This is a genomic window from Thermus thermamylovorans, assembly GCF_004307015.1.
In the GTDB taxonomy this organism is placed as follows: Bacteria; Deinococcota; Deinococci; order Deinococcales; family Thermaceae; genus Thermus; species Thermus thermamylovorans.
Genome location: NZ_SIJL01000004.1, coordinates 1 through 56273, shown reverse-complemented (window position 1 = coordinate 56273; position 56273 = coordinate 1). Strand labels below are relative to the sequence as shown.

Sequence of the window (56273 nt, the reverse complement as noted above, 5' to 3'; positions counted from 1 at the left end):
AGACGGGTGCGGGGTTTTACAAACGGGTAAACGGGGAGATCCACACCCTGGACTACCGCACCCTGGAGTACGCGCCCCGGGCCAAGGTGGAGCTGCCCGAGCTCAAGGCCCTGCGGGACCTGCCCCTGACGGAAAGGCTTCCTAAGGTGGTGGAGCTTCCCGGCAAGTACGGGGCTTTCCTCAGGGAGCTTTTCGCCCGCACCGCCCACTACACCCTGGAGAAGGCCCCCGAGATCGCCTACGACCTGGTCTCCGTGGACCAGGCCCTGGAGTGGGGCTTCGGCTGGGAGGAAGGGCCCTTCAAGAACATGGACGCCCTGGGCCTCGAGGGCCTTAAGGCCCTGCTCGCCGAACACGGCCTCCCCGAGCCCGAGCTCCTGAAGCGGGCCCAGGGGGCCTTCTACCGAAACGGCACCCACCTGGGCTTTGACGGAGCCTACCACCCCCTGCCCAAGCGGGAAGGGGTGATCTCCCTGAAAGCCCTCAAGTCCGAGGGCAAGACCCTGCTGGAGGGGAAGGAAGCGGCCCTCATCGACCTCGGGGATGGGGTGGCCCTTTTGGAGTTCCGCACCAAGATGAACGCCATCGGGGAGGGCGTGATCCGCACCCTCCAGAAGAGCCTGGAGTACGTGGAGGCAAAGGGCTATCTGGGCCTCGTCATCGGCAACGAGGACCCCAGGGCCTTCTCCGCCGGGGCCAACCTAGCCTTGATCCTCTCCTCGGCCCAGGAAGGGGACTGGGACGAGCTCGCCCTGGCGGTAAGGCAGTTCCAGAAGGCTTCCATGTCCCTCCGCTATAGCCCCTTCCCGGTGGTGGTGGCCCCCTTCGGGCTCACCCTGGGGGGTGGGGCGGAGTTCACCCTCCACGCCGACGCCGTTCAGGCCCACGCGGAGCTCTACATGGGCCTGGTGGAAGCGGGGGTGGGGCTTTTGCCGGCAGGGGGCGGCACCAAGGAGATGCTCCTCCGCTTCACGGGGGAGCTTGCCCCCTACGAGGAGGCCGACCCCTTCGAGGGGGTGAAACGGGCCTTCAACCTCATCGCCCTGGCCAAGACCTCCACCAGCGCCCTCGAGGCCAGGAAGCTGGGCTTCCTCCGCGACCGGGACCGGATCAGCATGAACCGGGACTTCCTCATCGCCGACGCCAAGCGGCGCGTGCTGGAGCTGGTCCCCGACTACCGCCCGCCCCTGCCCCCCAGGATCCGGGTTCTGGGGAGCGAGGCCCTGGGCAACCTGCGCTACGCCGTCTGGGCCTTCCGGGAGGCAGGGGAGATCACCGACCACGACATGCGCATCGGCCTGGAGATTGCCCAGGTGCTCACGGGTGGGGAAGGCCCGGCGCGGGAGGTTTCCGAGGGGGACCTTCTGGACCTGGAGCGGGAGGCTTTCCTCAGGCTCCTCGGCACCCGCAAGACCCAGGAGCGCATCGCCCACACCCTGAAGACGGGCAAGCCCCTTAGGAACTAAAGAGGTGGAACCATGCGGGAAGCGGTAATCGTGAGCGCGGTTCGTAGCCCCGTGGCCCGGGGCAAAAAGGATGGGGCCTTGGCCACCCTCCATCCCGTGGACCTCTCCGCCCAGGTGATGCGGCAGGCGGTGGAGCGGGTGGGTCTGGATCCCAAGGAGCTTGAGGACGTCCTCTGGGGCTGCGCCATGCCCGAGGCGGCGCAGGGGCTCAACATCGCCCGCCTGGCCCTTTTAAGGGCGGGCTTTCCCGTGGAAGTGGCGGGGGCCACCATCAACCGCTTCTGCTCCTCTGGCCTTCAGACGGTCGCCATGGCCGCCCAGGCGGTGATGACCGGGATGGCGGATGCGGTCTTGGCGGGGGGTGTGGAGATGATGAGCCAGGTGCCCATGTCGGGCTACCACACCCGCCTCCACCCCGACCTGACCCCCACGGAGTGGACCCCGGAGGGCTACTCCACCTACATCGGCATGGGCTTCACCGCGGAAAGGGTGGCGGAGCGCTTCGGCATCAGCCGGGAGGACCAGGACCGCTGGGCCCTCCGTAGCCACCAAAGGGCGGCCCAAGCCTGGGCGGAGGGGCGTTTCCCCGAGGTGGTGCCCATAAGGGTGCCCAAGGTGCGCTACCAGGGCACCAAGAAGGTGGTGGAGGAAACCCTTTTTGAACGGGACGAAACCGTGCGCTCCGAGACCTCCTTGGAGGCCCTGGCCAAGCTCCGGCCCGCCTTCAAGAAGGGGGGCACGGTGACCGCGGGGAACGCCAGCCCCTACTCCGACGGGGCGGCGGCCTTGGTGGTCATGAGCTGGGAGAAGGCGGAGGCGTTGGGCCTGAAGCCCCTCGCCCGCTTCCTGACCTTTGCGGTGGCTGGCGTAGAGCCCGATGTGATGGGCATCGGCCCCGTCAAGGCGGTGCCCAAGGCCCTGAAGCGGGCGGGGCTTTCCCTGGACCAGATCCGCCTCATCGAGTTCAACGAAGCCTTCGCCGCCCAGGTGCTGGCGGTGATGCGCACCCTGGGGATGCCCGAGGAGAGGACCAACGTGAACGGCGGGGCCATCGCCCTGGGCCACCCCTTGGGGGCCACGGGGGCCAAGCTCACCGCCCAGCTCCTCGCCGAGCTGGGGCGGCGGGGCGGGGGCTATGGCCTCGTCACCATGTGCATCGGCGGCGGCATGGGGGCCGCGGGGGTGTTTGAGGTGTATCCGGCCTAAGGAGGCCAAGATGACCGAGGAGAAGAAGCTCTGGCAAAAAGGCGGCGGCTGGCTTTTGGAGGTGCCCGAAAGGGTCTATGCGCCCGAGGACTTCGACGAAAGCGTCCGGGAGATCGCCCGCACCACCCGCACCTTCGTGGAGAAGGAGGTGTTCCCCCTTCTGGAGCGCATGGAGCACGGGGAGCTGGAGCTGAACGTGCCCCTCATGCACAAGGCGGGGGAGCTCGGGCTCCTTGGCATCGAGATCCCCGAGGCGTACGGGGGCCTGGACCTGCCCAAGGTGATCTCCACGGTGGTGGCGGAGGAGCTTTCCGGCTCGGGGGGCTTTTCCGTCACCTACGGGGCCCACACCTCCATCGGCACCCTGCCTTTGGTCTACTTCGGCACCGAGGAGCAAAAGGCGAAGTACCTCCCCAAGCTGGCGAGCGGGGAGTGGATCGCCGCCTACTGCCTCACGGAGCCGGGCTCGGGCTCGGACGCCCTTTCCGCCAAGACCCGGGCCACCCTTTCCGAAGACGGCCGGCACTACGTCTTGAACGGGGTCAAGCAGTGGATCTCTAACGCCGGCTTCGCCCAGCTCTTCACCGTCTTCGCCAAGGTGGACGGGGAGCACTTCACCGCCTTCCTGGTGGAGCGGGACACCCCCGGGCTTTCCTTCGGCCCGGAGGAGAAGAAGATGGGCATCAAGGCCTCCAGCACCCGCCAGGTGATCCTCGAGGACGCCAAGGTCCCCGTGGAAAACCTCCTGGGGGAGATCGGCAAGGGGCACAAGATCGCCTTCAACGTCCTCAACGTGGGCCGGTACAAGCTGGGGGCGGGGGCGGTGGGCGGGGCCAAAAAGGCCTTGGAGCTTTCCGCCAAGTACGCCAAGGAGCGGCACCAGTTCGGCCGCCCCATCGGGAGCTTCGGCCTCATAAAGCAGAAGCTCGGGGAGATGGCCTCCCGCATCTACGCCGCGGAAAGCGCCGTCTACCGCACCGTGGGCCTCATCGACGAGGCCCTTTTGGGCAAGAAGGGGCCTGAAGCGGTGATGGCGGGGATCGAGGAGTATGCGGTGGAGGCCAGCATCATCAAGGTGCTGGGGTCCGAGGTGCTGGGCTACGTGGTGGACGAAGGGGTGCAGATCCACGGGGGCTACGGCTACTCCCAGGAATACCCCATCGAGCGGGCCTACCGCGACGCCCGCATCAACCGCATCTTTGAGGGCACCAACGAGATCAACCGCCTCCTCATCCCCGGCATGCTCCTGAGGCGGGCCCTCAAGGGGCAGCTACCCCTCTTCCAGGCGGCCATGCGGCTCCAGAAGGAGCTCCTGGAACCCAGCTTTGAGGAGCCCGAGGACCTGGAGCTCCACCAGATCGGAAACCTCAAGAAGCTCGCCCTCATGGTGGCGGGCCTGGCCGCCCAGAAGTACGGGCAGAAGGTGGAGGAGGAGCAGGAGGTCCTGGGGGCGGCGGCGGATATCCTGATTGACGCTTACGCCGCGGAAAGCGCCCTCCTGAGGGCCAGGAGGCTTGGCGGCGTGGCGGGGGCCATGGCCCGGCTCTACCTCCTCCAGGCCCTGGACCGGGCCCAGGCGGGGGCGCTTTCCGTGCTCCCCCGCCTGGTGGAGGGGGACGAGGCCCGGGTGGTGTACTCGGCAGCCCGGAGGCTCACCAAGCATGAGCCCGTGGACCTGGTGGCCCTGAGGCGGGAGGTGGCGGAGGCGGTCCTCGAGGCGGAGGGCTACCCCCTTCCCCGCTAGGCGGCAAACGGCAGGACCCCCGGGGCGCCCCGGGGGTCCTCTTGCGCTGGGCGGGTCAGGAGGCCTCCAGGCGCCACCTGGGGCCCTCCTTGGTGTCCTCCACCACCACCCCCAGGGCCTTTAGCCGCTCCCGGATGAGGTCGCCCTTGGCGTAGTCCTTGGCCCGCCGGGCCTCCTCGCGGAGTTCCAGGAGGAGGGCGATGAGGCCCTCCAGGAGGGGGCCGGACACCTTCTCCTCCAGCACCCTTTCGGGGAAGAGGCCCAGGAGGCCTTCCCCCAGGGTGTGGAAGACCTGGGCGGTGCGCTCTAGGGTGTCCCCTTTGGCCTCGGGGAGTAGCTTGTGGAGCTCCGGCAGAAAGGCGAAGAGGGCGGCCAGGGCCTCGGGGGTGCCGAGGTCGTCCTCGATGGCCGCCAGGAAGTCCCGTTCCAGGGCGTCCAGGGCCCGTTCCAGCTCGGGGGTGGTGCCGGGGGCCGCGGTGCGCCGCTTCTCCCGCACCTCCCGGTAGGCCTGGAGAAGGCGGGCATACCCCCGCTTGGCGGCCTCGAGGCCCGTAAAGGTGAAGTCCATGGGGCTTCGGTAGTGGGTCTGCAGGAGGTAAAAGCGCAGGGCCATGGGCTCGTGGGCCCGGAGGAGGTCGTGGAGGAGGACCAGGCGCCCCGTGCTCTTGGCCATCTTTTCCCCCTCCAGGAGCACGTGGTTGTGGTGCAGCCAGTGGCGGGCGAAGCGGTAGCCGGCCGCTTCCGCCTGGGCGATCTCGCACTCGTGGTGGGGAAACTGCAGGTCGATCCCTCCGGCGTGGATGTCGAAGCCTTCCCCCAGGTACTTGAGGCTCATGGCGGTGCACTCGATGTGCCAGCCGGGGTAGCCTTCCCCCCAGGGGCTTCGCCAGCGCATGAGGTGGCCGGGCTCGGCGGCTTTCCAGAGGGCGAAGTCCAGGGGGTCTTCCTTCTCCTCCCGCACCTCCACCCGGGCCCCGGCTCGGAGTTCTTCCAGGCGCTTACCGGAAAGCTTGCCGTACTCGGGGAAAGCCCGCACCCGGAAGTAGACGCTACCCTTGCGCTCGTAGGCGAAGCCGAGCTTCAGGAGCCTTTCCGCGAGCTCGATCTGCTCGGGGATGTGGCCGCTGGCCCTAGGGGCGATGGAGGGCCGGAGCACGTTCAGGGCGGCCATGGCGTCGAAGTAGCTCCAGGTGTACTTCTCCGCCACCTCCATGGGCTCGAGCCTTTCCAGCTTGGCCCGGCGCTCGATCTTGTCCTCCCCCCCGTCGGCGTCGTCGGTGAGGTGGCCCACGTCGGTGATGTTAGAGATGAAGCGCACCTTGTAGCCCCTGTGCAGGAAGTAGCGGCGCAGGACGTCGTAAACCACGGGCCCCCGGGCGTGGCCCAGGTGGGGGTCGGCGTAGACGGTGGGGCCGCAGGCGTAGATGCCCACGTGCCCCGGGGTGGCGGGGACGAAGTCCACCTTCGCACGTTGCAGGGTGTCGTAGAGGACGAGGCCCATAGGGCGATTATAGGCCCCGTGGCATAATGACGGGGTATGGGAAGGATCCTGCGGGGCCTGGCGGGGGAGGGCCACCTGCGGGTGGTGGCCGCGGAAACGGGGGATGTGGTGGAGGAGGCCCGCAGGCGGCACGGGCTTTCCCCCACGGCCACCGCCGCCTTGGGCCGGGCCATGACCGGGGCGCTCCTTCTGGCCCAGCTCCTCCTCAAGACGCCGAAGGAGCGCCTTACCCTGCGCCTGGAGGGCACCGGGCCCCTGGGGGGGCTTCTGGCGGAGGCGGACGCCCAGGGGAACGTGCGGGGTTACGTGCAAAACCCCCAGGCCGAGGTGCCCCTGCGCCCCGACGGCAAGCTCAACGTGGGGGAGGTCTTGGGACCTGGTTTCTTGCGGGCCGACCGGAGCCTCCCCAGCGGGGAGGTCTACTCGGGCACCGTGCCCCTGGTCTCCGGGGAGATCGCCGAGGACCTGGCCCACTACCTCTGGCAGTCGGAGCAGATCCCCTCCGCGGTCCTCCTGGGGGTCAGGGTGAGGGGGGAAGGGGAGGTGGAGGTGGCGGGGGGCGTGGCGGTGCAGGTGATGCCCGGGGCTCCGGAGGAGGTGCTTAAGCGCCTCGAGGCCAACCTCGCGGGCCTGGCGGGCCTTACGCCCCTCCTCAAGGAGAGGGACTTGGAGGGAGCCCTGGAGGTGCTCCTGGCGGGGCTTGGCTTTGAGCGCACCGACCTCAGGGCCTTGGGCTACCCGCAGAACGAGATCCCCGCCCGCTTCCGCTGCCGCTGCAGCCGGGAGAAGGCCCTGGAGGCCCTGGTCTTCTTCACCCCGGAAGAGCGGGAGGAGATGATCGTGAAAGACGGCGGGGCGGAGGTGGTCTGCCACTGGTGCGGCGAGGTCTACCGCTTCTCCCCGGAGGAGATCCGCACCCTGGTGGCGGAGGTGCGCTGCCCCGACTGCGGGGCCCTTTGGCTTTACCCCAAGGCCGACGGCACCTCCTTCCGCATCGAGGGAGACGCCTGCCGCTGCGGGCGCCGGGTAGAGCTTCCCTTCCAGGGGCAGGCCCAGGCCTGATAAGCTTGGGGCATGTTCCGGACCATCCTCCTGGCCTACGACGGCTCGGACCACGCCAGAAGGGCGGCGGCGGTGGCGAGGGCGGAGGCGGAGGCCCACGGGGCCCGCCTGGTGGTGGTCCACGCCTACGAGCCCGTCCCCGACTACCTGGGGGAGCCTTTCTTTGAGGAGGCTCTGAAGCGTCGCCTGGAGCGGGCGGAGGCGGTTTTGGCCGAGGCCCGGGCCCTGACCGGGGTAGGGGAGGAAGGGGCCCGCCTCCTGGAGGGCCGCCCGGCGGAGGCCATCCTCGAGGCCGCCCTTGGGGAGAAGGCCGACCTCATCGTCATGGGCACCCGGGGCCTTGGGACCCTGGGGAGCCTCTTCCTGGGCAGCCAGAGCCAGAAGGTGGTGGCCGAGGCCCCCTGCCCGGTCCTACTGGTGCGCTGAGGCCCCCTCCCAAGGGCCCTCCCGCACCTAAGAGGGAGCCTTGAGCGGGGACCAGGCCCTCATCCTCCTCCTCCTCGCTGCCGCCCTGGCCCTTTTCCTCTGGGGCCGCTGGCGGCACGACCTGGTGGCCCTGGCTGTCCTTCTGGCCGCGGTCCTCCTCGGCCTGGTGCCCGCGGAGGGGGCCTTTACCGGCTTCGCCCACCCGGCGGTGGTCACCGTGGCCGCCCTCCTGATCCTGAGCCGAGCCCTGCAAACCTCGGGGGCCTTGGAGCCCTTGCTGCGCTGGGTGCTTTCCCTGAAGGGCGGGCCTTTCCCCAGCCTGCTGGCCCTCACGGGCCTGGGGGCTTTCCTCTCCGCCTTCATGAACAACGTGGGGGCCCTGGTCCTCCTGATGCCTGCCGCGGTGCAGCTCGCGGGGCGGCTGGGCCTGGCCCCGGGCCAGGTCCTCATGCCCCTGGCCTTCGGCACCATCCTGGGGGGGATGACCACCCTGATCGGCACGCCCCCTAACCTCGTCGTCTCCGGCTTCCGCGAAGGGGGGTTTGGCCTGTTCGCCTTCACCCCCGTGGGGCTTGCCGTGGCCCTGGCGGGGCTGCTCTTCCTCTCCCTCTTGGGGTGGCGCCTGGTGCCCCCCCGCAAGCCCGCGGGCCTGGAAGGTTTCCGCACCGGGGCCTACTTTACCGAGGCCCGGGTGGGCAAGGGCAAGGCCCTGGGGCTCACCCCGGGGCAGCTGGAGGATGCCCTGGGGGAGGCGGAGGTCCAGGTCCTGGGCCTGGTCCGGGAGAGGGTCCGCCTGCGGGCATCCCCCTTCCGGCAGGCCCTACGGGAGGGAGATATCCTCCTCCTGGCGGCCAGGCCGGAGGCCTTGGGGGAAGTCCTCGCCGCCTGGGGGCTGGAGCTGGCGGAGTCCTCCCCTGCCGAGGAGAAGGAGGCTGGAGGCCGCCAGGGGGTGTCCAGGGCTCAGGAGGGCCCGGAGTCCCGCCCGGAGGAGGAGGTGCTGGCGGAGCTGGTGGTCCTCCCCGGCTCCCCCCTGGTGGGCCGCTCCGTGCGGGAGATCCGCCTCAGGGGCCGCTACGGGGTGAACCTCCTCGCTGTCTCCCGCCAGGAGGCCTCCGCCTTCGGACGCCTGGCCTCCCTGCCCCTGCGCACCGGGGACCTCCTCCTGGTGCAGGGGTCTCTGGAGGCGGTCTCGGAGTTCGCCGAGGACTACGGGTGCGTGCCCCTGGCCGAGCGGAGGCTGGCCCTTCCCGACCGCCGGAGGGCCCTGGCCGCCGGGCTCGCCCTGGCGGGCGCCGTGCTGGCGGTCGCCCTGGGCCTCCTGCCCCCCGCCATCGCCTTCACCCTAGGGGCCCTGGCAGCGGTGGCCCTGCGGGCCCTGCCCTTGCGGGAGGTGTACGCGGCGGTGGACTGGCCGGTGGTGGTCCTCCTGGGGGCCCTGATCCCCGTGGCCCAGGCGGTGGAGGCCACCGGGGCCGGGGAGCTTCTGGCCCGCTCCCTCCTCCACCTGCTCCAGGATCATCCCTTCCTCAGCCTGGCCCTGATCCTCGTCCTGAGCATGCTCCTCTCCGACCTGATGAGCAACGCCGCCACCGCCTTGGTGATGAGCCCCCTGGCCCTGGAGACCGCCAGGGCCCTGGGGGCCAGTGCCGATCCCTTCCTCATGGCCGTGGCCGTGGGGGCCTCCTGCGCCTTCCTCACCCCCATCGGTCACCAGAACAACGCCCTGATCCTGGGGCCCGGGGGCTTCCGCTTCGGCGACTACTGGCGGCTCGGCCTTCCCCTGGAGGCCCTGGTGGTGGGGGTGGCTCTCCTCCTCCTAACCCGGGTCTGGCCCCTTTGACACCACCGTGTCAGGCCGCCCCGGCCCCCGCCCTTAGGGCGCCCCTGGTTTTGCTCCTGAGGGCTTCTGCAAGGGGTTCGCCAGGCTGGGGACGGAGCGGGTATAAGGCCCTTTCGGGCAGGCCGTATACTGGTGAGGAGAAGGGCTCGGGCCCTTTTCCCTTTGCCAAGGAGGCTTCGGGTGGCCGGTGTGCTCCTTTTCGCCTACCTTTCCGGGGTTCTGGCGGTGCGCCTGGGCCTGCCCGCCTTTTTGGGGTACCTGGCGGTGGGGGCGGCCCTGGGGCTTGGGGGTTTTTCCGGGGACCGCCTCCTGGACCTGTTCGCTGACCTTGGGGTCTACCTCCTCCTTTTCACCGTGGGCCTGGGCCTCAGGCTGGAGCGCCTGGTGCGGAGGGAGGTGCTGGGAACAGGGGTTTTCCAGCTCCTCCTCCTTCCTCCTTTCCTGCTCCTCCTCTACCTCCTGGGCCTGGCCCAAAACCCCTTGGCCCTCCTGGTCCTGGCCGTGGCCCTGGTCAACCCCAGCACGGTGCTCCTGGCCCGGGTGCTCCAGGGCAAGGGGGAGCTTTCCGCCCTCCACGGCCAGATCGCCTTGGGGGTTTCCGTCTTTTTGGACGTGGCCTCCCTGGCCTTGCTCATCCTGGTGGGGTTCCAGGGGGTGGGGCCCTTGGGCTTTTTGGTCCTCCTCTTTCCCCTCCTGAGGCCCTTTTTGGTGCACCTTTTCGCCTGGGCGCAAGGAGCAGAGCTCAAGCTCCTTTTGGGCGTGGCCCTGGCCCTCCTGGGAGCTGAGGCCGCCCGCCTCCTGGGGGCCCCCGAGGCCCTGGGGGCCCTCTTCATGGGCCTCGGCCTCGCCCGCCACCCCGGGGCAGGGGAGGTGGCCGAGAGGCTTTGGGCCTTGCGGGAGGTCTTCCTCCTGGCCTTCTTCGTGAAGGCGGGGATGGCGGTGGGGCCGGACGGGTTTTTCGCCGGGCTCCTCCTCCTTCTCTTTCTCCTCCTCAAGCCCCTCTTCCTCTTTCTCCCCCTGGTGCGCCAGGGCTTCCGCGCCCGCACCGCCTTTTTGGTTGGGGTGGGTCTCGCCACCTACTCCGAGTTCGCCCTGGTGGCCGCGGGGGTCCTCCAGGCCCTGGGGTACATGACGGAGCAAGGGGTGGGGGCGGTGGCCCTGGCGGTGGGGGGTTCCTTCCTCCTCGCCGCCCCCCTGTTGCAGCGGGCCCACCGCCTCTACGAGGCCTGGAAGCCCCGGCTCCACCGCCTGGAGCGCCCCGGCCTCCACCCCGATGAGGAGCCCCAGGGGGCCCTGGGGACCCGGTGGCTGGTGGTGGGGATGGGGCGCACGGGGGCGGCGGCTTACCGCTTTCTGGCGGAGCAGGGGGAGATGGTCTTGGGCCTGGACAGCGACCCCTCCAAGGTGGAGTACCACGCGGCCAAAGGCCGGCGGGTCCTCTACGGGGATGCGGAGGACCCGGCCCTTTGGGAGGGGCTGGACCTCACGGGGGTGCGGGGGGTGATCCTGGCCCTCCCGGACCTCGAGGCCCGCCTCCGGGCCACCCGTGCCCTGAGACAGAAGGGTTTCCGCGGCGTGGTGGGGGCGGTGAGCTACGCCCGGGAGGAGGACACCCCCCTCCTGGAAGCGGGCGTGGACGTGATCTTCCACCCCCTCCTGGAGGCGGGGGAGCGGCTGGCCGAGAGGGTATGGGAAAAGGCCCGGGCCTGGGCCTGAAGGGGTAGACTTTAGGGTATGCGCTACGCAACCCTGGCGGTCCTCAGTGGCCTTCCCCAGGACCCCCACGGGGCTTTGGGCCTCCCCATCTACGCGGTGGCCGCCTACGGCTTCGCCACCTTAGAGGAGGGGGCAGAGCGCTTCGCCACCGGGGAGGGCTACGTTTACGCGAGGCAGAAGGACCCCACGGCCAAGGCCCTGGAGGAACGGCTCAAGGCCCTGGAAGGGGCCATGGAGGCCGTGGCTTTGGCCAGCGGCCAGGCGGCCACCTTCGCCGCTCTCCTCGCCCTCCTGCGCCCGGGGGACGAGGTGGTGGCGGCCAAAGGGCTTTTCGGCCAGACCCTGGGGCTTTTCGGGCAGGTGCTGGCCCCCTTGGGCGTAGGGGTGCGCTACGTGGAGCCCGAGCCCGACCGGGTACGGGAAGTCCTCACGGAGAGGACCCGGGCCATCTTCGTGGAGACCGTGGCCAACCCTGCCCTGGTGGTGGCGGACCTGGAGGGCCTGGCCTCCTTAGCGGAAGAGAGGGGCATCGCCCTGGTCGTGGACAACACCTTTGGCGCTGCTGGTGCCCTAGCCAAGCCCTTCCAGTGGGGGGGCCACGTGGTGGTGCAAAGCCTCACCAAGTGGGCCTCGGGCCACGGCTCGGTCCTGGGAGGGGCGGTCTTGGTGCGGGAGAGCGCCATCTGGCGGAACTACCCCCAGTTCCTGGAGAGGGACGCCCGGGGCCAGGTGCCCTGGGAGGCTCTGGGGCCCCGCTGCTACCCGGAAAGGGTGCGCACCCTGGGGCTTTCCCTCCTGGGCATGAGCCTTTCCCCCTTCCACGCCTACCTGCTCTTCCAAGGCCTGGAGACCGTGGCCCTCCGGGTTGAGCGCATGAGCGAGACGGCGCTTCGTCTGGCCGAGGCCTTGCGGGACCATCCTAAGGTGCAGCGCCTCCGCTACCCCGGCCTGCCCCAGGACCCCGCCTACCCCCTGGCCCGCAAGTACCTGGCCTCGGGGGGGCCGGTGCTCGCCCTGGACCTGGGAAGCCAGGAGGCGGCGGGCCGCTTCCTCCGGGCCATCCCCTTGCCCAAGGCCGCCAACCTGGGGGACGCCCGCACCCTCCTGGTCCACCCCTGGACCACCACCCACAGCCGCCTGCCGGAGGAGGGGAGGCTGCAGGCGGGGGTGACCCCGGGCCTGGTGCGGGTTTCCGTGGGCCTCGAGGATCCTGAAGATCTGCTGGCCTGGTTCCAGGAGGGGCTGGCGGCGGTTTGAGTGGGGAGAATGGGCACAAATCTAGGGCATCGTGAATATTAGCACATAAAGCTGCCCCCCCCGGGCTACGGCCCGCTTGGCCACCGAACCCGTCCCACCTGCCCCCAGCGGGGGTCTTGGGTTTCCTTTGGCCGGGGCCCCACGCGGACAGGGCCCCTGCGGGGAGGTATCAGACCACCCAAAGTCCCCGGCGCATGAGGGGCACCCGGGTGCCATCCTCCAGGAGGCCGTCCACATCCACCGCCTCCGAGCCGATCATCCAGTCGATATGCACCAGGCTCTCGTTGCCCCCCCGCCGCCTGAGCTCCTCCCCGGTGGGACGCCCCTCCAGGTTCTCCGCGTAGGCCTGGCCGAAGGCGATGTGGCTGGCGGCGTTCTCGTCGAAGAGGGTGTCGAAGAAGACCAAGCCGGTTTTGGCGATGGGGTTGTCCGCAGCCACCAGGGCCACCTCCCCCAGGCGCCTCGCCCCCTCGTCGGTGGCGAGGACCTTGAGGAGGACCTCCTCGCCCTTCTCCGCTCCCACCGCCACCGCGTACCCCCCCTCAAACCGGGCCCAGAGGCCCTCCACCAGCTGCCCCCCCAGGGCCAGGGGGCGGCTTGCCCGCACCACCCCCTCCACCCGCTCCCGGTGGGGGGCGGTGAAGACCTCCTCCGTGGGCAGGTTGGGGTTGCAGAGGCGGCCCTTCTGGGTGGGGGTGGCCCCGCCCTGCCAGAGGTGGCCCTCCGCCAGGCCCACGATCAGGTCGGTGCCCGGTCCTTGAAAGTGGAGGGCCTGGAAGCGCCGCTCGTTCAAGTAGGCCACCTTTTGGTGGAGGTTGCGGTTGTGGGCCTCCCAGGCGGCCACGGGGTCAGGGGCGTCCACCCGGGTGGCCTGGAAGATGGCCTGCCAGAGCCTGGCTATCCCCTCCCCCTCCGGGAGGCTGGGGAAGACCGCCCGGGCCCAGCCCGGGTGGGCGAAGGGGACGATGGTCCAGTTGGTGACGAACTGGCTTATGGCCTCCAGGGCGGGCTTGTAGGCCCGGCTCTGCGCCTGCTGGGCCCGGCCGATGCGCTCAGGGGGCAGGCCCTCCAGGGCCTTGGGGTCGTTGCCGGAAACCGCCAGGCGGGCCGCTCCTCCTTCCCGGAAGGCCTTGGCCATCCCCTCGTAGAGCCAGGCCGGGGCCCGGTCCAGCCCCTCCTCCGGGGCCAGGGCGAGGCGCTGGCGGGAGAGGACGTTGTCCCCGTAGAGCACGGTGAAGAGGCTCGCCCCCTGGGCGTAGGCCTTTTCCGCCAGGAGGCGCACGAAGTCCACCGCCTCAATGGGGGCGGTGGCGATGACCTCCTGTCCCTTTTCCAGATTTAATCCCACGCGGACGGCCAGCTCGGCCAGCTTCTCCAGGTTCTCCTGAAAGGCGTTCACGCCCCAAGTCTTCGCCAGGAGGCCGGGAGCGTCAAGGCCTGGGGCAGCTCCTGGGCCTGCCGAAGAGGAGCACCAACCCGGAAAGGAGCAGGAGGGGAGCCCGGTACCCCTCCCACAGGAGGGCTGCCGCCAGGAGGAGAAGGGCCAGGGGGTAGCGCACCCAGCTGGGCATGCCCCCATGCTAAGGGTCCCTAGGGCCCTCGGGGCTTCCCGGGGAGGGGACGGGGCAGGGACATTCCTCACCGCCTCCCCGGTCTATGGTGGGGAAGAGGTGGAGCCTATGCGTCCCATCACCGTGGACGGCAACGAGGCGGTGGCCCGGGTGGCCTACCGCCTCTCCGAGGTGGTCGCCATCTACCCCATAACCCCCAGTAGCCCCATGGCGGAACTGGCCGACGAGTGGGCGGCCAGGGGGGAGCCCAACCTCTTCGGACTGGTGCCCAAGGTGGTGGAGATGCAGTCCGAGGGGGGAGCGGCGGGGGCCCTGCACGGGGCCCTCCAGGAAGGCGTTCTGGCCACCACCTTCACCGCGAGCCAAGGCCTTCTCCTCATGATCCCCGACATGTACAAGATCGCCGGCCAGGCCCTGCCGGGGGTGATCCACGTGGCCGCCCGGGCCCTGGCCACCCACGCGCTTTCCATCTTCGGGGACCACCAGGATCTCTACGCGGTGAGGCCCACGGGGTGGGGCATCCTGGTTTCGGACTCCGTGCAGGCGGCCCAGGACCTGGCGGCCGTCGCCCACGCCGCCGCCTTGCAGGCCAGCCTCCCCATTCTCCACGCCATGGACGGGTTCCGCACCTCCCACGAGGTGCAGAAGATCACCCCCCTTGCCGACCGGGAGCTAAAGGCCCTCTTTCCCTTTGGGGCCCTGGAGGCCTTCCGCCGGCGGGCCCTCACCCCCGAGGCCCCCGTGGTCCGGGGCACGGCGCAAAACCCCGACCACTACTTCCAAAACCGGGAGGCCATCAACCCCCACTACCTCCGCCTGCCCCAGGTGGTGGCGGAAACCATGGCCCGCTTTGCGGGGATCACGGGGCGGCGCTACCTCCCCTACGAGTACCTCGGCCACCCGGAGGCGGAGCGGGTGGTGGTGGTCATGGGCTCGGCCTCCTGGGCGGTGGCGGAGGCGGTGGAGCACCTCCTCCGGCGGGGCGAGCGGGTGGGGATGGTGCGGGTGAGGCTCTACCGGCCCTTCCACGTGGAGGGTTTCCTCGCCGCCATTCCCAAGACGGTCCGCAGGGTGGCGGTTCTGGACCGGGGCAAGGAACCGGGGGCGGTGGGGGAGCCCCTCTTCCAGGAGGTGGCGGCGGCCTTCGCCCTCCGGGGCGGGGAGGTGCCCGTTCTGGTGGGCGGGCGCTACGGGCTTTCCTCCAAGGAGTTCACCCCGGCCATGGCCCTGGGGGTCTACGAGGAGCTTAAGAAGGACCGGCCCCGCCACGGCTTCACCGTGGGCATCCTGGACGACGTCACGGGCACGAGCCTCCCCTACCCGGAGGTGGACTTTGAGGACCCGGCCTCGGTGCGGGCGGTCTTCTTCGCCCTGGGGGCGGACGGCACCGTGAGCGCCAACAAGAACACCATCAAGATCATCGGCGAGGAAACCCCGCTTTACGCCCAGGGCTACTTCGTCTACGACTCCAAGAAGTCGGGCTCCCGCACGGTGAGCCACCTGCGCTTTGGTCCCAACCCCCTCCAGAAGCCCTACCTCATCCGGCGGGCCAACTTCGTGGGCATCCACCAGTGGGGCTTCCTGGAGCGCCTCCCCATGCTGGGGGTGGCGGAGGAGGGGGCCACGGTCCTCCTCAACAGCCCCTACCCCAAGGAGGAGGTCTGGGACCGCCTGCCAAGGCCCGTGCAGGAGGAGATTCTCAGGAAGGGGCTCAAGGTCTACGTGGTGAACGCCTACGGGCTGGCCCGCCAGGTGGGGCTTCCCGGGCGCATCAACACCATCATGCAGGCGGCCTTCTTCAAGCTCTCCGGGGTTTTGCCTGAGGAGGAGGCCAAGGCCCGCGTCAAGAAGGGCATCGAGAAGAGCTACGGCAAGCGGGGGCGGTCGGTGCTGGAAAGGAACTTCCAGGCGGTGGAGCTGGGCTTCCAAAGGGTGGAACCCCTGCCCATCCCCGGGAGGGTCAGCTCGGAAGGGGAGCTGGTGCCCCCCATGGTGGACCATCCCCCCGCCTTTGTGCGGGAGGTGCTGGGGCCCATCGCCCTGGGCCTGGGGGACGCCCTCCCGGTTTCCGCCTTTCCCCCGGATGGAACCTACCCCACGGGGACGGCCAGGTACGAGAAGCGGGGCATCGCGGAGTTCGTGCCCACCTGGGACCCCCAGGTGTGCGTGCAGTGCGGCAAGTGCGTCCTGGTCTGCCCCCATGCGGTGATCCGGGCCAAGGTGGTGCCCGAGGAGGCCCTGGCGGGGGCTCCGGAGGGCTTCCCCCACCGCAAGGCCATGTGGAAGGAGCTTTCCGGGGAGTTTACCCTGGCCATCAGCCCGGAGGACTGCACGGGGTGCTCCCTCTGCGTGGAGGCCTGCCCGGCCAAGGACAAGCGGAACCCCAGCCGCAAGGCGCTGAACCTGGCCCCCCGCCTCGAGGTCCGGGAGGCCATGGGCCGCCACTGGGACTTCTTCCTCTCCCTGCCGGAAACGCCCAGGGCGGGCCTGAAGCTACATGCGGTGAAGGACGTCCAGCTCCTGGAGCCCCTCTTCGAGTTCCCGGGGGCCTGCGCGGGCTGCGGGGAAACCCCTTACCTCAGGCTCCTCTCCCAGCTCTTCGGCGACCGCCTCATCGTGGCCAACGCCACCGGGTGCAGCTCCATCTACGGGGGGAACCTGCCCACCACCCCCTGGAGCAGGAACCGGGAGGGCCGGGGCCCCGCCTGGGCCAACTCCCTCTTCGAGGACAACGCCGAGTTCGGCCTGGGGATGCGCCTGGCCCTGGACAAGAAGGCGGAGTACGCCAGGAGGCTTTTGCCCGAGTTCCGGGAGGCCCTGGGGGATGGGCTTCTGGGGAGGCTCCTCGAGCCCGTGGGGCCCGAGGGGGTGGAGGTGCGGCGCAAGGACGTGGCCCTCCTGAGGGAAAAGCTCAAGGACCTGGCGGATCCCAGGGCCAGGGACCTCCTGGCGGTGGCGGACGCCCTCATCCCCCACTCGGTCTGGATCGTGGGCGGGGACGGCTGGGCCTACGACATCGGCTACGGGGGCCTGGACCACGTCCTGGCCAGCGGGGCCAACGTGAAGGTCCTGGTCCTGGACACCGAGGTCTACTCCAACACCGGCGGCCAGGCTTCCAAGGCCACGGGGCTCGGGGCGGTGGCCAAGTTCGCCATGGCGGGCAAGCCCACGCCCAAGAAGGACCTGGCCTTCATGGCCATGAGCTACGGGCACGTGTACGTGGCCCAGATCGCCATGGGGGCCAACGACGCCCACACCCTGCGGGCCTTCCTCGAGGCCGAGGCCCATAGGGGCCCTGCCCTCCTCATCGCCTACAGCCACTGCATCGCCCACGGCATCGACATGGCCAGGGGCCTGGACCACCAGAGGCTGGCGGAGCGCACCGGCTACTGGCCCCTCTTCCGCTACCTCCCGGGCCAGGGCCTTTTCCTGGACTCCAAGCCCCCGACCCTGCCCCTGAAGGAGTACCTCTACGCGGAGAACCGCTACCGCCTTCTCCTCCAGACCCACCCCGAGGAGGCGGAGGCCTTCCTGCGGAGGGCGGAGGAGGCGGTGCGGGCCAGGTGGGAGAGGCTTTCCCGCATGGCGGCCAAGGAGGCCCTGGCGGGCTGAGGAGGGAGTATGGACCTGAGGACCACGTACCTGGGCTTGGCCTTGGAGCACCCTCTGGTGGCTTCGGCCTCGCCCCTCACGGAGCGGCTGGACGGGTTCCTGCGCCTGGAAGACGGCGGGGCGGCGGCCATCGTCATGCACTCCCTCTTCGAGGAGCAGGTGACCCTGGAGGAGGAGATGCTGGACCACTACCTCCACTACGGCCACGAGAGCTACGCGGAGGCCCTCTCCTACTTCCCCAAGGCCCACGAGTACCGCCTCACCCCGGAGCGGCACCTGGACCTCCTCGCCCGGGCCAAGGAGCGGGTGGCCGTGCCCATCATCGCCAGCATCAATGGGGTGAGCCGGGGGGGCTGGGTGGAGTACGCCCGGCTCCTGGAGGAGGCGGGGGCCGACGCCATCGAGCTCAACCTCTACTACATCCCCACCGACCCCGCCCTTTCCGGGGCGGAGGTGGAGGGCATGTACCTGGACACCATCCGCGCGGTGGTGGAGGCGGTGCGGGTGCCGGTGGCGGTGAAGGTGGGCCACGCCTTCACCGCCTTCGCCCACTTCGCCAAGGGGGTGGAGGGCACCGGGGCCCGGGCCCTGGTCCTCTTCAACCGCTTCTACCAGCCGGACTTCGACCTGGAGACCCTCTCCGTGGTGCCCACCCTGACCCTTTCCCGCCCCTACGAGGCCCTGTTGCGCCTCCACTGGGTCGCCCTCCTCTACGGGCGGGTGAACCTGGAGCTGGCCCTCACGGGAGGGGTCCATTCCGGCAAGGAGGCGGCCAAGGCCCTTTTGGCCGGGGCCCAGGTGGCGATGATGACCTCCGCCCTCCTGGAGCGGGGTCCCGACCACTTCCGCCGGGTCCTAGCGGAGCTCAAGGCCTTCATGGAGGCGAAGGAGTACGCCAGCGTGGGGGAGATGCGGGGGGCCATGAGCTACCAGAGGGTGGCGGAACCCGCCGCCCTGGAAAGGGCCAACTACCTCAGGGTTCTGGGCTCGTACCGCCTGCTTCCCTGAGGGCGTAGAGGCCTTTCCCCAGGGCCACTACCGGGCTCAGGTGCCAGCGGGCCAAGGCGGCGAGGCGGATCTTGGCGATCTTCTCCGGCTCCCGCACCCCCGCCCAAAGCCCCATCTCCTTGAGGCGCCGGCCCACCTCGGCGTAGTGGAGGGGACGGCCCTCCTCCCTCAGGAGCCGCACCACCGCCTTGCGGAACCGATCCGGGCGGGGCATCCTCGCCTGGAGTATACAGTGGGGGCATGAGGAACCAGGAGCTGGCCCGCCTCATGGAGGAGATCGGGCTCATGAGCGAGTTCCTGGGGGACAACCCCTTCCGGGTGCGGGCCTACGGGCAGGCGGCCCGCACCCTTTACGACCTGGACGCGCCCATCGAGGAGATCGCCAAGAAGGGCAAGGAGGCCCTGCTGGCTCTCCCCGGTATCGGCCCCGACCTGGCGGAGAAGGTGCTGGAGTACCTGAACACGGGGAGGATCCGCAAGCACCAGGAGCTGGCCGCCCGGGTGCCTCGAGGGGTGCTGGCGGTGATGGAGGTGCCCGGGGTGGGGCCCAAGACCGCCCGGCAGCTCTACGACGAGCTGGGCATTGACTCCCTGGAAAAACTAAGGGAAGCCCTGGATAGAGGGGAGCTCCTTCGCCTGAAGGGCTTTGGCCAGAAGAAGGCGGAGCGCATCCGGGAGGGCCTGGCCCTGGTGCAGGTGGCGGGTAAGCGAAGACCCTTGGGGGCGGTGCTTTCCTTGGCCCGGAACCTCCTTGCCGCCATCCGGGACCTACCGGGGGTAGGGCGGGCGGCGCTTTGCGGGTCCGCCCGGCGGTATAAGGACACGGTGGGGGACCTGGACTACCTGGTGGCCAGCGAAAGGAGCGAGGAGGTGGTGAGGGCGTTCGTGAAGCTTCCCCAGGTGAAGGAGGTGTACGCCCAGGGCAAGGAGCGGGCCACGGTGTTTTTGAAAAGCGGCCTCCAAGTGGACCTGAGGGTGGTGCCGCCCGAGAGTTGGGGCTCCGGGCTCCAGTACCTCACCGGGAGCAAGGAACACTCCATCCGGCTCCGGGGCCTTGCCCAGGAAAAGGGTTTGAAGCTTTCCGAGTACGGGGTTTTTAGGGGCGAAAAGCGCCTGGCAGGGGAGACGGAGGAAGGGGTTTACGAGGCCCTGGGCCTGCCCTTCATTCCCCCTCCCTTGCGGGAGGACCACGGGGAGATCGAGGCGGCCTTGGAGGGAGGTCTTCCCAGGCTTCTTGAGCTTTCCGAGGTGAAGGGGGACTTGCAGGTCCACTCCACGTACTCCGACGGGCAGAATAGCCTCGAGGAGCTCTGGCAGGCGGCGGGGGCCCTGGGCTACCAGTACCTAGGGGTTACGGACCACTCCCCGGCGGTGCGGGTGGCGGGGGGGCCTTCCCCGGAAGAGGCCCTGAAGCGCATCGCGGCCATCCGCCGCTTCAACGAGGCCCACGGCCCTCCCTACCTCCTGGCGGGGGCGGAGGTGGACATAAGGCCCGACGGCTCCCTGGACTACCCGGACTGGGTCCTGAGGGAGCTGGACCTGGTCCTCGTCTCCATCCACTCCCAGTTCAAGCTCTCCAAGGCCGAGCAGACCCGGCGCATCCTGAAGGCCCTGGAGAACCCCTTCGTCCACGTCCTGGCCCACCCCACCGCCCGGCTCCTCGGCCGCAGGCCCCCCATCGAGGCGGACTGGGAGGCCGTTTTCCAAAAGGCCAAGGAAAAGGGGGTGGCGGTGGAGATCGACGGCTACTACGACCGCATGGACCTCCCCGACGACCTGGCCCGCCTGGCCTACGGGATGGGGCTTTGGATCAGCCTCTCCACCGACGCCCACCAGGTGGACCACCTGCGCCTCATGGAGCTGGCCGTGGGCGCGGCGCAAAGGGCCTGGATCGGCCCCGAAAGGGTGCTGAACCTCCTCCCCTACGAGGACCTCCTGGCTTGGCTCAGAGCCCGGCGAGGGCCTTGGCCCGGAGGAGCACCTCCAGGAACATCCCCCGGGTGAGCCGGCCGGTCTGGGTGTTCTGGCGGGAGACGTGGTAGCTGACGAGGAGGTGCCGCCCATCGGGGAGGAGGTGGTGGGCCCCGTGGGCGAAGGGGTGGGGGCCTTTTTTCAGGCCGAAGTGGTCCAGGAGGGCCTCGAGGGCTACCCTTCCCAGGGCCAGATAGACCCGGGCCTCCCGAAGGAGGCCGAGCTCCGCCCGGGTCCAGGCCCCGCAGGCCAGGAGCTCCTCCCGGGTGGGTCTGTTGGCCGGCGGGGCGCAGCGCACCGCGGCGGTGAGGTAGACCCCAAAGAGCCGGAGGTCGTCCCCGGGTTCGCTCGTGGGCTTGCTGGAAAGCCCCGCCTCGTAAAGAAGGGGGTAGAGGAAGGCCCCGGAGGCGTCCCCGGTGAAGGGGCGGCCCGTGCGGTTGGAGCCGTGGGCCCCAGGGGCCAGACCGAAGAGCACCAGCCGGGCCCGGGGATCCCCAAAGCCGGGGACGGGCCTTGCCCAGTACGCCCAGTCCCGGTAGGCCCGGCGCTTGGTTCGTCCCACCTCCTCCCGCCAGGCCACCAGCCGGGGGCAGAGGCGGCAGGCGGTGAGCTCCTCCCGGAAGCGGACCAGGTCCACGCCCCTAAGGGTAGCAAACCCCCGCCCCAAAGGGGCGGGGGATAGGAGGCCAGGGGCTTCAGTAGGGGGAGTCAAAGGGGCAGGCCTCGGGGCCGGGCTGGACGAAGGTCCGGTTGTTGTTGGCCCAGTCGAAGGCGTCCTTCAGGGCCTCCTGGTAGGCGCGCCAGGGGCTGCCGTCATAGGCGGTGGGGTGGAGGGCGAGCTCCGCGTTCGCCTCGGCCAGGAGGGCATTCACCGTGGCGAAGCCCGCCGCGTTGGCGCTCGTGGTGCCTGGGGCATAGACCAGGGCGTTCCCGTCCACAAACCCCGCCCGCACGTTCAGGTACATGGCCGCCATCTGGGCGGAGAGCATGTAGGCCATGTTGGTGGCGTTGGCCCCGAGGAGCCAGGTGCGGAACTCGCTGTAGCTCCAGGGATCAAAGGGGTTTCCGTCCGCCCGCACCAGGTTCAGGTCGCGAAGCTCCGCCAGGATGGCGTTCATCCCCAGGCCGTTCATGGCGCTCTGGCCGTTGCGGTTGCTCCAGAAACCCAGGGTCCTGCCGCCCCCTGCGCCCAGGCAGACGTTGCCGAAATCGGGGCCGTGGACGTCGGCGGTGCCCACCGTGACCGTGCCCGAGGTGGGGGTCGTGTTGAGCCAGCGGCCCGCGGGCCACCAGCCGGGAGGCGGGGGCACCTCGGTGATGGTGTAGGCTCCGGAGTTCCTGGGCACCAGGAAGCTGTACTGGCCGCTTGCGGAGGTGTAGGTCACGTCGGAGGGCGTGGGGGGCACCTTCTCGATGCGCCAGCCGGGGATGGCGGGCTCACCCGGGTCCCACATGCCGTTGGTGTTGGCGTCGTACCACTTGTAGCCCCAGATGGCCACCTCCGCGGGTTCCTCCCCGCGCATGCGCACCTTGAAGTTGTCGGTCTTGCTCCGGGCGGGGAGGAAGCCGTGGACGCCCTGTCCGGGGGCGTAGTCCGCCACCGGGGTCACCCAGACCTTGTACTCCCCCCCGGGGTTAGGGGTGTCGGCGTAGGGGTAAAGCTGTACGCTGATGGCCCCCGGGCAGCGGCCTGAGCCTGTCAGGCGCGTCCCGCCGTAGGTGGCTCCCGTGTACTCCACGAAGACCCCGCCCTGGACCCGCACCCGGCGGTGGTCGATGGGGTCGGTGGTGAGGAGGGTAGCCCCCGAGGGGTCGGTCACCTGGAAGTAGTACTCCCCGTCCGGCAGGCCGGCGGCGGTGCAGGGGGCGTTGGGAGGCGGGCCACCATTCAGGTAGACGTCCTCCTTGGCGTCGTAGACGTTGCCGTTCACCAGGGAGCCGTCCCCTAAGGTGGTGTAGATGGCCCCGGTGAGGGGGGCGCTGCCTGCCTGCAGACTCGAGCCGCCGGTTCCCAGGGAGCCCATCTGCCCGCCGCAGGCCGCCAGGACCAAGGCCAGGGCGGCCCCAGCCAGGAACCAAAACGCTCTAGTGGACCTCATAAAGACCTCCTTTCACCCTCAGCATGGGGGCAGGGGCGAAGGCAAGCAACGGGCTTTTGGTCTAGGTCTTTTTAAGCAAAAAGTCTTAAGGCTTTTGCACCAGGAGGCCTAGGCCTTTAGCGGGATAGATCAGCTCAGGAAGCGCACGTGGGCCAGCTGGCTCCGCTTCTTCACGCCCAGCTTCTGAAAGATGATGGAGAGGTGGGCCTTCACCGTCTTCACCGAGATGCCGAGTTCCTTGGCGATCTCCTCGTTGCTGAGGCCGAGGGCGGCCAGGGCAGCCACCTCCTTCTCCCGCTGGGTGAGGTGGGGGAGGGGCTCCCCCACCAAGGCGGCCACCACCCGCCTTTCCGCCCAGACCTCCCCCTGGGCCACGGCCTTGAGGGCCCTTTCCAGGACCTCGAGGCCCTGGTCCGGGTAGAGGTAGCCCCTGTACCCCTTCTTCAGGGCTTGGGCCGACTGTTCCCGGGTCTTTAAGAGGACCACCGCGGGGACGGGCGGGGGGGCAGGGACCTCCCGGTCGGCCTCCACCAGGCCCACCTGGGCCAGGAGGGGGTGCTCCACCACCTCGAAGCCCCGGGCCCTCAGGGTTTCCGCCAAGGCTTCCTGCTCGGTGAAGATGGGAAACTGGAGCCAGACCTTCACCATGGCCTGGCCCCAGTTTACCCAAACCTTGGTTTACCCCTAGCGGATGAGGCTGAAATGGGTCTCCGCCAAGGGGATGCCCGCGTAGGACACCGTGGTGCGGTAGCAGCCCAGGCTCCAGCCGGCCTGGGTCTTCAGGTTGAAGACGTACTGGCCGCTGTCGGGGTCGTAGCGCCAGGCGGTGGAGCCGGTGGGGTAGTCGTTGCCCTCGATTGCCTCCCCGCTTGTGGAGTTGCAGCTGCCGGTGTAGCGGAGGACAAGGCGCAGGCCGTCGGCCAGGTCCGTGGCGGGGGTGCCATCGGCGTAGGTGGGCGGGTAGAACTTGTGGGGGATGGTGGAGCCCCGCTTGTGGGCGCTGTAGGGGACCGCCATGCGCAAGGGGGGTAGGAAGCCTGCAGGGTTCACGTTCAGGGTCACGAAGACCTGGAAGCTAGCCTGGCTCTCGTTGGGGGTGGGGGGGGCGGGGCTCACCGGGGCGCGGTAGGTGGCGCTGTCCCTAGCAGTGCAGACCACGGTCTGGGTGGCCCCGATGGGGATGTAGCTCCCCTCCGCAGGGATGCAGGTCATGGTCACGGGCTCCGAAACCCCGTTCGGGTCGCTAGCGGAAATGCCAAGATCCGCAAGGTTTAAGGCCCATCCCTGGATGTTCTGGGCGATCCGGGTCGCGGTGCCGCTGGGCACTCCAGAGAAGATGGGCGGGGTCGAGTCCTCCACGTATACGGGGAAGCTCGCGCTGGCGGAAAGTCCCCCGGAGTCGGTTACGGAGCAGGTCACCGTGGTTTCGCCGATGGGGAAGAGGGTACCGCTTGTTGGGGTGCAGACCACGCTCCCCGTGAGGTCCCCGTCCTCGAGGTCCGTGGCCGTGACCGAGAAGGCCACCTGGGCCCCGGCGGGGCCGGTGGCCTCTGCCAGGACGAAGTTGGGCACGGTGAGGGTAGGGGGCGTGTTGGGGGGAGGGGGGTCGGTGGCAGGGCAGGGGTTGAAGCTCACGTGGACGGTGACCTCGGACTGCCCAGGAGGTGTCTGGAGCCTTCCTGGACCGGAGCTGGGCTGGGGATCCCGAGGCTCCACCGTAAAGGTGCTAGTGCCCGTGGCAGGGGAACCCCCATTCCGCACGGTGAGCATCACCGTTTTGGGCTGGTCGCTGGCGCTTTGGAAGGTGACGGTGGCTTCATCCGACCCCACCCATGCCCCTGCCTCGTGGGCCCAGGTGGTGTAGACCTTGAAGGAGGCGGGGTAGGCCTGCGCAGGCGGTGTCTTGATGGCGTAGCTCACCTGCACCGTGCTGGGGGCCCCGTAGGCGCACCCGTCCACCGCCAGGGGGGTGGTTTGGGAGCCCACCAAGGAGGCCAGCTGGCCCTCGAGGTTCCCCTGGGGCCGGACCGCCACCCCCTTGGCGCTGGGGGCAGGGATCCCTTCCGTCACCACGATCTCCTGCGGCCCTACCTCCCCCTGTGGCCCGGAGCAGGCGGCGAAGAGAAGAAGGGCCAGCCCGCCGATAAGGGCCTTGGCATAGGGTTTCATCTCGGCTTCACCTCCCGTTCATGTCCAGGCTAGGTCCTCCGCCGCCCCAAGAAAACGGCCCAAAGTCCTAGGACTTTGGGCCGACCCCGGCGCCCTCGGGTTTCAGAGGGGGATGTTGTCGTGCTTCTTGAAGGGCCGTTCCTCCTTTTTGTCCCAGAGCATCCGCAGGTGCCGGTAAAGGATGCGCCGGGTGTGGGTGGGGTCGATGACGTCGTCGATGTAGCCCCGGGCCGCCGCCACCCAGGGGTTGTCGAAGGCCCGCTTGTACTCCTCGATTTTCCGGCGGCGGGTTTCCTCGGGGTTGGGGGAGGACTGGATCTCCTTGCGGTAGATGATGTTGGCCGCCCCTTCCGCCCCCATCACCGCCACCGCCGCCGTGGGCCAGGCCAGCACCACGTCCGCCCCCATGTCCTTGGAGTTCATGGCCAGGTAGGCCCCCCCGTAGGCCTTGCGGGCGATGAGGGTGATCTTGGGCACCGTGGCCTCGGCGTAGGCGAAGAGCATCTTGGCCCCGTGGCGGATGATGCCCCCGTGCTCCTGGGCCACCCCGGGCAGAAAGCCCGTCACGTCCACCAGGGTGAGGAGGGGGATGTTGAAGGCGTCCATGGTGCGGATGAAGCGGGCGGCCTTGTCGGAGGCGTTGATGTCCAGGGCCCCGGCCATGAAGCGGGGGTTGTTGGCGATGACCCCCACGGGGTAGCCGCCGAGCCGCCCCAGGCCCACGATGAGGTTCCGGGCGAAGCCCGGCTGGATCTCCAAGAACTCCCCCTCGTCCAGGAGGGTCCGGATCACCTGGTGCATGTTGTAGGGCCTTCGGGCGTCCGGGTGGACGATGTCCAGAAGCTCCGGGGTGGGGCGGTGGGGGTCGTCCCTGGGCTCCCGCACCGGGGGCTTTTCCCGGCTGTTTTGCGGCAGGTAGGAGAGGAGCTTCCTGATGAGGTCCAGGACCTCCCGGTCGTCCTTGCCCTCGAGGTGGGCCACCCCGCTTTTCTCCATGTGCACCTCCGCCCCCCCCAGCTCCTCGAAGCTCACCTCCTCCCGGGTCACGCTCCGGATCACCTCGGGGCCGGTGATGAACATGTAGCTCCCTCCCCGGCTCATGAGCACAAAGTCGGTCATGGCGGGGCTGTAGACCGCACCCCCGGCGCAGGGGCCCAGGATGGCGGAGATCTGCGGCACCACCCCGGAGTAGATGGCGTTGCGGTAGAAGACCTCCCCGTAGCCGGAGAGGCTGTCCACCCCCTCCTGGATGCGGGCCCCGGCGGAATCATTGAGGCCGATGATGGGAGCCCCCACCTTGGCCGCCAGGTCCATGAGGCTTGCGATCTTACGCCCGTGCATCTTCCCCAGGGAGCCTCCTAAGACGGTGAAATCCTGGCTGAAGACGAAGACCAGGCGTCCTCCGATGGTGCCGTAGCCGGTCACCACCCCGTCCGCCGGGGCTTCCATCCCCTCCATGAGCCCGGTTTCCAGGTGTTCGGTGAAGGGCATGAGCTCCACGAAACTGCCCTCGTCCAGGAGGTAGGCGATGCGTTCCCGGGCGGTGAGCTTGCCCTGCTGGTGCTGCTTCCTTATGCGCTCCTCACCCCCACCCAGGAACACCTTTTTGCGCCTTTCCTCCAGCTCGGCGAGGAGTTCGTCCAGGATAAGCCTGGCGTTGTCGGCCATACTGGCCGCATGATACAGTAAAGGGCCGGGCTTGCTTCCAGGAAGGGCCCGGGGAAAGGAGGCACGATGCGACCTTGGATTCCCCTGCTGGCGTTTCTGGTCCTGCTGGTCCTTCTGGGCTGGCTGGGGTACGAAGGGTACAGCCGCCTCCTGGCGGCGGAGGGCCGGGTGGCGGCCCTGGAGGCCAGGCTTGCCGCCCAGGAGGAAGCCCTTAAGGCCCTAGCCGAGCGGGTGGGCCAGCTGGAGGAGGAGGTCTTCCAGGCCCCGGCCCCGCCCCTGGCCCTGCCCGCGCCCCCCGAGGCCTCAGGAGCCCCCGCCTGGCCTTACGCGGTGGGGGTGGTGGCCGCGGCCCTGCTCCTCTACCTCCTCCTCAGGTTCCTCCGCGGGGAGGGGAGGAAGCCCGCTCCCCCACCAGAGGAAACCCAGAGCGCTCCTCCCAAGACCCCGGAGGAGGCCCGCATGGAGGAGGAGGGGGCACCCCCCCCGCCCCCTTCCCGGGACGAACGTCGGGAGGGCTGAACCGCGCCGGGGCAGGGTAGGGCCGCCTAGGGGAAAAGGGGGCGGGGGGGCTTTAGGGGCCCCCCTCGCCCCCCGAACCGCGGCCGGGGGTTTGCCGCCCCGTCGGGCCCGGGTGCGGGCACCGCGGGGGCACCCGGCAAGCCCTCAGTCCTTGAGTCGCTTCACCGCCTGGATCAGGGAGGGCAGCACCTGGTGCACGTCCCCCACGATGCCGTAGTCCGCGTGCTTGAAGATGGGGGCCTCGGGGTCCTTGTTCACCGCCACGATGAACTTGCTCTTGTTCATCCCCGAGAGGTGCTGCACCGCCCCGGAAACCCCTAAGGCGATGTAGAGGGAGGGCTGCACGGTCTTCCCCGTCTGGCCCACCTGCTCGGCGTAAGGGCGCCAGCCCGCGTCCACCACCGCCCGGGTGGCCCCCACGGCCCCGCCCAGGAGGAGGGCCAGCTCCTCCACCTTCTGGAAGGCCTCGGCGCCCCCCAGCCCCCGGCCCCCCGTGACCACCACGTCGGCCTCGGTGAGGGAGACGCCCCGCTTCTCCTCCTGCACCCTCTCCAGCACCTCCAGCGTGGGCACCGGGGGCAGGCTCAGGGCCACCGCCTCGCCCTGCCCCCCCAGGGGCTCCGCCAGGGGGGTGGTGTTGGGCTTCACCGTGAGGACCGCAGGGAGGGCGCTGCGCACCTTCTGGGTCACCCGGTTCAGGTAGGCGTAGCGGGTGGCGTAGACCTGGCCCCCCTCCGCCCAGGAGTCCAGGGTGTCCTCCAATAGCCCCGCCCTCAGGGCGTAGGCTACCCGGCCCAGGTAGGCCCGGCTCTGCCGGGACGAGGGGGCGAGGACCGCCCTGGCCCCGCCCTTGGCCGCCTCCAGCACCCCGGCTGCCCACCGCTCCGCGGTGTAGGGGCCGGGCTCGGCCACGTAAAGGGTTTCCACGTAGCCTCGGGCCTCCTCCACGGGGGCCGGGCCTTCCGCCAGGAGTACCCCCGCCACCCTTGCCCCCAGGGCCTCGGCCAACTTCCGGGCCCGGGTGAGGGCCTCGAGGCTCGCTTTCCTAAGCTTGCTTCCATCATGGTCCAGCACCACCAGGATCATGGGCCACCTCCTAAATGACCTTGGCCTCCTCGCGGAGAAGCCGCACCAGCTCCTCCGCCGCCGCCACCGGATCCTTACCGTCCAGGATCTTCCCCAAACGGGCCTTTTCCTGGATGCTCTCTTCCAGGACCTCCACCTTGGCCGTTCCTTGGAAGGCCACCTTCTTGATCTCCTTCTTCTTGGCCCTCATGATGCCGGGCAGGGTGGGGTAGCGGGGCTCGTTCAGGCCCTGCTGGGTGGTGAAGACCGCAGGGAGGGGCACCCGCACCCACTCCGCTCCCTCGTCCAGGTCGTGCTTGGCCCGGGCGGTCTCCCCCTCCAGCTCCAGGGCGGTGGTCCAGGCCACCACCGGCACCCCCAGGGCCTCAGCCAGGGCCGCCCCCAGGGCCTGGCTGTCCCAGTCCGCCTGCTGCCCTCCGGTGAGGACCAGGGTGGGGACCTCCTCCTTCAGGACCGGGGCCAGGGCCTCGGCCACGGCCACGGGGTCGGCGTAGCCCTCGTGGACCACGTGCACCCCCCGGTCCATGCCCATGGCCAAAGCGGTGCGGATGGCCTCCTCGGTGCGCTCGGGGCCGAAGCCCACCACAATGGCCTCCCCCCCATGCTTTTCCTTGAGGCGCAGGGCCTCTTCCACCGCGTACTCGTCCATCTGGTCCAGGATCAGGGTGGCCCCCGAGAGGTCCACCCGTCCCCCCTGGACCTTGAGCCTGCTCTCCCCGTCGGGTACCTGCCGGATGACCGCCACGAACTTCATCCTTAGCCTCCCTTCACTCCGCCAGGAGGTGCCTGGCGATGACGAGCCTCTGGATCTCGTTGGTGCCCTCGTAGATCTGGTTGAGCTTCACGTCCCTTAGGAGCTTCTCCACGGGGAACTCCCGCACGTACCCGTACCCCCCATGGATCTGGATGGCCTGGTTGGCGGCCTCGAAGGCCACCTCCGAGGCGTAGGCTTTGGCGATGGCGCTGGCGTGGGCGTGGGGAAGGCCCTGGTCCGCCAGCCAGGCGGCGTAGTAGGTGTAGATGCGGGCGGTTTCCAAGCCGATCATCATGTCCGCCAGCTTGAACTGGATGGCCTGGAAATTGGCGATGGGCTGTCCGAAAGCTTCCCGCTCCTTGGCGTACTTCCTGGCCTCGTCTAGGGCCCGCCGGGCCACCCCCACGCTGCCCGCGGCCACGGGGATGCGGGTCTTGTTGAGGGTCTGCATGGCGATCTTGAAGCCCTCCCCCTCCTCCCCCAGGCGGTTTTCCACGGGCACCCTCACGTCCTCAAACACCAGCTCGTAGGTGCCGGAGGCCCTCTGGCCCATCTTGCCGTGGATCTTCACCGCCTTCATGCCTGGGGTCCCCCGTTCCACCACCAGGGCCACCACCCCCTTGTGGCGGAGCTCGGGGTTCAGGGTGGCGAAGACCACGGTCCACTCCGCCTCGCCCCCGTTGCTGATCCACATCTTGGTGCCGTTCAGGAGGTAGTGGTCCCCCTGGCGCACCGCCCGGGTTCTGAGGGCGGCGGCGTCGGAGCCGTTGCCGGGCTCGCTGAGGGCGAAGGCCGCCAGGGCGGGCTTTTGCGTGAGGGGCCTCAGGAAGCGCTCCTTCTGCGCCTCCGTGCCCGCCAGGAGCACCGGGGTGATGCCCAGGTCGCTGGCCATGGGGATGGTGTAGATGCCCATGCAGGCATAGGCCAGCTCCTCGCCCACGAGGACCTCGTCCAGCATCTTGAGGCCCATGCCCCCGTACGCCTCGGGGATGATGGCGTTCAGGAGGCCCACCTCGTGGAGCTTCTCTATAACGGGCCAGGGGACTTCCTCCTTGGCGTCGTACTCCGCGGCCACGGGCAAGATGACCTCCCGGGCAAAGCGCCGGGCCAGGGCCTGGAGCTGCCGCTGCTCCTCCGTGAGGCTGAAGTCTATGGGCATGGCTTTCCTCCTTAGGCCAAGGGGCCCCGCTCTTTGACCAAGTCTAAGATTTCCCCCTGCCCCTTGCAACCCCGGCCCCATGCTACCATTGGAGGCAGATGAGACTGGTGGGGCAGCTCGAGGTCCTGGGGCGTTTCCAGCGGGCGCTCTTAAAGGACCTGGAGCCGGTGCAGATTCTTCGCAACCTGCTGGAGGTGGCCACCGAGGAGGGGGTGGAACGGGCGGCCCTCTTTCTCTACCGCAGGGAAACCCGGGAGCTCATGGGAGAGGTGGCCTCGGGCCGCGGACGGCACTACACCGTGTCCGCCATCGCCCTGCCCCTGTATAGCAAGGGACCGGTACAGGAAGCCTTCTTTGCCGAGGGGCCGGTCAAGCGGGAGGAAGAGTGGCTCCTGCCGGTGGTAGGGGAGGAGGGCCCCTACTGCTGGGCCGACCCCGAGGCCCGTTGCCGTCTGCGCCCCCGGGCCACCCGCGAGACCCGGGCCCTGGTTTGCCCCAGCTGCCCCCACTTCGCCCCCAAGGGGGTGTTGAGCCTCGAGGGCGTCCCCCAGGCCTTAAAGCCCCTCCTGCCCCTCCTGGCCCAGCTCACCGCCTTGGCCCTCAAGAACGGGGAGCTCCTCTCCGAGCGCAACGGGGCCCTGGCCCGGCTTTCCCGCCACGTGGAGGCCCTTTCCCACGTGAGCGCCCTGGCGCGCGAGGTGGCCAAGGCCCTGGAGCCCAGCGCGGTGGTGGAAACCCTGGCCCGGGCCCTAGCCCAGCGCTTCGGGTTTTACCGGGTGACGGTGGCCCTGGTAAAGGGGGACCGCCTGGAGGGCCACCTGACGGTCAAGGGCTCGGCCCTCTTCTGGACTGAGGGCCGCAGCCGCATCCGGCTTGCCCTGGCCTCCTCCCCCGACCCCCTGGCCCGGGCGGTGCGGGAGCGTCGGGCCCTGGTGCTGGGGCGAGGGGTCTTGCCCCCGGCCGTCGCCCAGGACCTGGGGCCCAGCGTGGCCTTCGTGCCCATCCTGGCCGAGGTGGAACCCCTGGGTGCCGTGGCCGTGGACCACGGGCCGGGGGGAAGGGCGGTCAGCGAGGAGGAGGTGCGCTACGTGGAGCTCCTCACCGGGGTGGCGGGGGTGGCCCTCAAGAACGCCCAGCTCTACCGGGAGAGGACCCAGCTGTCCTTGGCCTTGGCCGCCGAGCGCAGGCGGCTTTCCGAGGTTTTGGAGGAACTTCCGGATGGGGTGGTGGTCCTTTTCGGCGATCGGGGCTTTGCCAACGGGCGGGCACGGGGCGCTTTGGGCCTGGGGGCGGAGGTGGGCTTGGAAGACCTGCCTGGAGCCTTGGGGCCCGCCCTGGAAGGGGGGCGGTTGGAGGCCAGCCTGGGAGGGGCCACCTACAGCGTGCGGGGGCGGCAGGTGGGGGAGATGCGGGTTTTGGTCCTCCACGATATCACCGAGCGCACCCGCGTGGAGCGGGCCCTCCGGGACCAGGTGGCCTTCACCCAGGCCCTGGTGGACGTGGCCCAGACCGCCTTGCGCCAGCGGGGGCTCGCGGCCCTGGGGGAGGCCCTTGTGAAGCGGTTGCAGGCCCTCTTTGGCGCCGACGAAGGCCTGCTTTTGGCCGAGGGCGGGGGCGTGGGGCAGATGCTCTACGGTACCTGCCCGCTTCCCCAGGAGCTGCCCCAGCCTAACCTTTTGGGGAAGGCCCTGCGGGAGGGAAGCCCCTTGGGGGTGGAAGCCCTCGGCCCCGGGGACTGCGCTCTAGCGGAGGCCCTGGGGCTTAGGAGTGTGCTGGTGACGCCTTTCCGGGCGGGAGACTTCCAGGGCGGGCTCTTTTTGGGTTACCGCAAGGAGCGGCGCTTTTCGGAAAGGCTCCTTTCCCGTCTTTCGCAGGTGGGCACCCTCCTCGCCCTGGTGCTGGAGAAGGCCCGCTTCCTGGAGCTTTTGGAGGCGGAGGAGGACCGCCTCAAGGCCCTCATGGAAAACTCCCAGGACGTGGTCTATGTTCTCGACCGGGAGGGTATCATCCGCTTCGTCAGCGCCAGTGTGCGGGCGGTGTTGGGCTACGACCCTGAGGGCTACAAAAGGGCTCCCGTGCAGGGCTTGGAGTCCGTGTACCCCGAGGACCGGCCCCTGGCCGCGGCCCTCTTGCAGGAGCTTTTGGCCCACCCGGGCCAGGTGCGCACGGGAGAGTTTCGCGTGCTTCACGCAGACGGCACCGCGATCCCCATGGAGGCCTGGGGACGGAACCTTCTGGACGAGCCCCGGGTGCGGGGCGTGGTGGTGAACCTACGGGACCTCCGTCCACGTTTGGAGGCGGAAAGGCTCAAGGGGGAGTTCATCGCCGCCGTAAGCCACGAGCTCCGCACCCCCCTGGCGGTGATCATGGGCCTGGCGGAGCTCTTGCGGGAAGAACCCCTCTCCGAAAGCGCCTCGGAGTCCGTGGAGCTCATCCTGGAAAGCACCTTCCGCCTGAAAACCATGGTGGACAACCTCTTGGACACGAGCCGTTTGGAGGCCGGCCGCTTTGAGGTGGTCCGCCGCCCGGTGGACCTCAGGCCCTCCTTCCTGGAGCTGGCCAGGAGCTTCCAGGGGGTGGCCCGCTTCTCGGGGGTAGACTTCCGGGTGGAGGTAGGGGAGCTCCCCGTCATAGAGGCGGACCCGGACCGCGTGGTCCAGGTCCTGGGGAACCTTCTCTCCAACGCCTTTAAGTTCACACCCCCTGGGGGGGCGGTGCGCTTCGCTGCCCGGCGGGAGGGGGAGGCTGTGCTCCTGGAGGTGGAGGACACCGGGCCGGGCATCCCCCAGGAGGAGCTTCCCGGGCTCTTCCAGCGCTACGCCCGGGCCAAGAACGCCCGGGCCCGCGGGGTTTCGGGCACAGGGCTCGGGCTTTTCATCTCCAAGCACATCGTGGAGGCCCACGGGGGGAGGATCGAGGTGGAAAGCGAGGAGGGCCGGGGGAGTCTCTTCCGGGTTATCCTGCCCCTATATGCCCCGCATCCTTCTGGTTGAGGACGAGCCCCTGGTGGCCCACATGGTGCGGCGCATGCTGGAGCGGGCCGGGCATCGGGTGGACTGGGCTCCCTCGGGCCAGGCGGCCTTGGAGAAGCTCGCCCAGGCCTACGACCTGGTGGTCTGCGACCTGGTCATGCCCGGCGTTTCCGGCCTCGAGGTCATCCGCCAGGTCCGGGCCCGGGGGAGCGCCCCGGTTTTGGCCCTCTCCGCCAGCGTCTCCGCCAGAAGCCAGCAGGAGGCCCTAGAGGCCGGGGCCCAGGCCTTCTTGGGCAAGCCCTTTGAGGCCCAGGCCCTCCTGGCCCAGGTGGAGCGGCTTCTTGGGGGTTCCCGTGGGCAAAGCCCGCCATGAGACCGGGCCGGTGCGGCGGGTACCAGGACCGCTTTGACTTCCTGAAGGCGGGCCCGGTACACTGGCAGGCAAAGGGGAGCCTATGGACCGGAGGAATTTCCTGAGGCGGGCAGGGGTGGGTGTGGCGGCGAGCCTCTCCTACGCGGCCTTCGCCCAGGCTACCCCCCAGGTGCGCTGGCGCTTGGTGTCCAGCTACCCCCGGAGCCTGGATACCCTCTTTGGCGGCGCCGAGGACCTGGCCAAGCGGGTGGCGGAGCTGACCGAGGGCCGCTTCCAGATCCGGGTCTTCCAGGCGGGGGAGATCGTGCCAGGGGGGCAGGTACTGGACGCGGTCCAGGCGGGGACGGTGGAGGCGGGGCACACCTACGGCCCCTTTTTTATCGGCAAGAACCCCACCTTGGCCTTCGACGGGGGCGTGCCCTTCGGCATGACCTACCGACAGCACAACGCCTGGATGCTCTTCGGCGGGGGGCTGGAGCTCCTCCGCCAGGTGTACGCGGACTTCGGGGTGCTCCAGTTCCCTGGGGGCAACACCGGGGCCCAGATGGGAGGCTGGTTCCGCCGGGAGGTCCGGGCCCTCGCCGATCTCCGGGGCCTCCGGATGCGTATCCCGGGCCTGGGGGGGACCCTGATGGGCCGCCTGGGGGTGGTGCCCCAGACCCTGGCGGCGGGGGACATCTACCCGGCCTTGGAGCGGGGGGCCATCGACGCCGCCGAGTTCAGCGGCCCCTACGACGACGAGCGGCTGGGCTTCCACCGGGTGGCCCGTTACTACTACTACCCCTCCTTCTGGGAGCCTTCCGCCCAGCTTTCCTTCCTCGTCTCCCAAAGGGAGTGGGCGCGCCTGCCCCGGGAGTTCCAGGAGGCCTTCCAGGTGGCGGCGGCGGAGGTCAACCTCACCATGATGGCCAAGTACGACGCCCAGAACCCCCCGGCCCTGGGGCGGCTCCTCCGGGCGGGGGTGCTCCTGCGCCGCTGGTCCACGGAGATCCTGCGGCGAGCCCAGGAGGAGGCCCGGGCCCTCTACGAGGAGCAGGCGGCCAGGGACGCCGCCTACCGCAGGGTCTACGCCGCCTACTGGGCCTTCCGGGGGGAGCAGTTCCGCTGGTTCGCTGTGGCGGAACTGGGCTACGAAACCTTCGCCTTTCCCTCGGGCGCATAGAATGGGGTCGTGGTGTCTCCCCCGGCCTTCCCCCTGGAAAGCCCGGAGGCGGTCTGGCGCCTCTTGGAGGGGGAGCGCTACGTGGCCGAAGAGGGCCTGGCCACGGCCATCTTCCTCGCCTTGCGCCTGGGGCGGCCTCTCCTTTTGGAGGGGGAACCCGGGGTGGGGAAGACCGAGGTGGCCCGGGTCCTGGCCCAGGGCCTGGGGGTGCCCCTTTTCCGCCTCCAGTGCTACGAGGGGCTGGAGCTGGAGCAGGCCCTCTACGAGTGGGACCACGCCCGGCAGCTTCTGGAGGTGCGCCTTTTGGAGGCCCTGGGGGAGCGGGACCGGGAAAGGCTTCACCGGAGCATCTACCGGGAGGAGTTCCTCCTCAAGAGGCCCGTGCTTCAGGCCCTGGAGGTGGGCCGGGCCGTGCTCCTCATCGACGAGGTGGACCGCACCGACGAGGCCTTTGAGGCCTTCCTTTTAGAGGTGCTCTCCGAGTTCCAGGTGAGCGTGCCGGAGCTGGGGACCATCCGGGCCCCCTTCCGCCCGGCGGTGGTCCTCACTTCCAACCGCACCCGGGAGTTGCACGATGCCCTAAGGCGCCGCTGCGTCTACTACTGGATCGACTACCCCTCCCTGGAGAAGGAGCTCAGGATCGTCCACCTCCGCCTGCCCGAGCTCCCCGCCCGGCTGGCCGAGGGCCTGGTCCGTCTGGTGCAGGCGGTCCGGGGCCTGGGGCTTCTGAAGCCCCCGGGTGTGGCCGAGGCCCTGGACCTGGGGTCGGCCCTGGTGGCCGCGGGGGCGGGGGACCTGGATCCCAGGGTCTTGGAGCCTTTCCTCGGGGCTCTCCTCAAAACGCGGGAGGACGTGGAGCGGGTGCGGGAGCGCCTGCCCTCCTTGCTGGCCGCCCTTTAGGCCATGGTTCCCCTGCCTCCCTTGGAAGAGGCCCTGACGAGGGGGCTTTTGGGTTTTGTGGCCGCTTTGCGGCAGGAAGGGGTCCGGCCGGGAAGGGGCCAGGTCCAGGCCTGGCTCGAGGCCCTGCCCCACCTGCCCTGGCGTTGGGAGACCTTTTACCAGGCCGCCCGGGCCCTCCTCGCCGTACGCCGGGAGGAGCAGGCAGCCTTTGACCGGGCCTTCCGCCGCTACTTCGGTCTGGGGGCCGCCTGGCCCCTTTCCGCCCCCCGGGCTGCCGGAGCCTTTGCCGTGGCGGCCCGGGGGGAGGAGGAAGGGGAGGGGGCCCTTCGGGGGGCTTACAGCCCTCTGGAACGCCTCCGGCGCTGGCCCCTGGAGGCCTTGACCCCCCGGGAGTACGAGCTTTTAGGGGATCTTCTGCGGGCCCTAGCCTTTCCCCCGCCCAGGGCCCGGGTGCGCCGCAGGCGGCCTGGGCTTAAGGGGGAAAGACTCCACCTCCCGGCCACCTTGCGCCGGGCTCTCCGCCTGGGGGAGTGGGTGGAGCTTCGCTTCCGCGCTCCCCTGAGGCGGCCCTACCGGTTTTACTTCCTCCTCGATGTCTCGGGCTCCATGGCCCCCTACGCCCGGGGGCTTTTCCTGCTCCTCCAGGCTCTCTGGGCCCGGGGGTTCCCCCTGGAGGCCTACGCCTTTGGCACCCGGCTCACCCGCATCACCCCTCTCCTGGGCCTGGAACCCCGGGGGGCCCTCCCCGAGCTGGGCCGCCTGGCGGAGGACTTCGCGGGGGGCACCCGGCTGGGGGCGGCCTTGCAGGGCCTTGCGGAGCGGGAGGGCAGGCGGCTGGGCCGGCGGTGCCTCCTCTTCGTTCTGAGCGATGGCCTGGACCAGGGGGAACCCAAGGAGGTGGCCAGGGCCCTTAGGGTCCTCCGCCGGCGCGTCCGCCGGATCTTCTGGCTCAACCCCCTGGCGGGCCTTCCCGGGTACGCCCCCGAGGCCCGGGGCATGCGGGCGGCCCTGCCGTTTCTGGACGCCCTCTGGCCCCTGGGCACCCTGGAAGAGATCCGGGCTTTTCTACGTAGGCTCAAAGCCCTAGGTCCAGGAGGGTGAGGGCTGCCCGGGAGAGGAGGGCCAGCCGGTCGGGGTGGGCGAGGAGGAGACCGAACGCCCCTCGGTAGGCCCCGGCCCGGCCATAGGCCAACCAGGCGGGTCCGAGCTGCTCCCGGGGGCGGGCGAGGAGGGCAGGGTAGGGGGTCCTTTCCGGGAGAGGGAGGCCCTCTGGGCGCCAGCCCCAGGCCCGGAGGAGGGCCTTGTAGTCCTCCCAGGTGTCCACGTCCCAGGACCACACCCCCTCACCGAGGTCCACGAGCCCGGCGCCGAGCTCCAGGAGAAGCCCTTTGGCCCCCCGGTCCCCCGCCAGGGTCCCTGCCCGCCGCCGGGCCGCCTCCCCCAGGACCGCAGGGCTTAAGGCTTCCCCTCCCCGGGCCGCCAGGACCCCGGGTTCGCGGAAGGCCTCGAGAAGGGCCCGGAGGTGACCAGCCTCCAGGCCCGCCTGGTCCGCGGGCACCGCCAGCACCGGCCCCGGGGGGAGGGCGCCGAGCCCCCGTTTCAGGCTTTGCGAAAGGCCCAGGGAGGGGTGGGGGTTTGCCACCGCCCGCACCCCCTTGAGTCCCTCCAGTGCCCGGCGATGGAGGAAGGCCTCCCGACCCAGGACCACCACCACTTTCCCAGGCACCGCCTCCCGCAGGAGCCGGGCCGCCCGGCGGAGGAGGGTACCCCCAGGGGCGGGCAGGAGGAGCTTGGGGACTCCGAGGCGCCTGGAGGCCCCGGCAGCGAGGAGGAGGCCGTGGATCACCCCTTGTGGATCTTCCCGGGGCGCTCCCTCAGAGGGCCGCCTCCGTAGCCCCGGGATGCGGCCAGGATCTCGGCCAGCACGGAGAGGGCGATCTCCTCCGGCCCCTCGGCCCCGATGTCCAGGCCCACGGGGTTGTGGATGCGCTGCAGGACCTCGGGGGTGAAGGGGAAACCCTCAGCCTCCAGGGCATCCCGGAGCTTGTGGAAGCGATCCCTGGGCCCCAGGACCCCCACGTAGGGGGCCGCAGAGCGCAGGGCGTAGGCCAGGGTCTTCCGGTCCCGTTCCAGGTGGTGGTTCATGATGACCGCGTAACTCCTCTCCGTGAGGAGGCCTTCGGGGAGGCCTTCGGGGTGGGCGAGGACCAGGCGGCACCCGGGGAAGCTCCCCTCGTGCACGTAGGCCGCCCGGGGGTCCACCACCGTCACCTTGAAGCCGTAGCGGCGTCCCAAAGCGGCCAGGGGGATGGCGTCATGCCCTCCGCCGAAGAGGACCAGTTCCAGGGGAGGGGCGTGGGGGTCTAGGAAGACCTGGGCTTCCTCCAGGTCTAGGCGCTTGGCCCGGGGGTGGGCCTGGAGGAGGAGCCTTTCCGCTTCTGCCCGCACCCTTGCCTCCAGCGCCTGGGGGCGGATCTTCCCCTGCCAGCGTCCCTCCCGGAAGAGGAGCCGCCCTTCCCCTCCGGAAAGGGGGGTGGCGAGGAGGCTGGGTCCGTCCCCTTCCAAGCTCTCCAGGAAGGCCAGGAGGAGGGGGTCGGCCAGGGGCTCCAGGTAGACCTCCACGCTGCCCCCGCACCCCAGGCCCAGGCCCCAGACCGCGTCCTCCTCCAGATCGTAGGCCACCCTCAGGGGCCTCCCCGTGCGCATCACCTCCAGGGCCCGCTGGGCCACGTCGGGCTCCAGGCAGCCCCCGGAGAGGCTGCACACCGTGGTGGCGTCGGGGCGGACGAGCATCTTGGCCCCCTCCCGGCGGTAGGCCGATCCCCGGACCCAGACCACCGTGGCCAGGACCCCTCCAGGGGACTCCCTGAGGGCGCCTAGGAGCTCCTGGCGCTCGATCGCGGTCATGGCGTGTCCTTAGCATAGCACCCTGCTCTCGGGCTTGCGGGAAGTGTGCCTTTGGGCGTTGACAGGGTTTTAAGGGCAGGTCTATATTGAGGTTTACCTTTACCATGCGCCTTCAAGGGGAGAAGCCATTTGGGGTGGCGCGCGAAACCCTTTTTAGGGCCCTGGAGGATCCCCAGGTCCTCGGCCGTACCCTGCCCGGGGTGAAGGAGCTGGTGGCTGAGGGGCAAGGGCGGTACCGGACGGTCTTGGAGCTGGCCTTGGGGCCCTTCAAGGGGCAGTTTCGCGGCCAGGTGGAGGTGCGGGAGCGTTGCCCTCCGGAAACCCTGGCTCTGCGCCTCAGCGTGGAAAGCCCTGTGGGCCGGGCCGAGGGGGAGGGGCGGCTTTTCCTGGAGGAGGCCGAGGGGGCTACCCGAATGCGCTACGAAGGGGAGGCCCGGCTCATGGGGGGACTGGCCGCCTTGGGCGGCCGGCTCCTCCTGGGGGCGGCTCAGGGGCTTTTAGACCAGTTTTTTCGGAACCTGGAAGCGGAACTAGGGAGGCGGTATGGAGCGGGTACCGGTTAGGCTGCGGGTGAACGGGGCGGAGTACCGGCACCAGGTAGAGCCCAGGATGCTCCTCGTCCAGTACCTGCGGGAGGTCCTGGGCCTCACGGGGACCCACGTGGGGTGCGATACCTCCCAGTGCGGGGCCTGCACGGTGCTCTTGGAGGGGAAGGCGGTGCGGAGCTGCACGCTCTTGGCGGTGCAGGCGGACGGCCTCGAGGTCCTCACCATAGAGGGGCTTTCCCAAGACGGCCTCCACCCCATCCAGGAGGGCTTCCGGGAAAAGCACGGCCTCCAGTGCGGCTTCTGCACCCCGGGGATGGTCATGGCCGCCTACGCCCTTCTCCAGGAAAACCCCAGCCCCACGGAGGAGGAGGTGCGGCGCTATTTGGAGGGGAACCTCTGCCGCTGCACGGGCTACCAGGGGATCGTGGAGGCAGTGCTCTGGGCGGCGGGAAGGATGCGCCAGCCCCAGGCGGCGGACTAGGAGGTGAGGGGTATGGCCTTCGTGGGACAGGCGGTCAAGCGGAAGGAGGACCTGCGCTTCCTCACGGGTAAGGGCACCTACGTGGACGACATCGTCCTTCCGGGGACGGTGCATGTGGCCTTCGTGCGTTCCCCCTACGCCCATGCCCGCATCCAGGGCGTCAGGGTGGAGAAGGCCCTACAGGCCCCGGGGGTCCTCAGGGTCCTCACCGGGGAGGACTTCGCCCGGGAGGGGGTGCGGCCCATGCCCGTGGGCTGGCTCCTGCCCACCCTCAGGATCCCTCCGAGGCCGGTGGTGGCCAAGGAGGAGGTCCACCACGTGGGGGAGGTCGTGGCCGTGGTGGTGGCCGAGACCCGGGCCCAGGCCGAGGACGCCGCCCTCCTGGTGGAGGTGGACTACGAGCCCCTGCCCGCCGTGGCCGACGTGGAGCGGGCCTTGGCCCCCGGGGCCCCCCAGCTTCACTCCGAAGCCCCAGGGAACGTAGCCTTCACCTGGGAGATCGGGGACGCCCAGGCGGTGGAGGAAGCCTTCCGCAAGGCCCACAAGGTGGTCCGGCTAAAGCTCAGGCAGCAGCGCCTCATCCCCAACGCCATCGAGCCCCGGGCTTCCCTGGCCCAGTACCACCCGGGGACCGGGGAGTACACCCTCTACACCACCAGCCAGAACCCCCACGTCCACCGCCTCATGCACGCGGCCTTCATCCTGGGCATCCCCGAGCACAAGCTCCGGGTGGTGGCCCCGGACGTGGGCGGGGGCTTCGGCAGCAAGATCTTCCCGTATCCCGAAGAGACGGCGGTTCTCCTGGCGGCGAGGCTTCTGGGCCGGCCCGTGAGGTGGACCGCCCGCCGCTCGGAGAGCTTTGTCTCCGACGCCCAGGGGCGCGACCATGCCACCGAGGCCGAGATGGCCTTGGACGGGGAAGGGCGCATCCTGGCCCTAAGGGTGCGGACCCTGGCCAACATGGGGGCCTACCTTTCCCTCTTCGCTCCCGCTATCCCCACCTACCTCTACGGCACCCTGCTTTCCGGCCAGTACCGTATCCCTGCCATCCATGCCCACGTGACCGGGGTCCTCACCAACACCGTGCCCGTGGACGCCTACCGGGGCGCGGGGCGGCCCGAGGCCTGCTATTTGCTGGAGCGCCTGGTGGACCTGGCGGCCCAGGAGCTCGGCCTGGACCCCGCGGAGATCCGCCGCCAGAACTACATCCCCAAGGACGCCTTCCCCTACCCCACCCCCGTGGCCCTGGTCTACGACTCCGGGGACTATGCGGCCGCTTTGGACAAGGCCCTGGAACTTCTGGGCTACGAGACTTGGCGCAGGGAGCAGGAGGAGCTCAGGAAGCAGGGACGCTACCTGGGCATCGGCCTCGCTTCCTACATCGAGGCCTGCGGCCTCGCCCCCTCCAAGGTGGTGGGGCAGCTCGGGGCCCAGGCGGGGCTTTGGGAGAGCGCCCTCATCCGGGTGGCCCCTACGGGCAAGGTGGAGGTCTACACCGGCAGCCACAGCCACGGCCAGGGGCATGAGACGGCCTTCGCCCAGGTGGTGGCCGATCTCTTCGGGGTGGGTCTGGAGGACGTGGAGATCGTCCACGGGGATACGGGACGGATCCCCTTCGGCATGGGCACCTACGGTTCCCGCAGCGCCCCCGTGGGGGCCGCGGCCATCTACCGAGCAGCGGAGAAGGTCCTGGAGAAGGCCCGGCACATCGCCGCCCACCTCCTGGAGGTGGCCCCGGAGGATCTGGAGTTCCGGGAGGGGCGGTTTGAGGTCAAGGGCGTGCCGGGCAGGGGGAAGACCTTCCAGGAGGTGGCCCTCCAGGCCTACCTGGCCCACAACCTCCCCGAGGGGATGGAGCCGGGCCTCGAGGCCAGCGCCTTCTTCGACCCCGCCAACTTCGTCTTCCCCTTCGGCACCCACGCGGCGGTAGTGGAGGTGGATCCCGATACCGGAGAGGTGAAGCTCCTGCGCTACGTGGCCGTGGACGACTGCGGCAACCAGATCAACCCCCTCCTGGTGAGGGGCCAGGTGGAGGGGGGCGTGGCCCAAGGGATCGGCCAGGCCCTCCTGGAGGAGGCTTTTTACGACGAGGGGGGGCAGCTCCTCACCGGGACCTACATGGAGTACGCCATGCCCCGGGCCCACCACCTCCCCAGGGTGGAGCACGGCCACACCGTGACCCCCACCCCGGTGAACCCCCTGGGGGTGAAGGGGGTGGGGGAGGCGGGGACCATCGTGGCCACGGCGGCGGTGGCCAACGCGGTGATGGATGCCCTGAGACCTTTCGGCATCCGGCACCTGGACATCCCCCTAACGCCGGAGAAGGTCTGGCGGGCCATCCGGGAGAAGACCCCGGCGGCCGCCGACTAGGGAGGCGGTTATGTATCCGGCAAGCTTCCGGTACGTGCGGGCTACGAGCCTGGACGAGGCGTTGAGGATCCTGGCGGAGAACCCCGAGGCCAAGCTCCTGGCGGGAGGGCACTCCCTGCTTCCCGCCATGAAGCTCCGCCTGAGCGCCCCTTCCCTCCTGGTGGACATCGGCCGCCTGGCCGAGCTCCGGGGTATCCGCCCGGCGGACGGGGGGCACTGGGTGGGGGCCCTCACCACCCACCGGGAGGTGGAGCGCTCCTCCTTGCCCCTCCTACCCTTGGTGGCCCGGCACATCGGGGACCCGGCGGTGCGCAACCTGGGCACCCTGGGGGGAAGCCTGGCCCACGCCGACCCCGCCGCGGACTACCCAGCGGGCATCCTGGCCCTGGAGGCGGCGATCGTGGCCCGGGGGCCTTCGGGGGAGCGGCGGATCCCCGCCCGGGACTTCTTCCAGGGGATGTTCCAGACGGCCTTGGACCCCGGGGAGGTCCTGGTAGGCGTCTGGCTTCCCGGCCTCCCCGGGTACCGCTTCGCCTACCAGAAGTTTCCCCATCCCGCCTCGGGCTACGCCGTGGTGGGGGTGGCCGTGGCCCTCAAGGCGGATGGGGAGCGGGTGGAGGACCTGCGCCTCGGGGTCACCGGGGCGGGCTACCGGCCCTTCCGCCTCCTCGAGGTAGAGGACAGGCTAAAGGCTGAGGGGCTTAAGGCCCTGGAGGAGGCCCTCCGGGACTATACCCCCCAGGACCCCTTGGCCGAGGACCGTTTCGCCAGCGCCGAGTACCGCCTCCACCTCCTCAGGGTCCTCACCCGGCGGGCCGTGGACCAGGCTATAGGATCCTGAGGCCGGGAAAGCGGGCCAGAAGGGCCTCCCGGAAGGCGGCCAGGCTCGCTTCCGGCACCAGGGCCACCACCGCCCCGCCAAACCCCGCCCCCGTGAGCTTGGCCCCATAGGCCCCGGCCTCCAGGGCGGCCTCCACCAGGGCGTCCAGCTCGGGGAGGCTCACCCCGTAGTCCTGGGCCAGGGAGTGGTGGCTTTGCGTCATGAGCTCCCCAAGGGCCCGGGCATCCCCCCGCCTAAGGGCCTCCACCCCCCTTAGCACCCGCAGGTTCTCCCCCACCACGTGCCGCGCCCGCCGGTCCAGGGGCGGGGGGAGGCTTTCCACCAGGCAGAGGTCGGCCACGTCCCTAAGGGCGCGCACCCCTAGCCTCCGCGCCGCCTCCTCCGCCTCCTGGCGCCTCTCGTTGTACCCCGCTTCCGCCAGGCGGCGCCCCAGGCCCAGGTCCAGCACCGCCACCCGCACCCCCGGGGGCAGGGGCAGGTTCTCGTGGGCCAGGGTGCGGGTGTCCAGGAAGAGGGCTTTGCCCACCTCCCCCAGGCTTGCCGCCATCTGGTCCATGACCCCGCAGCGCACCCCCACGTAGGCCACCTCGGCCTTCTGGGCCAGGAGGGCCACCTCCAGATCGCCCAGGGGCAGGCGGTAGAGGGCCCGGAGGGCCTTGAGGGCGGCCACCTCCAGGGCCGCGGAGCTGGAGAGCCCGGCCCCTATGGGGACCTCGCTCCGCACGTAGAAGCGGGCCCCCGGCACCCCATGCCCCGCCTCCCGGAGGGCGTGGACTACGCCCAGGAGGTAGTCCAGGAAGTCCCCCTGGGGGGGGCTTCCCAGGGGTCTAGTCCGAAGCTCCTTGAGGGTTTCGCTGTAGGCCTCCACCCGTCCCTCGGCCCGGCCCGCCTCCACGTGGGCGAAGAGGGGAAGAGGGGTGGGGAGGACGTAGCCCTCCTGGTAGTCCGTGTGCTCGCCCAGGAGGTTCACCCGCCCCGGGGCCCGGGCGCTGGCCTCGGGCAGGGCCCCGAAAACCTCTTGAAAGCCCATGACCCCATTCTAGGGCCGTATAATCCGGAAAGCATGGATCTGAAAACCCTGCACAAGAGGCATGTCCTCACCCCCTGGGTGGCCCAGGGAGGCCACGAGGCCCCGGTGGTGGTCCGGGGGGAGGGGGTCTGGCTCTACGACCGGGAAGGGCGCCGCTACCTGGACCTCTCCGCGGGCCTGGTGGCGGTGAACCTGGGCCACGCCCACCCTAAGCTGGTGCGGGCGATTGCGGAGCAGGCCGCAAGGCTCGCCTACGCCGCCCCGGGCCTCTTCCACGACGGGCGGGCCCTCCTGGGGAAGGCCCTCTCCGACCTCGCCCCCTGGCCCGAGGGGGGCCGGGTCTTCTTCACCCCTTCGGGCACGGAGGCCAACGAGGACGCCCTGAAGTTCGTCCGCCACCTCACCGGGCGGCCCAAGGTGCTCGCCGCCTACCGGTCCTTCCACGGGGCCACCCACGCCTCGGCCAGCCTCACCGGGGAAAACCGCCGCTGGCCGGCGGAGCCGGGGGTGCCGGGGGTGGTGCACTTCTTCGCCCCTTACCCGTACCGGAGCCCCTTTTTCACGGAGGATCCCAAAGAGGAGGCGTGGCGGGCCCTGGAGCACCTGGAAAGGGTCCTCCTCCACGAGGATCCCCAGCGGGTCGCGGCCATCTTCCTGGAGCCGGTGGTGGGCTCCAACGGGGTCATCGTCTACCCGGAAGGGTACCTGGAGGGGGTGCGGGCCCTTTGCGACCGGCACGGCATCCTCCTGGTCTTCGACGAGGTGATGACCGGTTTTGGCCGCGTGGGGGCGGCCTTTGCCGCGGAGCGCTTCCGGGTGGTGCCCGACCTCATCACCTTCGCCAAGGGGGTCACCTCCGCCTACGTGCCCCTGGGCGGGGTGCTGGTGCGGGAGGGCCTGGCCCGCTTTTTTGACGAGCACCCCTTGCCCACAGGGCACACCTACTCGGGCCATCCCCTGGCGGTGGCCGCGGGGCTCGCCGCCCTCGAGGCCTACCGGGAGGAGGGGATTTTTGCCCGGGTCCGCTCCCTGGAGGGCTTTTTCCGGGAGGCCCTGGCCTCCCTGGTGGCCCAGCACCCCCTGGTGGGGGAGGTGCGGGGGCTAGGGGCCTTCTACGCCCTGGAGCTGGTCAAGGACCGAAAGAGCAAGGAGCCCCTCTCCCCCTGGCACGCCCCCCCCAGCCCCCCCATGCGGGCCCTCCTCCGGGCCCTCCTGGGGGAGGGGGTCTACCTCATGGCCAAGCACAACGTACTCCTCGTGGCCCCGCCCCTCACCATTCGGGAGGAGGAGTTCTTGGAGGGTGTAGAGCGGCTTTCCCGCGCCCTCTGGCAGGTAGAGGTGGAAGCCCTCTGAGCCCTACCGGCTTGCACCGTGACGGGGCCCCAGAAGGGCCTGTGGGTGCGCCCTCGCTCCGTGTCCCCTTTCCCCACCGCCCGGGGCGGAAGCCGTGCCTGCGCCTTCCCCAGGACCCCCACGCGGCCGGGGTCCGCAAGGGACGGTGCCAGCCCTCCCCGCCGGGGCAACCGCCGGGCGCGGGCACCCGGGGACCCGGCCCTAAGCCCTCAGGCGGAAAGGCCCTTGGCCAGGCTGAAAAACCCCATGCCCGCGAGGGCTAGGGCCCAGATCCGTTCGTGGTTGGGCCAAAGCCGAGGGATCACCTCCGCCCCCAGGCGGAAGACCAAAAAGGCGGCGGCCCCCGTGGCGGCGAAAGCCACCAGGCTGTGGAAGAGGACCGCCTCCAGGCCGAAGAGGGGTAGGGGAGGCCCGGAGAGGCAGAGGGGCAGGAGCATGGCCCCGGCCCCGTGGCCGAAGGCCAGGAGGCCGGACCAGAGGAAAAGCTCCTTCCCTCCCGCCTGGGAACGGACCCGGGGGTGGCGGGCCCTCCGCCAGCGGAGGAGGCCCAGGCCCACCAAGGCCAGCCCTACGGGCCCCAGCACCCACTCCTGGGGCAGGAGGAGGTTCAGGGCCAGGAGGGGGAGAAGGGAGAGGGCCACCCCCGCCAGGTGGCCCAGGCCGATGGGGGGAAGGGCCTGGGCCACCCCCCGCCAGTGCCCCTCCCACCACCCCCGGGCCGCGGCCATGAGCCAGCCCATGGCCGGGTTCAGGCCGTGGAGCAACCCCAAGAGGGCCAGGCCGGTCCAGAGTTCCATCAGGGGAAGCAGTAGGAGTCGCTGGAGGCATCCCCGCCCTGGAGGCGGATCTGGTGGGCCCGGTGGGGCCCGAGGTCCAGGAAGAACCCCTCGTCCCAGGCCAGCCCCCCCTCGGGGTGGGCCAGGGCCTTGGCCATAAAGCCCCGGATGCCCTCGGGGTAGAACTGGGCGTCCCAGGGAAGGTAGAGGGAGTTGGTGAAGTAGACCCGGCGCCCGTCCCGGCTCACCTCCACCATCTGGGGGCCGCCGTTTAAGGGCCCGGGGGCCTGGGGGTGGCCCGCCTTGCGGAGGATGCCCCCGATCTCCAGCCGGCCGGTGAGCCGGGGGCGGAAGGGATCGGAGACCTCGTACTGCCGGAGCTCCCCTGTGCCCCAGCAGGCCACGTAGAGGAAGCGGTCATCCACGCTTAGGGCGATGTCGGTGACCAGGGGGGGTACGGCCCCAAAGGGTCTGAGGATCTCCGGCAGGGCTTCCGCCTCCGCGGGCTCCGCGGGGATCTCGATGACCTTCCGCACCTGCCAAGAGCCGTTTTGCCGGTACCAGAGCCAGATGGAACTGGAGAGGTCCTTTAGGGAGAGGACCACGTTCACGAAGCCGTAGGCCCGGGTAGGGTCGTGGGCGGGGCGGAGCTCCAGGACCATCTGGTTCTCGGGGCCCAGGTCCAGCGTTTGCAGGAGCCGCCTCCCCTGCAGGTCCCAAAGGTGCAGGCGGCGGCCGTACTGCCCCTGGAGGAGGGCCTCCCCCAGGACGCCCCCCTCCACCATCTCCGGGGTGCCCCACTCGCTGGAAAGGAGGACGTCGTACCCCAGGTGCCACCAGAAGTCGTAGTGCAGGTACTGCCCCCCTCGGTCGATCTCCCAGCGGCCCAGGGGTTCGAAGGTCTCGTGGTCCAGGATCAGGATCCCCCCGGGACCTTGGCCCTCGGGGCCCCCCAGGGCGGAGATGTAGATCCCCTCGGGGCCGCAGTGGACGGTATGGGGGCGGCTGTACCCGGTGCGCTCGTGGAGCTCCTCCGGGGGGATGACCTTGACCACCTGGGGGCGGGTGGGGTCGGGCCGGGTGTCCAGGATGGCGATGTGGGAGGTCTTGATGTCGGGGACCACCAGGTAGCGCCTTTCCAGATGGGGGTGGGGGGCCCCGGGACAGAGCATGGAGCTGCAGGCGTTCCAGCCGAAGTGGTGGAGCTCCCCTCCTGCATAGGGCATTGGGGCCTGTCCCACCACCTGGCCGTAGGTGGAGGAGGCGGGGTTCACATCCACCACCTGGATGGCGTCGGGCTGGCTGCGGTCGGCGTTCAGGAAGACCACGTAGGCCAGCTCTTCCGGCGGGGCCTTGGCCGCCGCCCGGGGGGTGGGGTAGAAGGTGGGGTCGGGTCGCCAAAGGGCCATGGCTTCACCTCCTTGGGTACGGGCCCAGTATACCCCTTGTACTATAGGCAGAAGGGGTATCTTTCCACAAACCCCCCGGGCTCTCAGGCCCGCCGGGGTAGAATGCCCTCTGTGTCCTGCCTGGACGATCTTCCTGTCTTCCTGCAGGCCCTCGAGGGCCGCCCCTATCCCGCCTACAAGGACCTGAAGGGGGTCTGGCGCGGGGAGGACCTGGACCTGCGCTTCGTCTACGTGCAGGGGGATCCCTTCGCCACCCCCAGCGTCTTGGAGGTGCGCTATCCGCCCCGGCTCCTGGAGCCTTTGTGGGTCCACACCCGGCCTGAGGGGAAGGTGGCGGTGGAGGACTTCCTCCTCAGGGCCCTCAGGGCCCGCCTCCGCGGCCTAGGCGCCGGGGGCAGCGGCCGCTCGGGGGAGGTGCGGGTGGAGGTGGAAAGCCCCAAGGTGCTGAAGCGCGCGGGGGCTCACCTCGCCCCGGAGGGGCTTTTTCTGCGCTTCCGCGTGGGCCTGCCCGCGGCGGGGCGGCGCATCCTGGGCAAGGAGGCGGAAAGGCTTTTCCGCGCCTTGGTGGGCCATCTCCGCGGGCTTCTTCCGGAGCTGGACCGGGCCGCGCTTCTTCGCCACGTGCGCCAGGCGGAGGACTTCGCCTTCCTCCAGGAGCGCCTCCCTGAGCGGGGCCTCGTGGCCTTCGTGGGGGAAGGGGCCATCCTTCCCCGGGAAAGCGGGGTGAGCCAGAGGCCCCTCCGGGGGGCGGTTCCCTTCCAAAGCCCCCCCGCCTTGCGGGTGGCCTTCCGGGTGCCCCACGCGGGCGAGGTGGTGGGCATGGGGATCCCCCAGGGCCTTACCCTCATCACCGGCGGGGGCTTCCACGGGAAGACGACCCTCCTCGAGGCCCTGGTCCACGGGGTCTTCCCCCACGTGCCTGGGGACGGGCGGGAGTGGGTGGTGACCGAGGCCACCGCCCAGCGGGTGCAGTCCGAGGACGGGCGGAGCGTCAGGGGCGTGGACCTCAGGCCTTTCGTCCACGACCTCCCCCGGGGGCAGGACACCTCCTTTTTTTCCACCGAGGACGCCTCCGGCTCCACCAGCCTGGCGGCCGGGATCCTGGAGGCCCTGGAGCTCGGGGCGCGCCTCCTCCTCCTGGACGAGGACACCTCCGCCACCAACCTCCTGGTGCGGGACGCCCGCATGCAGGCCCTGGTGCGCCGGGAAACCCTCACCCCCCTCATAGACCGGGTGGGGGACCTCAGGGCCTTGGGGGTGAGCCTGGTCCTGGTGGTGGGGGGCGTGGGGGACTACCTGGAGCTGGCGGACACGGTGATCCTCATGGAGGAGTACCGCCCCCAGGAGGTCACGGCGGAGGCCCGACGGGTGGCGGCGGCCCGCCCCACGGGCCGCACCTACGGGGAACCCCGCTACCCCTTGCGCCCCGTGGACCGGGCCCCCTTGCCGCAAAGCTTTGACCCCAGCCGGGGTAGAAAAGCCCGGGTCAAGGGGCGGGGCCTGCGGGAACTCCTCTATGGGGAGGAGGTGGTGGACCTCTCCGCCCTGGACCTCTTCGAGGGAGGCCAGGTGCGGGCCCTGGGGGGCCTTTTCCGCAGGCTCCAGGGCTTGGCGGATGGTCGGAAGCCCCTCCGCCTCCTGGCGGAAGAGGTCCTGAGGGGGGAAGACCTCTTCGCCCTGGAGGAGGCGCCGGAGCTCGCCGGGTTGCGCCCCTTGGACCTGGGGGCGGCGGCGAACCGCTTGCGGGCTCTGGAGGTGCGGCAGGTGGAGGGCTAAACGGTTCCCCTTTTCCCCACGGGGTTATCCTGGGGGCCAAGGAGGTGCGGGGTGTGGCGGTCTTTGCGGCTTGACCTTTCGGCGCACAAGGCCTACTGGCAAGCGGTGGCCCCGGAGGAGGTGGCCTATGGCGGGCGCTACCGCACGGGGCAGCTCCTCCTGGAACGGGAGGCCTGGCGCTTTGACCCCCTTTCCCCGGAGAACCCCCTGGCCTTCGCCATCGGTCCTCTGGCGGGCACGGGCTTTTCCAACGCCAACCGCACCAGCGTGGGCGCCCGTAGCCCCCTCACCCTGGGCATCAAGGAGGCCAACGGGGGCGGCACCTTCGGCTACGCCCTGGGGCAGATGAGGCTTTCCCACCTGCTCCTCGAGGGGGCAAGCCCCGGCTGGGTGGTCCTCCGCATCACCCGGGAGGGCCAGGTCTTCTTTGACCCGGCGGAGGACCTCCTCGGCTTAGGGAACTTTGAGGCCGCGCGGAAGCTTTTCGCCGCCTACGGGCGGAGGATCGCCTTCGCCCTCCTGGGCCCTGTGGGGGAGTACGGGGGCCTCCTTTCGGGCATCGCCTTCTCCGACACGGATGGCCGCCCCTCCCGTCTGGCCGCCCGGGGGGGCGTGGGGGCGGTGATGGGGGCTAAGCGGGTCAAGGCCATCGTGGTGGAGGTGCCGGGGAAGGCGGAGGTCTGGGACAAGCCCAAGGTCACCGGGGCCGTCCGCCGCTATGCGGAGCTTTTGCGCCAGGACCCCTTGGTGATGCAGTTCTACAACGCCATCGGCACCATGGGCATGGCGGACTTCCAAAACGCCTTCGGCGGCCTTCCCGTGCGCAACTTCCGCGAGGGAAGGCTGGCCCCGCCCGAGGACTTCCGCATGGGCGGGCAGCACATCGCCCCCCTCAACCGGGCCCGGGGGGGCAAGCACACCCACGCCTGCATGCCGGGGTGCGTGATCGGGTGTTCCAACGTGATCGTGGACGAAAGGGGAGAGGAGGTGGTCTCCCCCCTGGAGTACGAGACCATCGGCCTCTTGGGCACCAACTGTGGCCTCACCGACCCGGACCAGCTCGCCCGCCTCAACCGCCTGGCCAACGACCTGGGGGTGGACACCATCGAAACCGGGGCCACCCTGGCCCTTTTCATGGAAAAGGGGGAGGCGGACTGGGGGGACTATGCCTTTATGGAGGCCAGGCTCAAAGCCCTCTACACCCCAAGCGAGGAGGCCCGCTTCCTGGCCCAGGGCGCGGCCCGGGTGGGGGAGGCTCTAGGCCTCAAGCGGGTTCCCGTGATCAAGCGCCAGGCCATCTCCGCCTACGACCCCCGGGTGGTGGAGGCCACGGGGATCACCATGATGGTCACCGCCCAGGGGGCGGACCACACCGCGGGAAACGCCCCGCGCCTGGAAACCCGGGCCATGCCCGTGGAGGAGATCCTCGAGGCCAGCTACCAGGCCCAGGTGAACGCCGCCGCCAACGACGCTCTGGGCCTTTGCGTCTTCGGGGGGAGCGTCACCAACAAGCAGGTGGCGTTCATCGCGGAAAGCGTGAACGCCGCCCTGGGCACAAACCTGTCCCCTTCCTTCTGGCACGGGCTCGGGGAAGGGGTTTTGCGCCTGGAGCACCGCTTCAACCACCTGGCGGGCTTCAGCCACGAGGACGACCGCCTTCCCCGCTTCTTCTACGAGGAGCCCGTGCCCCCCAAGGGCCACACCGCCCGCTTCCGCCCCGAGGACCTTTCTCTCCTCTACGACAGGCTCCACCAGGGGTCGTAAAGCTCAGGCCTTTGGGCGGAGGGGGGCAGGGTTTCCCCTTCCAGGAAGGCCCGGGCGTAGAGCCGGGCCAGCTCGGGAAAGGGTTCTTGCCCCACGCGCTCCAGGGCGTAAATGGCGGCGGCGTCCGCCAGCCTGCGCAGGGCCTCCTTGGCGTACCAGGGGCCTTCCTGCGCCAGGCGCCTTAGGGCCCCTTCCGCGTGGGCCAGGGCCTGGGGGCTTGCCTTGATAAGTTCCAGGAAAGGCTCGTGGGCCCGCTTTTTGAGGATGGCCTCCAGCATGTCCAGGGCCTGGATGTTGGCCGGGCCCTCCCAGATGGGGGTGATGAGGGCCTCCCGGTGCCAGCGGGCCACCCCGTACTCCTCCAAAAAGCCCAGGCCCCCGAAGAGCTCCATGGCCAGCTGGGTGATGGCGGCGGCGTGCTCCGCGGTGCGCCCCTTGGCCAGGTGGGAAAGGAGCCTCGCCAGGTGGTAAGCCTCGCTGTAGGGCGGCCGCTCCTCCCAGGCCCGGTCGAAGGCCGCCACCGCCCAAAAGGCCAAGGCGGTGCCTCCTGCCTGACGCAGGCGCATCCAGAGGAGGTCCTGCTGGATGAGGTCGTGCTGGAGGAGGGGCTTTCCGAAGGCCGTCCGCCTCCTTACCCGGAAGAGGGCCTCGAGGTGGGCCTTCTTGGCAATGCCCATGGCAGCGGCCGCGTTGGCCAGCCGGCTCACCGTGAGGTTTTCCAGGGTGTAGTAGATCCCCTCCTCCGCCTGGCCGATGAGGTGGGCGAGGCTCCCTTCCAGCTCCACCTCCCCCGAGGGCACCGCCCGGGTGGCCAGCTTCTCCTTGAAGCGGCGCACGGTGAAGTTGAGCCGCCCCTCTACCTCCCGGGGCAGGAGGAAGAGGGCCAGGCCCTTGGGGCCAGGGGGGGCCCCTTCCGGCCGGGCGGTGACGATGGCGTAGTCCGCCAGGCCCGCCCCCGAGGCGAAGTACTTGTCCCCCCCATGGAGCCGCCAGGCCGTGCCCTCCCCCCGGGCCAGGGTGCGGTTCGCCCCCAGGTCGCTTCCTCCCTGGATCTCCGTCATCCAGGTGGCCCCGAAGGCCTTTCCGTAGAGGAGTTCCCGCTTGACCCCTTCGTGCTCGGGGGCGTACTTGTGGAGGGCGTAGGCCACCTGATGGGTGATGGTGAGGATGCAGTAAAGCCCCCCGTCCGCCAGCAGGTAGCCGAAGGCGTAGTGGAGGGGCCAGCCCCGGCCCTCGTAGGCGGGGCGGACCATGGGACGGAGCTTCTCCAAAAGGCTGGCTTGGGCGGGGGAGAGGAGGGCCCGGTCGATGCGGTTCCCGTCCAGGTCGTGCATCTGCAGGCGGGGTGGGGCGTCTTGGTCCACGTGGTGGGCCACCTCCAGCACCTCTTCCCCCACGAGGCGGCCGAAGCTGGAGAGCGCCTCCTCAGGGAGCCCAGGGGAGAAGGTGTCCAGTACCGCTTTTAGGTCCGGATCTAGGGCGTAGTGGTCCTCGCCTTGGCTGTAAAAGCGGGTCTTCATGGGGGCCTCCACCTGGAGGCTACCCCTTTCCCGGGGCGCGGGTCAAGGCAGGGGTAGAGTGGGGGGGTGGAAGGGTTCTACCTGGTCTTCGGGGAGGGCCTCTCCGAGGAGGCCAACCGCCGGGCCCAGGCCCTGGCCCGCGCCCTCCTCAAAGCCCCTCCCCGGGGGCTTTGGGAGGCCGTACCCGCCTACGGCACCCTCTACCTGGAGCTTGACCCCCGCCTCCTTGCCCGGGGCCGCTTGCTGCGGCTTCTGCCGGTGCCGGAGGAGGGTGGGGAAGAGGGCAGGGTGGTGGAGGTGCCCCTCCGGTATGACGGGGAGGACCTGCTGGAGGTGGCCGCCCGCACCGGCCTCCCCCCGGAGGAGGTGCGGCGCCGTCACCAGACCCCCCTCTACCGGGTCTACGCCCTGGGCTTCACCCCAGGGTTCCCCTTCCTGGCCCCGGTGGACGAGGCCCTGCGCCTGCCCCGCCGGGCCCACCCCAGGCCCCGGGTGCCCGCCCACGCCGTGGCCATGGCCGGGCCGCAGACGGGGATCTACCCCCTGCCGTCCCCCGGAGGCTGGCACCTCCTGGGCACCGCCCTGGTGGCGGTTTACGACCCCCACCGGGAAGAGCCTTTTCTCCTCCGCCCCGGGGACCGGGTGCGCTTCCGCGAGGCGGCGGGCCCCACCCCCAAGGAGCCGGAGCCCTGGGAGCTTCTTCCCGAGGCCCCCAGGCTTCCCGCCTTCCGGGTGGAGGAGCCGGGCCTTTTGGATCTGGTGGTGGACCGGGGGCGCTTCCTCGCGGGGCACCTGGGCCTGGCCCGCTCCGGGCCCCTGGACCCGCGCTCGGCAAGCCTGGCCAACCGCCTGCTGGGAAACCCCCCGGGTGCGCCCCTCCTGGAGGTGGCCTACCGCGGGCCTGTGCTCACCGCCCTCGGGGACCTGGTGGCGGCGGGGGCGGGGTACGGGTTCGCCCTCCTCCTGGAAGGGGAGGAGGTGGCTTTGGGGCGGAGCTTTCTCTGGCGCAAGGGGCGCTCCTTGCGGTTCGTGCCCCGGGGCCAAGGGGTGAGGGCCTACCTGGCGGTGGCGGGGGCCCTCGAGGCCCGTCCCTTCCTGGGCTCGGCCTCCCCCGACCTCCGGGGCCGCATCGGCCGCCCCTTACGGGCTGGGGATGTGCTGGGGCTTGGGGAGGAACGGCCCGTCCGTCCGGGGATGGCCTTCGCGCAGGTTCCCCTGCCGTACCCCTTCCGCCTTCGCCTTCTTCCTGGGCCGCAGTTCACGGAGGAGGCCTGGAGGGCCTTCCTCGCCGCGCCCTTCCGGGTGGCCCGCGCGGACCGCATGGGGGTGGAGCTCGCGGGCCCCGAGGTGCCGGGGGGGGAGGGGCTTTCCGAGGCCACTCCTCTGGGCGGGGTACAGGTGCCTCCTTCGGGCCGGCCGCTGGTCCTCCTGGTAGACAAGGGGAGCCTGGGAGGCTACGCCAAGCCGGTGCGGGTGGACCCGCGGGACCTGTGGCTTTTGGGCCAGGTCTGGCCTGGTGCAGAGCTTTTTTTCACTAGCGAACGAAATCGTGAAATAAACCACATGGGAACACGGATCCCCTGGGCGTAGAGAGAAGACCACCTTCCCCAAAGGGCTAAAGCCGCTCCACCACCAGGGCAATCCCCTGGCCCACCCCGATGCACATGGTGGCCAGCCCGAACGGGACGTCCCGCCGCCCCATCTCGTGGACCAGGGTGGTGAGGATCCGGGCCCCCGAGGCTCCCAGGGGGTGGCCCAGGGCGATGGCCCCCCCGTTCGGGTTCAGGCGGGGGTCTTCCATATCCAGCCCCCACTCCCTCAGGACCGCCAGGCTCTGGGCGGCGAAAGCCTCGTTGAGCTCGATGAGGCCGATGTCGTCCAGGGAAAGCCCCGCCCGCTCCAGGGCCTTCTTGGTGGCGGGAACCGGCCCGATGCCCATGATCCGGGGAGGCACCCCGGCTACGGCCAGGGCCCGGATGCGGGCCAGGGGCTTGAGGCCGTGGGCCTTGGCGTAGCCGTCGGAAACCAGGAGGACCGCCGCTGCCCCGTCGTTCAGGGGGCTGGAGTTCCCCGCGGTCACCGTGCCCCCTTCCCGGAAGACGGGCCGGAGCTGGGCCAGGCGTTCCAGGGAGGTGTCCCGCCTGGGGCCCTCGTCCACCGCCACCAGGGTTTCCTCCTTGCCCCGCCGCACAGGCACCGGGACCACCTCTTCCCGAAAGCGGCCCTCGTCCCAGGCCCGGAGGGCCTTCTGGTGGGAGAGGAGGGCGAAGCGGTCCTGTTCCTCCCGGGGGATCCCGTACATCTCCGCCAGGTTCTCCGCGGTTTCCCCCATGCTCTCCGTGCCGTAGAGGGCCTGCATCCTGGGGTTCACCAGCCGCCAGCCCAGGGTGGTGTCGTACATCACCTGGTTGCCGGTGGGGAAGGGCCTTTCCCCCTTGGGCACCACGAAGGGGGCCCGGGACATGGACTCCACCCCGGCCCCGATGTAGACCTGTCCCTCCCCGGCCCAGAGGGCCCGGGCGGCCTGGGCCACGGCCTCGAGGCCCGAGCCGCAAAGGCGGTTCACGGTGCAGCCCGCCACCTCCACGGGGAAGCCTGCGAGGAGAAGGGCCATGCGGGCCACGTTGCGGTTGTCCTCCCCGGCTTGGTTGGCGCAACCCGCGTAGACGTCCTCCACCGCCTCCTTGGGTACCCCACTCCGTTCCATGAGGGCAGCCAGGGCGTGGGCCAGAAGGTCGTCGGGGCGCACGCCGGCCAGGGCCCCTCCGTGCTTGCCGATGGGGGTTCTCAGGGCTTCCACAATCCAGGCTTCGGGCATGAGGCCTCCCGACCGAACGGTCGGTAACAGTTTAGCGCCCCCGAAGGGGGCGGGTCAAGGGCGCAACGGGGGTGGGCCAGGGGCCTTCGGGGGCTACCTCCTGGGAGGCCAGGTAGGGGCCCGGACCACCTCCTCCCGAACCGTGGCGCCGTAGGTGCCCATGTGTTCTGAGGCGGGAGGGGGGGTGCCCGTGCGGGTGAACCCGCCTATGCCCAAGCCTTCCGCCAGAGCCGCTCCATGAGGGCGGGCAAGGGGATGGCCTCCACCCCCCTCCCCAGGGGAAAGGCCTCCTCCCCGGGGTAGACCACAAAGGCGGCCTCGGGGGAGAGGTCCTTCAGGGCCTCGTGGAAGCCCCGGGAGGGCTTCGGGGTTAGGCTCCGCTTCACCTCCACCGCCCAGAGAGCTCCCGAGGGCCAGCGCAGGAGGAGGTCCACCTCCGCCCCGGCGTGGGTGCGGTAGAAGAAACCCTCCACCCCTTCAGGGGCCACCCGCAGCAGGTTCTCCACGGCAAAGCCCTCCCAGCTCGCCCCCACCACGGGGTGGCCCAGGAGGGCCTCGAGGTCCCCCGGGCCCAGGAGGGCGTGGACCAGGCCGCTATCCCGCAGGTAGAGCTTGGGGCTTTTCACCAGGCGCTTGCCCACGTTGGCCTCGTAGGGGGGCAAGCGCCGCAGGAGGTAGAGGTCCACCAGAAAGTCCAGGTGGCGGGCCACGGTCCGCCCATCCAGGCCCAGGTTCCCGGCTAGACGGCTGAGGTTCAGGGTCTCCCCCTGGAGGTGGGCCAGCATGGTGAGGAGGCGGCGCACCGCTTCGGCGGGCAACCTCCCCCCGAGGAGGGGGATCTCCCGCTCCACGTAGGCCCGCAGGAAATCCCGCCGCCAGCGGAGGCTCGCTTCCTCCCCTTCCGCCAGAAAGCTTTCGGGGAAGCCGCCCCGGAGCCAAAGGCGCTCCAGGGCCTCGGGGCCCACCTCCAGGGGATCGAAGGGGGCGAGCTCCAGGTGGCTGGCCCGGCCCGCCCCGCCAGGCTCTCCCCCGCCTGCGGGGAGACCTCCGGGGAGACGGAGCCCAGGAGGAGGTAAAGCCCCGCCCGCCTGCCCTCCCGCCGGGCCCGGTCCACTAGGCTGCGGAGGAGGGGAAAGAGCTGGGGCATGCGGTGCACCTCGTCCAGGATCACCAGGCGGTCCAGGTGGCCCTCCAGGTAGGGCTCGGCCTCCCCTAGCTTGCCCCGGTCCCGCTCGGACTCCAGGTCCAGGTAGAGGGCGCCCATGCGCCCACCCACCTCCAGGGCCAGGGTGGTCTTGCCCGCCTGCCGCGGCCCCGTGAGGACCACCACGGGTGCCTGCCCCAGGCGGGCTTCCAGGAGGGATAGGAGGCGGCGGGCTATCACACTAGAAAAGCTAACATGGAGATGTCAAAATATTGTAATTGGCCACCACATTTGA

45 protein-coding genes and 1 pseudogene (1 of these 46 running past the window's edge) are annotated in these 56273 nt (G+C 70.1%); 25 read left to right on the top strand and 21 right to left on the bottom strand.

Annotation, left to right across the window (positions count from 1 at the left end):
• The 3 genes in view from ETP66_RS04170 to ETP66_RS04160 are tightly spaced (at most 12 nt apart) and all read left to right on the top strand, a layout consistent with a single transcriptional unit that may run on beyond the window.
• On the top strand, positions 1-1466 hold the 3' portion of the coding sequence (locus tag ETP66_RS04170) for a 3-hydroxyacyl-CoA dehydrogenase/enoyl-CoA hydratase family protein (protein WP_130840923.1). It extends 826 nt beyond the left edge of the window; 1466 of the gene's 2292 nt are visible here — the last part of the coding sequence; the start codon falls outside the window, past its left edge; it ends in the stop codon at positions 1464-1466.
• A 12-nt stretch (positions 1467-1478) separates the two neighbouring features.
• On the top strand, positions 1479-2672 hold the full coding sequence (locus tag ETP66_RS04165) for a thiolase family protein (RefSeq protein WP_130840921.1): 1194 nt from the start codon (positions 1479-1481) through the stop codon (positions 2670-2672).
• Positions 2673-2682: 10 nt separating this feature from the next.
• Entirely contained in the window at positions 2683-4416 is a 1734-nt protein-coding gene (locus ETP66_RS04160) for an acyl-CoA dehydrogenase family protein (RefSeq protein WP_130840920.1), read from the top strand.
• A gap of 55 nt (positions 4417-4471) precedes the next feature.
• Here ETP66_RS04160 and cysS read toward each other — a convergent pair whose 3' ends face one another.
• Positions 4472-5917 (bottom strand): cysteine--tRNA ligase, encoded by a 1446-nt coding sequence (cysS, locus tag ETP66_RS04155; RefSeq protein ID WP_130840918.1) that lies wholly within the window; start codon positions 5915-5917, stop codon positions 4472-4474.
• A 36-nt stretch (positions 5918-5953) separates the two neighbouring features.
• Here cysS and hslO point away from each other — a divergent pair, with 36 nt between their 5' ends.
• The 5 genes from hslO (at position 5954) to ETP66_RS04130 (ending at position 12218) form a co-directional block, all read left to right on the top strand.
• Positions 5954-6979 carry an Hsp33 family molecular chaperone HslO gene (gene hslO / locus ETP66_RS04150; protein ID WP_130840916.1) on the top strand — a complete coding sequence of 342 codons (1026 nt, stop codon included), beginning with the start codon at positions 5954-5956 and terminating at the stop codon, positions 6977-6979.
• 12 nt (positions 6980-6991) lie between these two features.
• Positions 6992-7405 carry a universal stress protein gene (locus ETP66_RS04145; protein WP_130840914.1) on the top strand — a complete coding sequence of 138 codons (414 nt, stop codon included), beginning with the start codon at positions 6992-6994 and terminating at the stop codon, positions 7403-7405.
• Between the two features lie 40 nt (positions 7406-7445).
• Positions 7446-9245 (top strand): SLC13 family permease, encoded by a 1800-nt coding sequence (locus ETP66_RS04140; RefSeq protein ID WP_130840912.1) that lies wholly within the window; start codon positions 7446-7448, stop codon positions 9243-9245.
• Positions 9246-9425: 180 nt separating this feature from the next.
• The gene (locus tag ETP66_RS04135; RefSeq protein ID WP_130840910.1) at positions 9426-10961 is read left to right on the top strand and encodes a cation:proton antiporter family protein; all 1536 of its coding nucleotides are present in this window, start codon (positions 9426-9428) and stop codon (positions 10959-10961) included.
• A gap of 18 nt (positions 10962-10979) precedes the next feature.
• Positions 10980-12218: an aminotransferase class I/II-fold pyridoxal phosphate-dependent enzyme gene (locus ETP66_RS04130; protein WP_130840908.1), complete on the top strand. Its 1239-nt coding sequence runs from the start codon at positions 10980-10982 to the stop codon at positions 12216-12218.
• 169 nt (positions 12219-12387) lie between these two features.
• Here the strand turns inward: ETP66_RS04130 and ETP66_RS04125 are convergent, their stop codons facing one another.
• Entirely contained in the window at positions 12388-13617 is a 1230-nt protein-coding gene (locus ETP66_RS04125) for an aminopeptidase (RefSeq protein WP_130840907.1), read from the bottom strand.
• Between the two features lie 31 nt (positions 13618-13648).
• The gene (locus tag ETP66_RS11985) at positions 13649-13789 is read right to left on the bottom strand and encodes a hypothetical protein (protein WP_201738466.1); all 141 of its coding nucleotides are present in this window, start codon (positions 13787-13789) and stop codon (positions 13649-13651) included.
• A 108-nt stretch (positions 13790-13897) separates the two neighbouring features.
• Between ETP66_RS11985 and nifJ the strand changes: the two genes are divergently transcribed.
• Positions 13898-17401, top strand: a complete 3504-nt coding sequence (gene nifJ, locus ETP66_RS04120) for a pyruvate:ferredoxin (flavodoxin) oxidoreductase (RefSeq protein ID WP_130840905.1) — start codon at positions 13898-13900, stop codon at positions 17399-17401.
• 9 nt (positions 17402-17410) lie between these two features.
• On the top strand, positions 17411-18409 hold the full coding sequence (locus ETP66_RS04115; RefSeq protein WP_130840903.1) for a dihydroorotate dehydrogenase-like protein: 999 nt from the start codon (positions 17411-17413) through the stop codon (positions 18407-18409).
• Here the strand turns inward: ETP66_RS04115 and ETP66_RS04110 are convergent.
• Entirely contained in the window at positions 18375-18623 is a 249-nt protein-coding gene (locus ETP66_RS04110; RefSeq protein ID WP_130840901.1) for a hypothetical protein, read from the bottom strand. The genes ETP66_RS04115 and ETP66_RS04110 overlap by 35 nt on opposite strands.
• A gap of 26 nt (positions 18624-18649) precedes the next feature.
• Between ETP66_RS04110 and polX the strand changes: the two genes are divergently transcribed.
• The gene (gene polX / locus ETP66_RS04105; RefSeq protein WP_130840899.1) at positions 18650-20413 is read left to right on the top strand and encodes a DNA polymerase/3'-5' exonuclease PolX; all 1764 of its coding nucleotides are present in this window, start codon (positions 18650-18652) and stop codon (positions 20411-20413) included.
• Here the strand turns inward: polX and ETP66_RS04100 are convergent.
• The 5 genes from ETP66_RS04100 to ETP66_RS04080 all read right to left on the bottom strand — a co-directional run bounded on the left by ETP66_RS04100 (position 20355) and on the right by ETP66_RS04080 (position 26316).
• Entirely contained in the window at positions 20355-21017 is a 663-nt protein-coding gene (locus tag ETP66_RS04100; protein ID WP_130840897.1) for a uracil-DNA glycosylase, read from the bottom strand. The two genes, polX and ETP66_RS04100, sit on opposite strands and share 59 nt — an antisense overlap.
• A gap of 58 nt (positions 21018-21075) precedes the next feature.
• Positions 21076-22479 (bottom strand): hypothetical protein, encoded by a 1404-nt coding sequence (locus ETP66_RS04095; protein WP_201738465.1) that lies wholly within the window; start codon positions 22477-22479, stop codon positions 21076-21078.
• A 129-nt stretch (positions 22480-22608) separates the two neighbouring features.
• Entirely contained in the window at positions 22609-23127 is a 519-nt protein-coding gene (locus tag ETP66_RS12485; protein WP_130840895.1) for a helix-turn-helix transcriptional regulator, read from the bottom strand.
• 36 nt (positions 23128-23163) lie between these two features.
• Positions 23164-24648 (bottom strand): PxKF domain-containing protein, encoded by a 1485-nt coding sequence (locus tag ETP66_RS04085; RefSeq protein WP_130840893.1) that lies wholly within the window; start codon positions 24646-24648, stop codon positions 23164-23166.
• 102 nt (positions 24649-24750) lie between these two features.
• Complete coding sequence (locus ETP66_RS04080) at positions 24751-26316, bottom strand: acyl-CoA carboxylase subunit beta (protein WP_130840891.1); 1566 nt, start codon at positions 26314-26316, stop codon at positions 24751-24753.
• A 66-nt stretch (positions 26317-26382) separates the two neighbouring features.
• Between ETP66_RS04080 and ETP66_RS04075 the strand changes: the two genes are divergently transcribed.
• Positions 26383-26835 carry a hypothetical protein gene (locus ETP66_RS04075; protein WP_130840889.1) on the top strand — a complete coding sequence of 151 codons (453 nt, stop codon included), beginning with the start codon at positions 26383-26385 and terminating at the stop codon, positions 26833-26835.
• A gap of 144 nt (positions 26836-26979) precedes the next feature.
• On the opposite strand, the gene ETP66_RS04070 is transcribed toward ETP66_RS04075, so the two are convergent.
• From ETP66_RS04070 to ETP66_RS04060, 3 genes are read right to left on the bottom strand one after another with little or no spacing between them, the layout of a single operon-like run.
• Entirely contained in the window at positions 26980-27921 is a 942-nt protein-coding gene (locus ETP66_RS04070) for an electron transfer flavoprotein subunit alpha/FixB family protein (protein WP_130840885.1), read from the bottom strand.
• A gap of 10 nt (positions 27922-27931) precedes the next feature.
• Positions 27932-28675, bottom strand: coding sequence for an electron transfer flavoprotein subunit beta/FixA family protein (locus ETP66_RS04065; protein WP_130840883.1), 744 nt, complete (start codon positions 28673-28675; stop codon positions 27932-27934).
• Positions 28676-28688: 13 nt separating this feature from the next.
• Positions 28689-29834, bottom strand: a complete 1146-nt coding sequence (locus tag ETP66_RS04060) for an acyl-CoA dehydrogenase family protein (RefSeq protein ID WP_130840881.1) — start codon at positions 29832-29834, stop codon at positions 28689-28691.
• Positions 29835-29932: 98 nt separating this feature from the next.
• Between ETP66_RS04060 and ETP66_RS04055 the strand changes: the two genes are divergently transcribed.
• The 5 genes from ETP66_RS04055 to ETP66_RS04035 all read left to right on the top strand — a co-directional run bounded on the left by ETP66_RS04055 (position 29933) and on the right by ETP66_RS04035 (position 36342).
• Positions 29933-32827 (top strand): ATP-binding protein, encoded by a 2895-nt coding sequence (locus tag ETP66_RS04055; protein WP_130840879.1) that lies wholly within the window; start codon positions 29933-29935, stop codon positions 32825-32827.
• On the top strand, positions 32805-33179 hold the full coding sequence (locus ETP66_RS04050; protein ID WP_130840877.1) for a response regulator transcription factor: 375 nt from the start codon (positions 32805-32807) through the stop codon (positions 33177-33179). Before ETP66_RS04055 ends, ETP66_RS04050 begins: the two co-directional genes overlap by 23 nt.
• An 82-nt stretch (positions 33180-33261) precedes the next feature.
• On the top strand, positions 33262-34341 hold the full coding sequence (locus ETP66_RS04045; RefSeq protein WP_130840876.1) for a TRAP transporter substrate-binding protein: 1080 nt from the start codon (positions 33262-33264) through the stop codon (positions 34339-34341).
• 9 nt (positions 34342-34350) lie between these two features.
• The gene (locus tag ETP66_RS04040) at positions 34351-35241 is read left to right on the top strand and encodes an AAA family ATPase (protein WP_269089299.1); all 891 of its coding nucleotides are present in this window, start codon (positions 34351-34353) and stop codon (positions 35239-35241) included.
• Between the two features lie 21 nt (positions 35242-35262).
• Positions 35263-36342 (top strand): VWA domain-containing protein, encoded by a 1080-nt coding sequence (locus ETP66_RS04035; protein ID WP_145964254.1) that lies wholly within the window; start codon positions 35263-35265, stop codon positions 36340-36342.
• On the opposite strand, the gene ETP66_RS04030 is transcribed toward ETP66_RS04035, so the two are convergent.
• Entirely contained in the window at positions 36317-37087 is a 771-nt protein-coding gene (locus ETP66_RS04030; protein WP_130840872.1) for a nucleotidyltransferase family protein, read from the bottom strand. The genes ETP66_RS04035 and ETP66_RS04030 overlap by 26 nt on opposite strands.
• Positions 37084-38148, bottom strand: coding sequence for an XdhC family protein (locus ETP66_RS04025; RefSeq protein ID WP_130840870.1), 1065 nt, complete (start codon positions 38146-38148; stop codon positions 37084-37086). The genes ETP66_RS04030 and ETP66_RS04025 overlap by 4 nt, the downstream gene beginning before the upstream one ends.
• Before the next feature lie 134 nt (positions 38149-38282).
• On the opposite strand from ETP66_RS04025, the gene ETP66_RS04020 reads away from it, so the two are divergent.
• The 4 genes from ETP66_RS04020 to ETP66_RS04005 are packed head-to-tail and all read left to right on the top strand — an operon-like array spanning position 38283 to position 42388.
• Positions 38283-38711 carry an SRPBCC family protein gene (locus ETP66_RS04020; RefSeq protein WP_161569064.1) on the top strand — a complete coding sequence of 143 codons (429 nt, stop codon included), beginning with the start codon at positions 38283-38285 and terminating at the stop codon, positions 38709-38711.
• Positions 38692-39177, top strand: a complete 486-nt coding sequence (locus tag ETP66_RS04015; protein ID WP_130840866.1) for a (2Fe-2S)-binding protein — start codon at positions 38692-38694, stop codon at positions 39175-39177. Before ETP66_RS04020 ends, ETP66_RS04015 begins: the two co-directional genes overlap by 20 nt.
• 12 nt (positions 39178-39189) lie before the next feature.
• Complete coding sequence (locus ETP66_RS04010) at positions 39190-41547, top strand: xanthine dehydrogenase family protein molybdopterin-binding subunit (protein ID WP_130840864.1); 2358 nt, start codon at positions 39190-39192, stop codon at positions 41545-41547.
• Positions 41548-41557: 10 nt separating this feature from the next.
• Positions 41558-42388, top strand: coding sequence for an FAD binding domain-containing protein (locus tag ETP66_RS04005; protein WP_130840863.1), 831 nt, complete (start codon positions 41558-41560; stop codon positions 42386-42388).
• Here the strand turns inward: ETP66_RS04005 and galK are convergent.
• Positions 42375-43418, bottom strand: coding sequence for a galactokinase (gene galK, locus ETP66_RS04000; RefSeq protein WP_130840861.1), 1044 nt, complete (start codon positions 43416-43418; stop codon positions 42375-42377). The genes ETP66_RS04005 and galK overlap by 14 nt on opposite strands.
• Before the next feature lie 33 nt (positions 43419-43451).
• On the opposite strand from galK, the gene ETP66_RS03995 reads away from it, so the two are divergent.
• Positions 43452-44771, top strand: a complete 1320-nt coding sequence (locus ETP66_RS03995; protein ID WP_130840859.1) for an aminotransferase class III-fold pyridoxal phosphate-dependent enzyme — start codon at positions 43452-43454, stop codon at positions 44769-44771.
• Between the two features lie 209 nt (positions 44772-44980).
• On the opposite strand, the gene ETP66_RS03990 is transcribed toward ETP66_RS03995, so the two are convergent.
• Both ETP66_RS03990 and ETP66_RS03985 read right to left on the bottom strand, forming a co-directional pair.
• The gene (locus tag ETP66_RS03990; protein WP_130840857.1) at positions 44981-45568 is read right to left on the bottom strand and encodes a hypothetical protein; all 588 of its coding nucleotides are present in this window, start codon (positions 45566-45568) and stop codon (positions 44981-44983) included.
• Positions 45568-46956, bottom strand: a complete 1389-nt coding sequence (locus tag ETP66_RS03985) for a selenium-binding protein SBP56-related protein (protein WP_130840855.1) — start codon at positions 46954-46956, stop codon at positions 45568-45570. Before ETP66_RS03985 ends, ETP66_RS03990 begins: the two co-directional genes overlap by 1 nt.
• Positions 46957-47058: 102 nt before the next feature.
• On the opposite strand from ETP66_RS03985, the gene ETP66_RS03980 reads away from it, so the two are divergent.
• Together ETP66_RS03980 and ETP66_RS03975 are read left to right on the top strand one after the other, a co-directional pair.
• Positions 47059-48732: an ABC-ATPase domain-containing protein gene (locus tag ETP66_RS03980; RefSeq protein ID WP_130840853.1), complete on the top strand. Its 1674-nt coding sequence runs from the start codon at positions 47059-47061 to the stop codon at positions 48730-48732.
• A gap of 51 nt (positions 48733-48783) precedes the next feature.
• The gene (locus ETP66_RS03975; RefSeq protein ID WP_130840851.1) at positions 48784-50496 is read left to right on the top strand and encodes an aldehyde ferredoxin oxidoreductase C-terminal domain-containing protein; all 1713 of its coding nucleotides are present in this window, start codon (positions 48784-48786) and stop codon (positions 50494-50496) included.
• Here ETP66_RS03975 and ETP66_RS03970 read toward each other — a convergent pair.
• Positions 50469-52016: an acyl-CoA dehydrogenase family protein gene (locus ETP66_RS03970; protein WP_130840849.1), complete on the bottom strand. Its 1548-nt coding sequence runs from the start codon at positions 52014-52016 to the stop codon at positions 50469-50471. The two genes, ETP66_RS03975 and ETP66_RS03970, sit on opposite strands and share 28 nt — an antisense overlap.
• Before the next feature lie 66 nt (positions 52017-52082).
• On the opposite strand from ETP66_RS03970, the gene pxpB reads away from it, so the two are divergent.
• Positions 52083-53606: a 5-oxoprolinase subunit PxpB gene (pxpB, locus tag ETP66_RS03965; RefSeq protein WP_130840847.1), complete on the top strand. Its 1524-nt coding sequence runs from the start codon at positions 52083-52085 to the stop codon at positions 53604-53606.
• A 25-nt stretch (positions 53607-53631) separates the two neighbouring features.
• On the opposite strand, the gene ETP66_RS03960 is transcribed toward pxpB, so the two are convergent.
• From ETP66_RS03960 to ETP66_RS12130, 3 genes and pseudogenes are all read right to left on the bottom strand, one after another.
• Positions 53632-54834 (bottom strand): thiolase family protein, encoded by a 1203-nt coding sequence (locus tag ETP66_RS03960; RefSeq protein ID WP_130840845.1) that lies wholly within the window; start codon positions 54832-54834, stop codon positions 53632-53634.
• Positions 54835-55040: 206 nt separating this feature from the next.
• Entirely contained in the window at positions 55041-55799 is a 759-nt protein-coding gene (locus ETP66_RS12135; protein WP_236630090.1) for an ATP-binding protein, read from the bottom strand.
• 98 nt (positions 55800-55897) lie between these two features.
• Positions 55898-56110, bottom strand: a pseudogene (locus tag ETP66_RS12130) (AAA family ATPase); the annotation flags it as partial.
• Positions 56111-56273: the final 163 nt, after the last annotated feature.

Bases quoted from the DNA above. Each gene is read 5' to 3' on its own strand.
- ETP66_RS04115 (WP_130840903.1), top strand. From the start codon at position 17,411: ATGGACCTGAGGACCACGTACCTGGGCTTGGCCTTGGAGCACCCTCTG.
- ETP66_RS04065 (WP_130840883.1), bottom strand. From the start codon at position 28,675: ATGAAGTTCGTGGCGGTCATCCGGCAGGTACCCGACGGGGAGAGCAGG.
- ETP66_RS03995 (WP_130840859.1), top strand. From the start codon at position 43,452: ATGGATCTGAAAACCCTGCACAAGAGGCATGTCCTCACCCCCTGGGTG.
- ETP66_RS04015 (WP_130840866.1), top strand. From the start codon at position 38,692: ATGGAGCGGGTACCGGTTAGGCTGCGGGTGAACGGGGCGGAGTACCGG.
- ETP66_RS04145 (WP_130840914.1), top strand. From the start codon at position 6,992: ATGTTCCGGACCATCCTCCTGGCCTACGACGGCTCGGACCACGCCAGA.
- ETP66_RS04165 (WP_130840921.1), top strand. From the start codon at position 1,479: ATGCGGGAAGCGGTAATCGTGAGCGCGGTTCGTAGCCCCGTGGCCCGG.
- ETP66_RS04160 (WP_130840920.1), top strand. From the start codon at position 2,683: ATGACCGAGGAGAAGAAGCTCTGGCAAAAAGGCGGCGGCTGGCTTTTG.
- ETP66_RS03960 (WP_130840845.1), bottom strand. From the start codon at position 54,834: ATGCCCGAAGCCTGGATTGTGGAAGCCCTGAGAACCCCCATCGGCAAG.
- ETP66_RS12485 (WP_130840895.1), bottom strand. From the start codon at position 23,127: ATGGTGAAGGTCTGGCTCCAGTTTCCCATCTTCACCGAGCAGGAAGCC.
- ETP66_RS04010 (WP_130840864.1), top strand. From the start codon at position 39,190: ATGGCCTTCGTGGGACAGGCGGTCAAGCGGAAGGAGGACCTGCGCTTC.
- nifJ (WP_130840905.1), top strand. From the start codon at position 13,898: ATGCGTCCCATCACCGTGGACGGCAACGAGGCGGTGGCCCGGGTGGCC.
- ETP66_RS04005 (WP_130840863.1), top strand. From the start codon at position 41,558: ATGTATCCGGCAAGCTTCCGGTACGTGCGGGCTACGAGCCTGGACGAG.
- ETP66_RS04025 (WP_130840870.1), bottom strand. From the start codon at position 38,148: ATGACCGCGATCGAGCGCCAGGAGCTCCTAGGCGCCCTCAGGGAGTCC.
- ETP66_RS04080 (WP_130840891.1), bottom strand. From the start codon at position 26,316: ATGGCCGACAACGCCAGGCTTATCCTGGACGAACTCCTCGCCGAGCTG.
- ETP66_RS04095 (WP_201738465.1), bottom strand. From the start codon at position 22,479: ATGAGGTCCACTAGAGCGTTTTGGTTCCTGGCTGGGGCCGCCCTGGCC.
- galK (WP_130840861.1), bottom strand. From the start codon at position 43,418: ATGGGCTTTCAAGAGGTTTTCGGGGCCCTGCCCGAGGCCAGCGCCCGG.
- ETP66_RS03990 (WP_130840857.1), bottom strand. From the start codon at position 45,568: ATGGAACTCTGGACCGGCCTGGCCCTCTTGGGGTTGCTCCACGGCCTG.
- cysS (WP_130840918.1), bottom strand. From the start codon at position 5,917: ATGGGCCTCGTCCTCTACGACACCCTGCAACGTGCGAAGGTGGACTTC.
- ETP66_RS04085 (WP_130840893.1), bottom strand. From the start codon at position 24,648: ATGAAACCCTATGCCAAGGCCCTTATCGGCGGGCTGGCCCTTCTTCTC.
- ETP66_RS04055 (WP_130840879.1), top strand. From the start codon at position 29,933: ATGAGACTGGTGGGGCAGCTCGAGGTCCTGGGGCGTTTCCAGCGGGCG.
- ETP66_RS04050 (WP_130840877.1), top strand. From the start codon at position 32,805: ATGCCCCGCATCCTTCTGGTTGAGGACGAGCCCCTGGTGGCCCACATG.
- ETP66_RS04075 (WP_130840889.1), top strand. From the start codon at position 26,383: ATGCGACCTTGGATTCCCCTGCTGGCGTTTCTGGTCCTGCTGGTCCTT.
- ETP66_RS04110 (WP_130840901.1), bottom strand. From the start codon at position 18,623: ATGCCCCGCCCGGATCGGTTCCGCAAGGCGGTGGTGCGGCTCCTGAGG.
- ETP66_RS04070 (WP_130840885.1), bottom strand. From the start codon at position 27,921: ATGATCCTGGTGGTGCTGGACCATGATGGAAGCAAGCTTAGGAAAGCG.
- hslO (WP_130840916.1), top strand. From the start codon at position 5,954: ATGGGAAGGATCCTGCGGGGCCTGGCGGGGGAGGGCCACCTGCGGGTG.
- ETP66_RS04130 (WP_130840908.1), top strand. From the start codon at position 10,980: ATGCGCTACGCAACCCTGGCGGTCCTCAGTGGCCTTCCCCAGGACCCC.
- ETP66_RS04045 (WP_130840876.1), top strand. From the start codon at position 33,262: ATGGACCGGAGGAATTTCCTGAGGCGGGCAGGGGTGGGTGTGGCGGCG.
- ETP66_RS03985 (WP_130840855.1), bottom strand. From the start codon at position 46,956: ATGGCCCTTTGGCGACCCGACCCCACCTTCTACCCCACCCCCCGGGCG.
- polX (WP_130840899.1), top strand. From the start codon at position 18,650: ATGAGGAACCAGGAGCTGGCCCGCCTCATGGAGGAGATCGGGCTCATG.
- ETP66_RS03980 (WP_130840853.1), top strand. From the start codon at position 47,059: ATGCCCTCTGTGTCCTGCCTGGACGATCTTCCTGTCTTCCTGCAGGCC.
- ETP66_RS11985 (WP_201738466.1), bottom strand. From the start codon at position 13,789: ATGCCCAGCTGGGTGCGCTACCCCCTGGCCCTTCTCCTCCTGGCGGCA.
- ETP66_RS04060 (WP_130840881.1), bottom strand. From the start codon at position 29,834: ATGCCCATAGACTTCAGCCTCACGGAGGAGCAGCGGCAGCTCCAGGCC.
- ETP66_RS03970 (WP_130840849.1), bottom strand. From the start codon at position 52,016: ATGAAGACCCGCTTTTACAGCCAAGGCGAGGACCACTACGCCCTAGAT.